49 protein-coding genes, 1 tRNA gene and 1 pseudogene (1 of these 51 running past the window's edge) are annotated in these 57,671 nt (G+C 58.5%); 31 read left to right on the forward strand and 20 right to left on the reverse strand.

The window, feature by feature from the left end:
- Positions 1-99: 99 nt before the first annotated feature.
- The 3 genes and pseudogenes from N902_RS0102550 to thrC all read left to right on the forward strand — a co-directional run.
- Positions 100-1,428: pseudogene (locus tag N902_RS0102550) on the forward strand (phenylacetate--CoA ligase family protein); the annotation flags it as partial.
- A gap of 114 nt (positions 1,429-1,542) precedes the next feature.
- Positions 1,543-2,049 carry a DUF456 domain-containing protein gene (locus tag N902_RS0102555; RefSeq protein ID WP_153304125.1) on the forward strand — a complete coding sequence of 169 codons (507 nt, stop codon included), beginning with the start codon at positions 1,543-1,545 and terminating at the stop codon, positions 2,047-2,049.
- A 139-nt stretch (positions 2,050-2,188) separates the two neighbouring features.
- On the forward strand, positions 2,189-3,637 hold the full coding sequence (gene thrC / locus N902_RS0102560) for a threonine synthase (RefSeq protein WP_034621376.1): 1,449 nt from the start codon (positions 2,189-2,191) through the stop codon (positions 3,635-3,637).
- 355 nt (positions 3,638-3,992) lie between these two features.
- Here the strand turns inward: thrC and surE are convergent, their stop codons facing one another.
- Entirely contained in the window at positions 3,993-4,754 is a 762-nt protein-coding gene (gene surE, locus N902_RS0102565) for a 5'/3'-nucleotidase SurE (RefSeq protein WP_027369656.1), read from the reverse strand.
- Between the two features lie 51 nt (positions 4,755-4,805).
- Here surE and N902_RS16060 point away from each other — a divergent pair, with 51 nt between their 5' ends.
- The 6 genes from N902_RS16060 to gltX all read left to right on the forward strand — a co-directional run bounded on the left by N902_RS16060 (position 4,806) and on the right by gltX (position 9,254).
- Positions 4,806-5,840 (forward strand): 3'-5' exoribonuclease YhaM family protein, encoded by a 1,035-nt coding sequence (locus N902_RS16060; RefSeq protein WP_034621379.1) that lies wholly within the window; start codon positions 4,806-4,808, stop codon positions 5,838-5,840.
- Complete coding sequence (gene tmk, locus N902_RS0102570; protein WP_027369657.1) at positions 5,816-6,454, forward strand: dTMP kinase; 639 nt, start codon at positions 5,816-5,818, stop codon at positions 6,452-6,454. Before N902_RS16060 ends, tmk begins: the two co-directional genes overlap by 25 nt.
- A 73-nt stretch (positions 6,455-6,527) precedes the next feature.
- Positions 6,528-6,782, forward strand: coding sequence for a glutaredoxin family protein (locus N902_RS0102575; RefSeq protein WP_027369658.1), 255 nt, complete (start codon positions 6,528-6,530; stop codon positions 6,780-6,782).
- Positions 6,779-7,138, forward strand: a complete 360-nt coding sequence (locus tag N902_RS0102580) for a ferredoxin-thioredoxin reductase catalytic domain-containing protein (protein WP_027369659.1) — start codon at positions 6,779-6,781, stop codon at positions 7,136-7,138. Before N902_RS0102575 ends, N902_RS0102580 begins: the two co-directional genes overlap by 4 nt.
- Positions 7,139-7,246: 108 nt before the next feature.
- Positions 7,247-7,471: a NifU family protein gene (locus N902_RS0102585; protein ID WP_027369660.1), complete on the forward strand. Its 225-nt coding sequence runs from the start codon at positions 7,247-7,249 to the stop codon at positions 7,469-7,471.
- A gap of 385 nt (positions 7,472-7,856) precedes the next feature.
- The gene (gene gltX / locus N902_RS0102590) at positions 7,857-9,254 is read left to right on the forward strand and encodes a glutamate--tRNA ligase (protein WP_027369661.1); all 1,398 of its coding nucleotides are present in this window, start codon (positions 7,857-7,859) and stop codon (positions 9,252-9,254) included.
- A 78-nt stretch (positions 9,255-9,332) separates the two neighbouring features.
- Here the strand turns inward: gltX and rpmB are convergent, their stop codons facing one another.
- Positions 9,333-9,539, reverse strand: coding sequence for a 50S ribosomal protein L28 (rpmB, locus tag N902_RS0102595; RefSeq protein ID WP_027369662.1), 207 nt, complete (start codon positions 9,537-9,539; stop codon positions 9,333-9,335).
- A gap of 325 nt (positions 9,540-9,864) precedes the next feature.
- Between rpmB and N902_RS0102600 the strand changes: the two genes are divergently transcribed.
- The 18 genes from N902_RS0102600 to lon all read left to right on the forward strand — a co-directional run bounded on the left by N902_RS0102600 (position 9,865) and on the right by lon (position 29,983).
- A complete protein-coding gene (locus N902_RS0102600; RefSeq protein WP_027369663.1) occupies positions 9,865-10,389 on the forward strand; it encodes a YceD family protein in 525 nt (174 codons plus the stop codon).
- A gap of 82 nt (positions 10,390-10,471) precedes the next feature.
- Positions 10,472-10,657 (forward strand): 50S ribosomal protein L32, encoded by a 186-nt coding sequence (rpmF, locus tag N902_RS0102605; RefSeq protein ID WP_027369664.1) that lies wholly within the window; start codon positions 10,472-10,474, stop codon positions 10,655-10,657.
- A complete protein-coding gene (gene plsX, locus N902_RS16065) occupies positions 10,644-11,744 on the forward strand; it encodes a phosphate acyltransferase PlsX (RefSeq protein ID WP_084287649.1) in 1,101 nt (366 codons plus the stop codon). The genes rpmF and plsX overlap by 14 nt, the downstream gene beginning before the upstream one ends.
- Positions 11,745-11,890: 146 nt before the next feature.
- A complete protein-coding gene (locus N902_RS0102615; RefSeq protein WP_027369665.1) occupies positions 11,891-12,883 on the forward strand; it encodes a beta-ketoacyl-ACP synthase III in 993 nt (330 codons plus the stop codon).
- Between the two features lie 27 nt (positions 12,884-12,910).
- Positions 12,911-13,654, forward strand: a complete 744-nt coding sequence (gene fabG, locus N902_RS0102620) for a 3-oxoacyl-[acyl-carrier-protein] reductase (RefSeq protein WP_027369666.1) — start codon at positions 12,911-12,913, stop codon at positions 13,652-13,654.
- Positions 13,655-13,688: 34 nt separating this feature from the next.
- Positions 13,689-13,925, forward strand: a complete 237-nt coding sequence (gene acpP, locus N902_RS0102625) for an acyl carrier protein (protein ID WP_027369667.1) — start codon at positions 13,689-13,691, stop codon at positions 13,923-13,925.
- Positions 13,926-14,535: 610 nt separating this feature from the next.
- Positions 14,536-15,777 carry a beta-ketoacyl-ACP synthase II gene (gene fabF, locus N902_RS0102630; protein ID WP_027369668.1) on the forward strand — a complete coding sequence of 414 codons (1,242 nt, stop codon included), beginning with the start codon at positions 14,536-14,538 and terminating at the stop codon, positions 15,775-15,777.
- Positions 15,778-15,852: 75 nt separating this feature from the next.
- On the forward strand, positions 15,853-16,308 hold the full coding sequence (locus N902_RS0102635; protein WP_027369669.1) for a deoxycytidylate deaminase: 456 nt from the start codon (positions 15,853-15,855) through the stop codon (positions 16,306-16,308).
- Positions 16,305-17,408, forward strand: coding sequence for a bifunctional diaminohydroxyphosphoribosylaminopyrimidine deaminase/5-amino-6-(5-phosphoribosylamino)uracil reductase RibD (gene ribD / locus N902_RS0102640; RefSeq protein WP_027369670.1), 1,104 nt, complete (start codon positions 16,305-16,307; stop codon positions 17,406-17,408). Before N902_RS0102635 ends, ribD begins: the two co-directional genes overlap by 4 nt.
- A 454-nt stretch (positions 17,409-17,862) precedes the next feature.
- The gene (locus N902_RS0102645) at positions 17,863-18,522 is read left to right on the forward strand and encodes a riboflavin synthase (RefSeq protein ID WP_027369671.1); all 660 of its coding nucleotides are present in this window, start codon (positions 17,863-17,865) and stop codon (positions 18,520-18,522) included.
- Between the two features lie 309 nt (positions 18,523-18,831).
- Positions 18,832-20,046: a bifunctional 3,4-dihydroxy-2-butanone-4-phosphate synthase/GTP cyclohydrolase II gene (locus N902_RS0102650; RefSeq protein ID WP_027369672.1), complete on the forward strand. Its 1,215-nt coding sequence runs from the start codon at positions 18,832-18,834 to the stop codon at positions 20,044-20,046.
- A 720-nt stretch (positions 20,047-20,766) separates the two neighbouring features.
- Entirely contained in the window at positions 20,767-21,246 is a 480-nt protein-coding gene (gene ribH, locus N902_RS0102655) for a 6,7-dimethyl-8-ribityllumazine synthase (RefSeq protein WP_027369673.1), read from the forward strand.
- 2 nt (positions 21,247-21,248) lie between these two features.
- A complete protein-coding gene (gene nusB / locus N902_RS0102660) occupies positions 21,249-21,692 on the forward strand; it encodes a transcription antitermination factor NusB (protein ID WP_027369674.1) in 444 nt (147 codons plus the stop codon).
- A 208-nt stretch (positions 21,693-21,900) separates the two neighbouring features.
- Positions 21,901-24,393: a leucine--tRNA ligase gene (gene leuS / locus N902_RS0102665; RefSeq protein WP_027369675.1), complete on the forward strand. Its 2,493-nt coding sequence runs from the start codon at positions 21,901-21,903 to the stop codon at positions 24,391-24,393.
- A gap of 11 nt (positions 24,394-24,404) precedes the next feature.
- Positions 24,405-24,911, forward strand: a complete 507-nt coding sequence (gene lptE / locus N902_RS18540; RefSeq protein ID WP_051564174.1) for an LPS assembly lipoprotein LptE — start codon at positions 24,405-24,407, stop codon at positions 24,909-24,911.
- Between the two features lie 67 nt (positions 24,912-24,978).
- Positions 24,979-25,986, forward strand: coding sequence for a DNA polymerase III subunit delta (locus tag N902_RS0102675; protein ID WP_027369676.1), 1,008 nt, complete (start codon positions 24,979-24,981; stop codon positions 25,984-25,986).
- A 4-nt stretch (positions 25,987-25,990) separates the two neighbouring features.
- Entirely contained in the window at positions 25,991-26,668 is a 678-nt protein-coding gene (gene radC / locus N902_RS0102680; protein ID WP_027369677.1) for a RadC family protein, read from the forward strand.
- An 843-nt stretch (positions 26,669-27,511) separates the two neighbouring features.
- Positions 27,512-29,983, forward strand: coding sequence for an endopeptidase La (gene lon, locus N902_RS16075; protein ID WP_084287652.1), 2,472 nt, complete (start codon positions 27,512-27,514; stop codon positions 29,981-29,983).
- Positions 29,984-30,302: 319 nt separating this feature from the next.
- Here lon and N902_RS0102690 read toward each other — a convergent pair whose 3' ends face one another.
- From N902_RS0102690 to N902_RS0102740, 9 genes are all read right to left on the reverse strand, one after another.
- Positions 30,303-30,620, reverse strand: coding sequence for a nucleotidyltransferase family protein (locus N902_RS0102690; protein WP_027369678.1), 318 nt, complete (start codon positions 30,618-30,620; stop codon positions 30,303-30,305).
- Positions 30,621-30,623: 3 nt separating this feature from the next.
- Entirely contained in the window at positions 30,624-31,031 is a 408-nt protein-coding gene (locus N902_RS0102695; protein ID WP_027369679.1) for a nucleotidyltransferase substrate binding protein, read from the reverse strand.
- A 789-nt stretch (positions 31,032-31,820) separates the two neighbouring features.
- On the reverse strand, positions 31,821-32,393 hold the full coding sequence (locus N902_RS16080; protein WP_051564176.1) for a PqiC family protein: 573 nt from the start codon (positions 32,391-32,393) through the stop codon (positions 31,821-31,823).
- Positions 32,394-33,134: 741 nt separating this feature from the next.
- Entirely contained in the window at positions 33,135-33,566 is a 432-nt protein-coding gene (locus N902_RS0102710) for a putative toxin-antitoxin system toxin component, PIN family (protein ID WP_027369680.1), read from the reverse strand.
- Positions 33,563-33,799, reverse strand: coding sequence for a ribbon-helix-helix protein, CopG family (locus N902_RS0102715; protein WP_027369681.1), 237 nt, complete (start codon positions 33,797-33,799; stop codon positions 33,563-33,565). Before N902_RS0102715 ends, N902_RS0102710 begins: the two co-directional genes overlap by 4 nt.
- 148 nt (positions 33,800-33,947) lie before the next feature.
- Positions 33,948-34,991 carry an MlaD family protein gene (locus tag N902_RS0102720; RefSeq protein WP_027369682.1) on the reverse strand — a complete coding sequence of 348 codons (1,044 nt, stop codon included), beginning with the start codon at positions 34,989-34,991 and terminating at the stop codon, positions 33,948-33,950.
- 904 nt (positions 34,992-35,895) lie between these two features.
- Entirely contained in the window at positions 35,896-38,406 is a 2,511-nt protein-coding gene (locus N902_RS0102725) for a GumC family protein (RefSeq protein WP_027369683.1), read from the reverse strand.
- 32 nt (positions 38,407-38,438) lie between these two features.
- The gene (locus tag N902_RS0102730) at positions 38,439-39,713 is read right to left on the reverse strand and encodes a polysaccharide biosynthesis/export family protein (protein WP_027369684.1); all 1,275 of its coding nucleotides are present in this window, start codon (positions 39,711-39,713) and stop codon (positions 38,439-38,441) included.
- A 431-nt stretch (positions 39,714-40,144) separates the two neighbouring features.
- Entirely contained in the window at positions 40,145-42,382 is a 2,238-nt protein-coding gene (locus tag N902_RS0102740) for a YjbH domain-containing protein (protein WP_027369686.1), read from the reverse strand.
- 32 nt (positions 42,383-42,414) lie between these two features.
- Between N902_RS0102740 and N902_RS0102745 the strand changes: the two genes are divergently transcribed.
- Positions 42,415-43,242 (forward strand): hypothetical protein, encoded by an 828-nt coding sequence (locus N902_RS0102745; RefSeq protein WP_027369687.1) that lies wholly within the window; start codon positions 42,415-42,417, stop codon positions 43,240-43,242.
- Between the two features lie 471 nt (positions 43,243-43,713).
- Here the strand turns inward: N902_RS0102745 and N902_RS0102750 are convergent, their stop codons facing one another.
- The gene (locus tag N902_RS0102750) at positions 43,714-44,028 is read right to left on the reverse strand and encodes a hypothetical protein (RefSeq protein ID WP_027369688.1); all 315 of its coding nucleotides are present in this window, start codon (positions 44,026-44,028) and stop codon (positions 43,714-43,716) included.
- A 457-nt stretch (positions 44,029-44,485) separates the two neighbouring features.
- Here N902_RS0102750 and N902_RS16085 point away from each other — a divergent pair, with 457 nt between their 5' ends.
- The gene (locus N902_RS16085; RefSeq protein WP_084287661.1) at positions 44,486-46,486 is read left to right on the forward strand and encodes a polysaccharide biosynthesis protein; all 2,001 of its coding nucleotides are present in this window, start codon (positions 44,486-44,488) and stop codon (positions 46,484-46,486) included.
- Between the two features lie 92 nt (positions 46,487-46,578).
- On the opposite strand, the gene N902_RS16090 is transcribed toward N902_RS16085, so the two are convergent.
- The 6 genes from N902_RS16090 to amrS form a co-directional block, all read right to left on the reverse strand.
- On the reverse strand, positions 46,579-47,379 hold the full coding sequence (locus tag N902_RS16090; protein ID WP_051564178.1) for a tyrosine-protein phosphatase: 801 nt from the start codon (positions 47,377-47,379) through the stop codon (positions 46,579-46,581).
- Positions 47,380-47,642: 263 nt separating this feature from the next.
- A complete protein-coding gene (locus N902_RS0102765; RefSeq protein WP_027369689.1) occupies positions 47,643-48,392 on the reverse strand; it encodes an ABC transporter ATP-binding protein in 750 nt (249 codons plus the stop codon).
- A complete protein-coding gene (locus tag N902_RS0102770; RefSeq protein ID WP_034621457.1) occupies positions 48,389-49,516 on the reverse strand; it encodes an MlaE family ABC transporter permease in 1,128 nt (375 codons plus the stop codon). The genes N902_RS0102765 and N902_RS0102770 overlap by 4 nt, the downstream gene beginning before the upstream one ends.
- A gap of 10 nt (positions 49,517-49,526) precedes the next feature.
- Entirely contained in the window at positions 49,527-49,907 is a 381-nt protein-coding gene (locus N902_RS0102775) for a winged helix-turn-helix domain-containing protein (protein WP_027369691.1), read from the reverse strand.
- Between the two features lie 358 nt (positions 49,908-50,265).
- Positions 50,266-50,342 (reverse strand) — tRNA-Pro (locus N902_RS0102785).
- 265 nt (positions 50,343-50,607) lie between these two features.
- Positions 50,608-51,621, reverse strand: coding sequence for an AmmeMemoRadiSam system radical SAM enzyme (gene amrS / locus N902_RS0102790; RefSeq protein WP_034621385.1), 1,014 nt, complete (start codon positions 51,619-51,621; stop codon positions 50,608-50,610).
- A gap of 298 nt (positions 51,622-51,919) precedes the next feature.
- Here amrS and purM point away from each other — a divergent pair, with 298 nt between their 5' ends.
- The gene (gene purM / locus N902_RS0102795) at positions 51,920-52,972 is read left to right on the forward strand and encodes a phosphoribosylformylglycinamidine cyclo-ligase (protein ID WP_027369693.1); all 1,053 of its coding nucleotides are present in this window, start codon (positions 51,920-51,922) and stop codon (positions 52,970-52,972) included.
- Positions 52,973-53,696: 724 nt separating this feature from the next.
- Here the strand turns inward: purM and mnmG are convergent.
- A complete protein-coding gene (gene mnmG / locus N902_RS0102800; RefSeq protein ID WP_027369694.1) occupies positions 53,697-55,565 on the reverse strand; it encodes a tRNA uridine-5-carboxymethylaminomethyl(34) synthesis enzyme MnmG in 1,869 nt (622 codons plus the stop codon).
- Between the two features lie 929 nt (positions 55,566-56,494).
- Here mnmG and mnmL point away from each other — a divergent pair.
- Positions 56,495-57,382, forward strand: a complete 888-nt coding sequence (gene mnmL, locus N902_RS0102805; RefSeq protein ID WP_027369695.1) for a tRNA modification radical SAM protein MnmL/YtqA — start codon at positions 56,495-56,497, stop codon at positions 57,380-57,382.
- Positions 57,383-57,402: 20 nt separating this feature from the next.
- On the opposite strand, the gene N902_RS16095 is transcribed toward mnmL, so the two are convergent.
- Positions 57,403-57,671, reverse strand: the 3' portion of a protein-coding gene (locus N902_RS16095) for an aminotransferase class IV (RefSeq protein WP_034621458.1). 709 nt of this gene lie beyond the right edge of the window; the window shows 269 of its 978 coding nt (coding positions 710-978); its start codon lies off the right edge, out of view — the gene reads right to left on this strand; its stop codon occupies positions 57,403-57,405.

A 57,671-nucleotide genomic window follows, 5' to 3' on the forward strand; every position in this document is an offset into this window, starting at 1 on the left:
TACAAACCCACATGCCTGCCAAAGCGCAGGCACAACGAAGCATGAAAATAACACATCCTGTAAAAACAAGACCTTAGAGCATTATTTTCATACAACAGGCTACAGAAAGATCAGGTAGTATCCATGTTCAATCAATCCCAATCCGCGGTTGTTTTTCATCCAGAAGAAACCCTGAGCCGGGAAGAGCTGCAGTCCGTGCAGGCCGACCGGCTGCAGACCGTCCTGAAGCGGGCGCGCAGGTCCCCGTTTTATCAGGACAGGATCTTTCCGGAGTGGACTGTGAGCAGTCCGGAGCAGATCCGGGATCTGCCCCTGACCACCAAGGACGATCTGCGGGCGGGCTATCCCTACGGATTTCTGACCGAGCCCCTGTCCTCCCTGGTCCGCCTGCATGCTTCCTCCGGGACCACCGGGAGCCCGACAGCCATTCTCTACACCCGAAATGACGTGAACACCTGGGCCGACCTGGTTGCCAGATGCATGCATATGGTGGGCATGCGCCCCGGGGATGTGTTTCAGAACCTCAGCGGGTACGGGCTGTTCACCGGCGGCCTGGGCATTCACTACGGTGCCGAACGCCTGGGATGTCTGACCATACCCTCCGGAGCCGGGAACAGCAGGCGGCAGATAAAGCTGCTCACGGATTTCCAGGTCACGGCAATCCATATTATTCCTTCCTATGCCCTGCATCTGGCCGCAGTCTTCCAGGATCAGGGCATCGATCCCCGGTCCCTGCCCCTGCGCGTGGCCTTGATCGGGGCTGAGCCGCACACGGAGGAGATCCGGGCCAGGATCGAGGACGTGTATGGGGTCAAGGCCTATAACTCCTATGGATTGTCCGAGATGAACGGCCCCGGGGTTGCCTTTGAGTGTCCGGCTCAAAAGGGGATGCATATCTGGGAAGATGCCTATCTCCCTGAGGTTCTGGACCCCCAGACCCTGGAGCCGGTGGCCGAAGGGGAGATCGGGGAGCTGGTGATCACCACCCTGACCCGGGAAGGCATGCCCCTGCTCCGGTACCGGACCAGGGATCTGACCCGGTTTTTGCCCGGCGAATGTCCGTGCGGACGTGCGCACCGGCGCATCGACCGGATCCTGGGCCGGGCGGACGACATGATCATCATCAAAGGGGTGAATATCTATCCCATGCAGGTGGAGCGGGTGCTCATGGGCATAGAGGAAGTGGGCCAGAACTACCAGATCATTCTGGAAAGAGAAGACTATATGGACCAGATGCGGATCAAGGCGGAGATCAAGGACGAGGCGTTCGTAGAGGATATGCGCGTCCTGCAGGCCTTGCGGCAGCGGATAACCAGGGCCATGCGCGAGGAGCTGCTCATCACTCCCAAGGTGGATCTGGTGGAGCACAACAGTCTGCCCCGCAGCCAGGGCAAGGCCGAGCGGGTCATAGATCGCAGGGAGGGCTAGAGAGCCCCGGGAATAATCCAAGGGCTCGAGCCCCTTCGTGCGGCAGTCGAAAAAGGCCTTGCCAGGAGTGATTTCTTCCTGAAACCTTGAAACTTCTGCGGCAGGTGATGTGCTGTGCTGGAAATCTTGTCTGGCTTTTTTCTTCTTCTCCTGTTTCTTATCTGGGCCCTCAACTTCTTCAGTCTTCCGGCCAACTGGATCAATATCGGCCTCTTGGCTTTGTGGAAGTGGGCGTATCCGGAAATGCCTGGAGGCTGGTGGTTTTTCATAGGGCTGATCGCCCTGGCCGGGGTGGCCGAGCTCATTGAGTTCTTGAGCCAGATGTTCGGGTCACGAAGGTACGGAGGGAGCAACCGGGGCAGCTGGGGGGCGTTGATCGGAGCTATTGCCGGAGCTGTGCTTGGTGCGCCGTTCTTTTTGGGCCTGGGGTCCATTCTGGGTGCCTTGATCGGCGCGTTTGCCGGCAGTCTTGGGGTTGAGCTGGCAGCCGGACGGTCCTGGGCGGAGGCGATCAGGGCCTCCAAGGGCGCCATGCTGGGCAAGGTGCTCGGATTTGTGGCCAAGGCCGCCCTGGGCATGGTCATGATAACCTGGAGCATCCCCAGAGTATGGCCGGGATAGAAGACAGAGGACAGAAGACAGAGGATAGAAGCCGGTAGCCAGTGGTCAGTGGAAGTTGGAATAACTGGAAAATGCGGCCTGGATCCGGCGGGTCCGCGCGGAGGGACGAACGCCCTCTCACCACTACTACAGGATCGATATGATGCACACTGATCGGGATACATTTCCTTCCTATCGGGGAGAGATGGAGTACGTCTGCCAGCAGTGCGGGGCCAGATATTCCGGCCAGGAGCTCTACTACACGTGCCCGGAATGCAGCGGCGTCTTTCTTTTGCAGGATCTTTGCTTCCCCCGGTTGCTGGAGACTCCAGGCCAACGCTGGCGGGAGATATTCGACCGCCGGGCCATGAGCAAGCATCCGGCCCTGCGGGGGATATTTCGCTTCTACGAGCTGATCAGTCCCATTCTGGAAGTGGATGATATTGTCTGGCTGGGAGAGGGAAACACCCCGATAGTGAACGCCAACTCCGGGCTACAGGCGGTGGCCGGCCAGCCCCTGGCCTACAAGAACGACGGGCAGAATCCCAGCGCATCGTTCAAGGACCGGGGCATGGCCTGCGCCTTAAGCGCAATCAAAGCCATGGCCCGAAAGCATTCCTGGGACCAGGTGCTCACGGTCTGCGCCTCCACCGGCGATACCTCGGCTGCAGCAGCCATGTACGCTGCCTATGTCGGTCCGCCGGTGACCTCGGTGGTTCTTCTGCCCCAGGGACGGGTCACTCCACAGCAGCTGGGACAGCCCCTGGGAAGCGGGGCCGTGGTTCTGGAGCTTCCCGGGGTGTTTGACGACTGTATGCGGGTTGTGGAGTATTTGGCCGACCATTACCGGATCGCGCTTTTAAACTCCAAAAACAGCTGGCGGATCCTGGGCCAGGAGTCCTACGCCTTTGAGGTCGCTCAGTGGTACGACTGGGATGTCTCCGGCAAGGCTTTGTTTGTGCCCATCGGCAATGCAGGGAACATCTCCGCAATCATGGCCGGATTCATCAAGCTCCACCGCCTGGGGATCATCTCCGGTCTTCCCCGCATCTTTGGTGTCCAGTCCAGCCATGCGGATCCGGTGTATCGTTACTACAGCCAGCCGCAGGGACAGCGGTCCTATGCCCCGGTCTCTGTCTCCCCGAGTGTGGCCCAAGCAGCCATGATCGGCAATCCGGTATCCTTCCCCCGGGTGGCGGCCTTGGTCCAGGAATACGAAAAGACCGGAGGAGAGGGCAGCTTCAATGTGATTCAGGTGACGGAAGAAGCCATAATGGAGGGCATGCTCCTGGCCAATCGGCATGGGCATATCGCATGCACCCAGGGCGGAGAGTGCATGGCCGGACTGCTCCGGGCCAAGGAGCTTGGGCTCCTGGAGCACAAGGAAACGGCCATCCTGGATGCCACCGCCCACAGCTTGAAGTTCATGGGATTCCAGGAGATGTACTTTCAGGACCGGTTCCCGCCGGAGTACGGGGTCCACCCCAGGGATGAACTGCGCAATCAGCCCCAGCCCGTTCTTTCGGAACAGGACACGGCCCACCTGTCGGCGCAGGATTTCGCAGCCCGGGCGGCCGAAGAGATTGTGCGGCGTTTAGGACTCACCTGAGCGAAGATCCAGGGCAGATAGCATGCCTTCCCCTGGATTGCCCGGGGAGATTCATCCCGGTATATGCATAGGGTCTCCGGGCCGGGCAATGACGGAGAGGGACCTTGGCGAGTCCCACACTCGCTCAGAATGACAAACAGAAGAATGGTGGTCCCCGGATGGTTCTGATGGCCCTCTCGTGTCATTCTGAAGGAGGGTAGGGACTGAAGAATCTATTGCCTTGTGTATACCTGCCTACAGGGGGTGCACGCTGCACGCTAACCAGGCATACAAAGAAGCAGGTGCCCAGTGCAAGGGCTCTGCCTGATACCTGGCCAGCCTGTTAGGCTGGCGTTGCCAGGGGCAGCTATCCCGGCTACCGGCCGCCGCCCATTGTGGAGGTCAGGGCCTGCATGAGCTCGCGGTCGGTGAAGTCAAAGGTCAGCGGGGTCAGGGTGATATAGCCCTGGGTCAGGAGGGTGCGGTCGGTATCCGGCTCCAGGTTCTGAGGCAGGATCTCTCCGCACAGCCAGTAGTAGCGGCGACCCCGAGGGTCGGTCCGTTCGTCGTACCAGTCTTCGTACACGGCCCGGGTCTGGGGGCACAGGCGCAGGCTTTTGCATTCGGACATGGGCAGGCAGGGAAAGTTCAGGTTCAATACCCGGCGGGACGGAAGGGAAGCCCAGCTGATTTTGGACAGAAAATCCTGGACGTATTCGGCCTGAGGGACCAGATCCTGGGGATTAAAGTCGTCTATGGAGACTGCGAGCGCCGGGATGCCGACCAGGGCCGCCTCGGTCGCCGCAGCCACCGTCCCGGAATACAGGATGTCCACCCCCACGTTGGCCCCGTTGTTGATCCCGGAGATGAGCAGGTCCGGCCGCAGGTTGTACACGGTGCCCAGGGCGATTTTCACGCAGTCCACCGGAGATCCGGAAACGCCGAATCCCAGAAACGGTCCGTCGTTGACCTTCTTTATCCTCAGGGGGGAGCTCAGGGTCACTGCGTGTCCCACAGCGGACTGCTCGGTCAGGGGAGCAACAACAGTCACCTGATGCCCGGCGGCGGTCAGGACCTGATGCAAGGCCCGCAGTCCCGGGGCCCAGATCCCATCGTCATTGGTCAGCAGAATATTCATGGTTTTCTCCCTTGTGCTGCGTATGGACACAACCACCCGTGCAGGATGTGTATGCTTTCCAAAACTGTTTTTATCCACGATGTTACTGAAGGCCAAGAGGTATACGAGGTCTTCGTCATTGTCCAGGCCAAGCTGAGCCAGTCCAAGAACGGTCCGTTCTGGGACCTTACCCTCCAGGACAAGACCGGGCGGCTGAATGCCAAGATCTGGTCCCCCCAGAGCAATGCCTATGCCCAGCTCCTGCCGGAGCAGGTGGTCCGCATTCAGGGTCAGGTCCGGTCCTTCAGGGATCAGCCGCAACTGGTGGTCCAGAAGCTGGAGGTCGTGGATCCCCAGGAGGTCGGGGACTGGGCCGACTTCATTCCCAGCAGCTCTCGTCCTCCGGAACAGATCCTCTCCGAGATAGAAGGCCTGTGCCGGGAGCACCTGCGCTACCCGCCGTGGCGGAAGCTGCTCAAAGCCGTGCTCAGCGATGCTGCCATGCGCGAGTGCCTGGTGAATGCCCCGGGGGCCAAAAATATCCATCATGCCTATCGGGGCGGCCTGGTGGAGCATACCCTGCAGGTTGTGCGCCTCTGCCTGGCGGTCTGCGAGCTGTATCCCGACCTGGACCGGGAGATCCTCCTGGTGGCCGCAGTGCTCCACGATATGGGCAAGGCCTGGGAGCTGGACGGGGGCATCAGCCGGGACTACACTGACGCTGGTCGCCTGGTGGGACACATTACCCTGGGAGTGGACCGGGTCATGCCTTTTGTCGCCCGGGTGCAGGATCTGGATCCGGACTTAAGCCTGCATCTGGAACACCTGCTGCTCAGCCATCACGGAGAGTACAGCTACGGCTCCCCGCGTCGGCCGAAGACCCAGGAGGCATTTGTCCTTCACTTCATGGACAACCTGGATGCCAAGATGAACACTCTGGATCAGGCACTCACCGGTATCGCCCCCGGTGCCCAGGGCTGGTCAGCCTATCAGCCCTCTCTGGAGCGCATGGTCTATCGGCCGAAAAAAACATACGATTTGCTGCAGCCGGAACGCAAGTCCAAAACACGGAATGCCAAACAATGCTTATTACCTTTGAAGGAATAGAGGGCTGCGGGAAAAGCACCCAGGCCGTGCGGGTCCGCGAATGGCTCCAGAGCATGGGCCGTTCTGTCCTCCTCTCCAGGGAGCCCGGGGGGACCGCAGTGGGTCGCACCCTGCGCAGCCTCCTTCTGGATGCCCAGAACAACCACCTCTGCTCCAGGACGGAGCTTTTCCTGTACCTGGCCGATCGTGCCCAGCACGTGCATGAGATCATCAAGCCGGGCCTGGAAGCCGGAAGTGTGGTCCTGGTGGATAGGTTTGCCGATTCGACCCTGGTCTACCAGGGGTTCGGGCGGGGGCTTGACCTGCACATGGTGCAGGGGCTGAATGAGCTGGCGGTGGACCGGGTCACTCCGGATCTGACCCTGGTTCTGGATCTTTCGCCGGAGACCGGCCTGCAGCGGGCCAGGTCCAGGAACGGAGAGCAGGGCACGGATCAGAGCGAGGGGCGTTTCGAGGCCGAATCCCTGGCCTTCCATTCCCGGATTCGGGAGGGCTACTTGGAGCTGGCCTCCAGGGACAGGGAGCGTATCGTGGTGGTCAACGGCGCCGGGACAGAAGACGAGGTCTATGCCCAGGTCCAGAAGGAGATCGAGTCCCGCCTCCTGTCTCCTTGACAATGATTCCACAGACACTAAACTCAATCAATATGCCCCAAAATGCCGTCCGGAAAATTTCAGAGGAGGATCTATGGACAAGGATGTGAAGCTCTATGCCCTGAGCACATGTGTGCACTGCAAGAATGCCAAGAAATTTCTGGATGAAAAGGACGTGGACTACGACTGCACCTATGTGGACCGGCTCAGCGGCGAGGAACGGCAGGAGGCCATTGAAGAGGTGAAGAAGCATAATCCCAATCTGTCCTTCCCCACCCTGCTGGTGGGGGACACATGCATTGTCGGATTCAAGAAGGATGAGATTGAAGACGCCCTGGAGCAGTTATGAGCCGGGTGGAAGACCTGTACGCCAAACTCAAGCCCCTGATGGAAAAAAAGGGCCTGTATTTCAACAAAGATCAGGACATGGTCTGGCCTCTGCTGGAGAGCCTGGTGGTGAACAAGGACCGCTATGGGTACACTGCTTGCCCTTGTCGACTGGCCTCAGGCGAATATGAAAAAGATAAAGACATCATCTGTCCTTGCGTGTATGCCGCTCAGGACGTCGAGGAGTACGGCAGCTGCTATTGTGGGCTGTACGTATCCAAGGAATGGAACGAAGGGAGCATTGCCCATGTCCATGTGCCGGAACGCCGGCCCCCGGAAAAGGCCATGGCCGCTTTGGGGCTGGAGGGTCCTGCCTGAAGGGGTGGTCTGAATTGATGAGAGCTTCTTCGTTCCCAGACTCGTTTACGAATGACAACATTTTCATCCAAACAGGGCACAACCCTGCCAGACACTACGGAGCAGACCATGAAAGAACGTGTGGAATCGATATTGGAAACCATCCGCCCCCAGCTTCAGGCTGACGGGGGCAATGTGGAGCTGGTGGAGGTTACAGAGGACAATGTGGTCCGGGTCCGCTTGCAGGGAGCATGCGCCGGGTGCCCCATGTCCCAGATGACCTTGAAGAATGGCATTGAGCGGGTAATCAAGGAAAAGATTCCGGAAATCAAGGCTGTTGAAGCAGTCAAGTAAGAACCGCCCATGTTGGAGACAAAGAAAACAGCTCGTTGCGGGCTGTTTTTTTTGGTTCTTCGACGTAGCCTGTGGTTTTTTGGAGTTTGCCATCTCTTCTGTGTGCCCACTTTCGGCCCGGTATTTTCTAAGCCCCGCCAAAGGGGGATCCCTGCCCCCTCCCGGCTACTCACGTGCAGTTCACTACTTTCTGTTTGAGTGAGCGTATCATACACGTGAGTGCCGGGTGGCGAGACCAAGAAAATGTTCGGGCCTGCCGCTCACGGCACACAGAAGAGACGGCAAACTCTTATGGAGGCAATTCCACTTTCTGGGTCGAAGAGCCTTTTTTTATGCAGGATTGAAAACTTAAATTTGCTCCAAGCAGCTGTGAACTGGAGAGATCATGACCAAGCACGTCGTAACCCGTTTTCCGCCCAGTCCCACCGGCAATCTGCATATAGGCGGCGCCCGTACCGCCTTGTTCAACTGGCTCCTGGCCAGAAGTCAAGGCGGGAAGTTTATCCTGCGCATTGAAGATACGGATGTTGAACGCTCAACCTGGGAAATGACCGAGGGCATTCTGGAGTCCATGCGCTGGCTGGGCATGGATTGGGATGAAGGGCCGTATTTTCAGAGCCAGCGCCTGGATGTGTACAACGAGCATATCGAAAGGCTCCTTGCTTCCGGGAAGGCCTATTACTGCCAATGCAGCGCCGACGAGGTCGAAGCCATGCGGGAAGAGGCCCGGGCCAAAGGGCTGAAGCCCAAATACAACGGCCGCTGCCGGGAGCTGGGTCTGGGGCCGGGGCCTGGGCGGGTAGTCCGGCTCAAGGCCCCCCTGGACGGAGAAACTGGATTTGAGGACCTGGTGAGGGGCTACAACCGGGTGGATAATCGAGAGCTTGACGACTTTGTTCTCCGCCGGGCGGACGGCATGCCGACCTATAATCTGGCGGTGGTTGTGGACGACGCCTTGATGGGCATGACTCATATCCTGCGTGGGGACGACCATATGAGCAATACCCCCAAGCAGGTCCTTTTGTATCAGGCCCTGGGGTTTGATCTGCCCAGCTTTGGGCACGTCCCCATGATTTTGGGGCCGGACAAGAAGAAGCTGAGCAAACGGCACGGGGCCATGTCTGTGTTGGAGTATCGGGACAGGGGATATTTGCCCCAGGCCGTGCTGAACACCCTGGTTCGCTTGGGTTGGTCACATGGAGACCAGGAGTTGTTTGAACCGGAGGAGCTGATCTCGCTTTTTTCCTTGCACAATCTCGGTAAGTCGGCCTGCGTGTTCAACCCGGAAAAGCTGGACTGGGTGAACAGTCAGCACATCAAGAACAGTCCGCCCGCAGACCTCGTTCCCCTGCTCGCAGAGCAGCTGCAGCGCAAGGAACTTCCCGTGCCGGACGCCGCCTATCTGGAACAGGTCATTCCCCTGCTCCAGCCAAGGGCCGCAACAATGGCCGACATGGCGGATCAGGCCGCAGTCTTCGTGCTCAGCGATGAGGATATCGCCTATGATCCTGACCTGGTCGGCAAGGTCCTGACCGCAGAGGTAAGGCCCCATCTTCAGGCCCTGATTGAGCGGCTCCAGGGACTCGCGTCCTTTGATCAGTCGGCTCTGGAAGAGAGTATCCGGGCATATTTGGAGGAAACAGGGATCAAGTTCAAGCTCCTGGCTCAGCCGATACGGGTGGCCGTGACTGGGAAAAAGGCCAGCCCGGGGCTCTTTGAAACCATGGAGGTTCTGGGCAAGGCGCACGTACTGCGGCGCATGGAGCGGGCCCTGCAGGTCTAGAGGACAGAAGATAGAGGTCAGACGTCTGACATCTGACGTCTGACCTCTGTCTTCTGACTTCTGCTCTGCCGTCCCCGCTTAGGTGCCGCTGATAACCGGCTTGGTGACCCCGCCGCTGCGCAGACAGCGGGTGCAGACATCGATGCGCTTGATCCGTCCGTCCGAGAGCTGGGTCTTGACCCGCTGCAGGTTGGGTTTGAATCTGCGCTTGGTTTTGTTGTTGGCGTGACTGACGTTGAAACCGACCATGGGTTTTTTTCCGCAAACTGCGCATTGCTTGGCCATCTGTTTCCTCCCTGGAAGTGTTTGCTTTAGAGCTTGCGTGGCAAGCCCGTATGCTCAGTGAGCGTGCATTGTGAGATACAAATGGGACCACCCGCCCCTGATAGCCGGGGAACAGTCCGGGACACGGAGCCGGCCCTGACCGCAGACAGGTCAAAATGTGCGGCGCTGCGCATTTCCCCGACGACTCATGCATGATGCAAAAATTGTTTGCACTCATTGAGAAAGAGACATACACTATATTGTTTACTGGGAAATGGCAAGCCTGTGCGTCTTGACAATCGGCCCCGGCTGCACGTAGATATAGCGGTTTGACGAGGCGAATACGATGCACATATGGGTTTCTTTTGCCGAATGTCCCGCTCAGGGACGTCGGTTGACAATATCTGAACAGGCCGTGTGGAGTGAACCGCTGGCCGAGTTTGAGCTCAACGCCGAGATCGTCGAGCCATTGACGGCCGAGCTGCACATCGTTCCCCAAAGCGACGGCCTTTTGATCCAAGGGCGGCTGCAGGGCTCCGTATCCCTGGTCTGCGACCGTTGCACCGAGAGCATGCCCTGCCCTCTGGATGTCCCCTTCACCGTGTTCGAGTCCCTGGAAGGGCAGAACGAAGAGGAGGAATATGCCGAGCGCTTTCGGCAGGGGGGCGAAGGTCTGGAGCTGGACCTGGCCGCTGTTTTATGGGAGCAATTCGTTCTTGCTCTGCCGGTCAAGCCTTTGTGCATGCCGAACTGCCGGGGGATTTGCCCCCAGTGCGGAAGAAATCTGAATGCCGGCGAGTGCGGGTGCGATCGCAATACCCTGGATCCCAGGCTGGAAGTTCTCCGCCGTCTGCAGATCAATACGTCATAGGCTGAAAAGGCTCACTCAGGAATATACGGCCCCGGCCAACCCGGTGGTCACTTAAGCAATCGAGAGGTCAAGGAGAGGAACAATGGCTGTCCCCAAGAAAAAGACATCGAAATCCAAAAAGAATATGCGCCGTTCCCATCACCGGGTGCCCACACCCAATGTGATCAACTGCGCATGCGGCGAACCCAGGCTTTCCCATCGGATCTGCCCTTCGTGCGGAACCTACCGCGAACGGCAGGTCACAGGAACCGGAGATGGGGACGAATAGCCGTCCCAGGATCGCCATAGACGCCATGGGCGGCGACTATGGCCCTCAAGTCATGGTCCCTGGGGCAATCCAGGCGGCACGGCGACGGGACATTGCGCTCCGTTTGGTCGGCAACCAGGAGCAGATTGAGCAAGAGCTGTCCCGAACCATGGTCGACGGCCTTGAGGTGGACATTGTTCACGCCGATGACGTGGCCAAAATGGGCGATAAGCCCTCGCATATTATGCGCCGGAAAAAGGACACCTCCATTCAGGTGGCCTATAAACTGGTTCGGGAGAATGACGCGGACGGAGTGGTCAGTGCCGGGCATACCGGCGCGACTCTGGCCTGCGGCATGTTCGCCCTGGGGCGGATCAAGGGCATTGAGCGCCCGGGGCTGGCCACGGTGTTGCCCAGGGAGAACAAGCCGCTGCTGATTATCGATGTGGGGGCCAATGTGGATTCCAAACCCAGGCATTTGGTCCAGTTCGCAATCATGGCCGAGGCCTTGGCGGTCAATGTGCTCAAGACCCCGGAGCCGCAGGTAGGAATACTCAGCATCGGCGAGGAGCAGGGCAAGGGCAATGTGCTGGTCAATGAGGCCTACGGCCTTTTGGCCCGAACCTCGATGAATTTTGTGGGCAATGTGGAGGGGCGGGACATCTTTCAGGGCGATGTGGATATTGTGGTCTGCGACGGGTTTGTGGGCAATGTGGTCCTCAAGCTGTCCGAAGGGCTTGGAACGGCCTTTTCCAGTATGCTGCGCAAGGAGCTGGGACGGGGTTTCTGGGCCAAGCTGGGGGGGATGCTCGCCTTGCCGGCCTTGAAGCGTTTTCGTCGTCGGCTGGATTACGAGGAGTACGGCGGCGCTCCGCTCCTGGGGCTCAATGGGGCGTCATTCGTCTGCCACGGATCTTCCGGGACGCGGGCCATTCAAAGCTCGGTGCAGATGGCCGGATCGTATATCCGAAACCGGACCAACGACGACATCCGGGCCGGTCTGGAAGCACATCCGGAGATCACCCGTTTTCATCGGCTGAAGCATATTCTGCATTCTTCAGCAGGCAAGGGATCAGGACACAATGAAGAGTCCCAGGACGAGACATAAAACCGGCGTACCGGGGCGGTCTTTTCTGGAATCACGCTCTGTGCCATCCGGATCCACCTCGTCTTCACGCCATATGAACCAACCGTGCTGTGGGGCCTCCGCGGGCGCTGTGAGCTGCCTGGAGTCCGCACGCTGTTGAAACGGCTATGTATACCCAATCATATCTTTTAGGTGTCGGCTACTACGTTCCGGAACGGATTCTCTCCAACAGCGATCTGGAACAGCTGGTTGAGACCTCCGATGAATGGATCACGACCAGAACCGGGATCAAGGAACGGCGTATTGCTGGCACGGGGCAGAGCTGCTCCGATCTGGCCTTGAATGCGGCTGGAAAGGCGTTGCAGAATGCTGGAATGGGGGCGGATCAGCTGACCCATATTCTGGTTGCCACCTTCACTCCGGATTACTGTGAGCCGACAACCGCCTGTCTGGTCCAGAGCAAGCTGGGTGCGAGCAGAGCCATGATGGCCATGGACTTGGCCGCCGGGTGCTCCGGATACACCTACGGTCTGGACACCGCCCGGGGGATCGTGGCTGTTCGGCCCGATTCGGCCGTGCTGGTCGTGGGCAGCGAGGTGTGCACCTCAAAGGTCAATTTTCAGGACCGGAACACCTGTGTCCTTTTCGGGGACGGGGCCGGAGCGGCCATTGTGTCGGGGCAGGGGAGCAGCCAGGCCCGGATTGTGGACTCCCTGCTCCGGGCTGATGGGAGTCTCGGTGATCTGCTTCCAGTGGGTATCGAAGGCAATTCGGCCCGGCCCTATACCTTGGGCCAGCAGGTGGGGGAAGAGTACTTCATCCAGATGAAGGGCCGGGAGCTGTTTCGACATGCGGTGCGGGGCATGGCTGAGCTGACCCTGGATATTCTGGGCAAAAATGGACTGTCCATTGCGGATATCGATCTGTTTATCCCCCATCAGGCCAATATGCGGATCATTGAAGCCCTGGCCAAAAAGCTGGCCTGTCCCTTGGAGAAGGTCTATATCAATGTTGACCGGTACGGGAACACCTCGGCCGCTTCTGTGGGCATTGCCCTGGGCGAGGCCGTGGAGCTGGGGCAGGTCAAAACAGGGGCCAAGGTCCTGCTGGTTTCCTTTGGAGCGGGATTGACCTGGGGCGCCACCCTGCTCCAGTTTTAGCGCAACCATAGAGAGACAACGAGTTTTATGAGCGAACAGGCACAAACAGCCATAGTCACCGGAGGGTCCAGAGGGATCGGCCGGGCCATTGCCGAGGTCCTGGCCGCTCACGGCTGGCAGGTCTATATAACCTACACCAGCCGGGCTGATATGGCCGAGGAGGTCTGCGGCGCCATCTCCGAGCGCGGCGGATCCGCCCGGGCCTTTGCCCTGGATGTCAGTGATCGGGAAAGTGTCGCCTCATTTTTTCGGGGATCGATCAAGGGTCAGGTGCACCTTGGGCTTCTGGTCAATAATGCCGGAGTGACCAAGGACGGGCTGCTTCTACGCATGAAATCCACGGATTGGGACCGCGTTATGCAGGTCAATCTGGACGGGGCGTTCGCCTGTCTGCAGGAAGCGGCCAAGATCATGGTCCGCCAGCGCACCGGGCGGATTGTGAACATCACATCCGTGGTCGGTCAGTCCGGAAATCCGGGACAGGCCAATTACTGCGCCTCAAAGGCCGGTCTGATCGGCTTGACCAAGGCCGCGGCCATGGAGCTCGCCCCGCGCAACGTGACTGTGAATGCCGTAGCTCCCGGGTTTATCGCCACCGAGATGACGGAAGCCCTGGAGCCGCAGGTCAGGGATGCGTATCTGGCCAGGATCCCCTTGGGCCGGTTCGGCCGTCCCGAGGATGTGGCCGAGACTGTTGCCTGGCTGGCCTCGGAGCAGGCCGGCTACATCACAGGCCAGGTCATCGGCGTGAATGGAGGACTCTACCAGTAAACCTACAAGGAAACAAACAGGTCGAGGAGGACGCATGTCAGTATTGGAAAAAATAAAAAATATTGTGGCCGAACAGCTGGACGTGGCCGAAAGCGAAGTGGTTCCGGAAGCCAATTTCGTCGACGATCTGGGGGCGGATTCCCTGGATCTCACCGAGCTGATCATGGCCATGGAAGATGAGTTCGGCTTGGAAATCGACGATGAAGAGGCCCAGAACCTGCGGACCGTGAACGACGCAATCAAGTACATCGAAAGCAGACAGGCGGCGTAGCGGACAGAAGACAGAGGACAGTAGTCAGTTGTCGGTAGCCGGTAGCCGGTAGTCGGAATACAGTAGCCTGTAGTCGGTAGTCAGTGGTCGGAAGCCGGAAGACAGAGGTCAGAGATCAGACCTCAGAGGTCAGTGGAAGAAGTGAAGATCTGTGCAATTCTGCCTCGATCCGCCGGGTTCGTGTGTAGGGGCGAATAATCATTCGCCCTCTTCGGATTTGGAGGACAATGAGTGATCGCCCTCTGAATGTGTGCAATATAGCTGGGACCGGCACATGTCGTCCCCCCTATGAGGGGGGAATCCAAGGGGGGTGTTGCCAGGGCGCTGCTGCCGGGAAAGCCAAAGAAAACACCCCCCAACCCCCCTCAAGGGGGGACGGGAAGAAGGCAGAGGACAGTGTACAGTAGTCAGTAGCCTGTAGTCGGTAGTCAGTTGTCGGTAGCCGGTGGTCGGTGGCCGGAAGACAGAGGTCAGAGATCAGACGTCAGAGGTTAGTGGAAGAAGTGAAGATCTGTGCGATTCTGTCTCGATCCGGCGGTCCGTGTGTAGGGGCGAATGATCATTCGCCCCTTGCAAACCGGGTAAACAGCAACCTCATGAGTGTGTTTTCATGATTGGAAAACGAGTCGTCGTTACCGGCCTGGCGGCCATTACTCCGTTGGGCAACGATCTGGAGTCCAGCTGGAATGGATTGATATCCGGGGAATCGGGGATTGGTCCAATCACCCGTTTCGACTGTTCAGACTTCAGCACCAAGATAGCGGGAGAAGTCAAGGACTTTGATCCGGCGCAGTATATTCCCCGCAAACAGATCCAGCGCATGGACCGGTTCAATCAGTTCGCAGTGGCCGGATCCCGGATGCTCATCGATCATGCCGGGCTGGAGATCGATCCGGAGCAGGGGACTCATGAGGTGGGGATACTCCTTGGATGCGGCCTTGGGGGACTGGAGACCATAGAAGAGTTTCACACCCGACTGCTGAAGAAGGGGCCGTCACGGATATCGCCCTTTTATATCCCCAAGCTGATATCCAACATTGCGGCCGGACAGATCGCCATCGCCACCAAGGCCAAGGGGCCGAACCTGGTTACCACTTCGGCCTGTGCCTCCGGGGTGCACAGCATCGGCTACGCGTTCTCCGACATCAAGCTGGGCCGGGTCAAGGCCATGATCTGCGGCGGGGTGGAGTCGACCATCACGCCCATGGCCGTGTCCGGGTTCAATGCCATGCGGGCCCTTTCCGAGCGCAACGACGACCCCCACCGGGCGTCCCGCCCCTTTGACCAGGGTCGGGACGGTTTTGTGATCGCCGAAGGATGCGGATTTCTGCTTCTGGAAGAGCTGGAGCATGCCAAACAACGGGGCGCGACCATATATGCCGAGGTGGTCGGGTTCGGAGCCTCGGCCGACGCCTACCACATAACGGCCCCGGATGAGAGCGGAGCCGGGATGGCCCACGCCATGCAGGCGGCCATTGCGGAGGCGGAGCTGGATGCCGGCGGCGTCGATCACGTCAATGCCCACGGGACATCCACGTGGTGGAACGATCTGTGCGAGACCAGAGCGATAAAGAAAGTCTTCGGACCCCACGCCTCAAAGATCAGCGTGACAGCCAATAAGTCCATGATCGGGCACGCCCTGGGTGCGGCCGGGGGCATAGAGAGCGTGTTCAGCGTGATGACCCTGGACCGGGGGATGATCCCGGGGACTGTTAATCTTGAACACCCGGATCCCGAATGCGATCTGGACTACGTGTCCGAGGGCTCCAGGCAGGAACAGGTGCACAGGGTGCTGTGCAACTCGTTCGGGTTCGGCGGAACCAACGCCTGCATTTTGTTTCAGGGCTGCTAGCCGGGTGCCTGTGCAGCAGGCACGTGCTCACTGGGTTGAACGTCCGCATCAACCCGGACCTCAAAGGATGTTTTCGTGCCCCAGCGCCTGCCTTGGCCGGAATATTTCATGCGCATCGCCTTTCTGGTGGCGGAAAGGTCCACCTGCCTGCGCCGAAAGGTGGGGGCGGTTGCAGTCAAAGACAAGCGCATCCTGTGCACCGGGTACAATGGAGCACCTTCCGGCCTTGCTCACTGCCTGGATCAAGGGTGCCTGCGCGAAGAGCTGAATATCCCCTCCGGTCAACGGCATGAGCTGTGTCGAGGTCTTCATGCCGAGCAGAACGTCATCATCCAGGCCGCGGTCCATGGGATCGAGCTTGCCGGTGCCCAACTGTTCTGCACCACCCAGCCCTGCCTTATCTGTTCAAAAATGCTCATCAACTGCCGGTTTTCCAAGATATATTTCGCCCAGGGATACCCAGACCAGCTGGCGGCGGACATGCTCCGGGAGGCGGAGGTGGAGTTCGAGCTCTTGGAGCTGGAGCTATGACCCGGCCCATGCTTCTCGCCATTCAGCTGGCCGAGCAGGCCAAGGGGAGGACCGCCCCCAATCCCTGCGTCGGGGCTGTGTTGACCAAGGGCGGCATTACGGCCGCCGTGGGCTGGCACAAAGGGCCGGGCCTGCCCCATGCAGAGGTCGAGGCATTGAGCCAGGCCAGGGACAAAGGATGGGACTTGACGGAGCTCACCCTGTGGGTAACCTTGGAGCCCTGCAACCACCACGGACGAACGCCCCCGTGTACTCAGGCCGTGATAGACGCGGGGATACCCCGGGTGGTCATCGGGACCCTGGATCCAAACCCGGATGTGGCCGGAGGGGGAGCGAAGCGGCTGAAAGAGCACGGGGTGCAGGTTGAGATCGGGGAGGAAGAACAGGCCTGCCTGGATCTGATTGCCGATTTCCGGGCCTGGGCTCTGGAATCACGTCCCCTGGTCCGTCTGAAGCTGGCGGCTACCCTGGATGGGCGGATTGCAGCCAGAGGCGGCCATTCGGCCTGGGTGACCGGAGAGCAGGCCCGGCAGCGGGTTCAGGATATGCGGGCCGCTTCCCAGGCCGTGCTGGTCGGTGGAGGCACTATGCGCGCGGACAATCCCCGGCTGACCAATCGGTCTGTGCATGGCGGCAGGCAGCCCTTGGCCGTTGTGCTGACCACCAGGCTTCCGAACGTTGGGGAGGACCTGTTTGTGGTCCGCGAAAGGCCCGGGGAGCTTGTGATCTTGACCTCACTCCAGCAGGCGGAATCAGAAGCGGCGTCCAAACTGTGCAGCAGGGGAGTGCGGATCTTCGGACTGGCCGGGGACAAAAGCGGAGGGCTGGATGTCCGGTCCGGGCTGCACCGGCTGTACACGGACCTGGGGTGCACTGAAATTTTGTGCGAAGGGGGCGGCAGGCTGGGCATGGAGCTTATGCAGGCCGGTCTGGCGGATGAACTCCACCTGGTCCTGGCTCCCAAGGTCCTGGGCGATGAAGGCGGGGTCAGTGTGGCCTCCGGGCGCAGGGTGCAGTCCATGGACCAGGCCTTGGGATGGCGCTTGATCAGCCATGAGCAGGTGGGCAGCGATCTGTGGCTGGTGTACAGGCCGGCATAGATCAGGGGACAGAGGACAGAAGTCAGAGGTCAGAGGTCGGAGATCAGAAGACAGAGAGAAGAGACACCCCCCAACCCCCCTTTAGGGGGGACGGGGAAAAGATAGAGGACAGTAGCCGGTAGCCGGAAAGAAGAGGTCAGAGATCAGACCTCAGAGGTCAGTGGAAGAAGGAAGATCTGTGTAATTCTGCCTCTATCCGGCGGGTCCGTGTGTAGGGGCGAATAATCATTCGCCCTCTTCCGGCTTTGATGCAAGAAATCAGCATGTTTTTTGCTCTGACGTCATGATTACAGATCGTTGACGACGGGCACTGTCTTCTGATCGTTGAGGTTTGCCTACTGACTACTGACTACGGAATACGGACCACTGGCTACCGGCCACTGGCTACCGACCACCGGCCACTGCTTCGGGCGAAAACGACGAATCAAGAACGACAAAGAGTTTTTCATTCACTATGTTCACCGGTCTTATCCAAAGCCTGGGCAGCATCCAGGCCATTGCCGGCTCCAGGTCCGAGCAGCGGATGCGCATAGGGCCGCACAGCCCATGGTCCGACCTGCAGCTCGGGGAAAGCATTGCGGTCAACGGTGTGTGCCTCAGCGTGGAAGAGTTTGCCCCGGGTTCGTTCTGGGTTTATGCTTCCCAGGAGACCCTGGAGCACTCGAATATTGGAGGGCTGAAAACCGGAGACCGGGTCAACCTGGAACGGGCCTTGTCCCTACAGGACCGCCTGGGAGGGCACCTGGTCAGCGGCCACGTGGACTGCCTGGCAGAGATAGAGTCCATAGCTCCGGCCGGACAGTCCCGGGTCTATAAAGTGCGCTTTGATCCGCAGTGGTCTGCGTACGTGGTCCCCAAGGGCTCTGTAGCCCTGGACGGGATCAGTTTAACGGTCAATGCCTGCGGCCAGGGATTTTTGGAGGTCAATATCATCCCGGCCACTCAGAAGGACACCACCGTCGATTCCTGGCGGCCCGGCAGTGAGGTGAACATGGAGGTGGACCTGATTGCCAAGTATGTGCGGCAAATGCTCGATCCCTGGCAGGAGCAGAATGCACAGCCCAAGACGGAGATAAGCATGGACTTTCTCCGCAGCCACGGTTTTGGGGGATAGCCGGATCAAAACAAAAAATGCATTGTTGTATACAACCCACATGCCCTGACGGGCGCGCTTGCGCTCACGAAACATACAAATGATTTCGATACCGATTGAAAGTGCTTACCCATTGTAGTGATTTTCTTTCTTCGGATTCGTAATCGCTATCGGGATCGGGATCGATATCCATAAACTGAGGATTCCTGCTGCACAAAATGACATATTCTTTCGATTTCGATAGCGATCCCGATTTCGATTTGGATTATCCCAACTATTAACGAATAACAGTTTTTCATATAAAACCCTTAGGAAAAAGCGGAGCCGAAGATGAGCACGTGCACCCCGGAAGAGGCAATTGAGGAGATCAAACAGGGCCGAATGCTGATCCTGGTCGACGATGAAGATCGGGAGAACGAGGGTGACCTGACCATTGCCGCTGAAAAGGTTACTCCGGAAGCCATTAATTTCATGGCCAAGTACGGACGGGGGCTGGTTTGTCTGGCCCTGGCCCCGGAGTGGGTCGACAAGCTGCAGCTGCCCCTGCAGCCCAAGCGCAATGAATCCCGTTTCGGTACGGCCTTCACTGTATCCATTGAAGCCGCCAAGGGGGTGACCACGGGAATCTCCGCCTACGATCGGGCCACCACCATTTTGAGCGCAGTTCAGGACCGGGTTCAGCCTGAAGACGTCTCCACCCCCGGACATATCTTTCCCCTGCGGGCCCGCAGGGGCGGGGTCCTGGTCCGGGCAGGGCAGACCGAGGGCAGCGTCGACTTCAGCAAGCTGGCAGGACTGAAGCCGGCGGCGGTGATCTGTGAAATCATGCGCGACGACGGGAACATGGCCCGGATGCCCGACTTGGAGGTCTTTGCTCAGGAGCACGGGCTGAAGATCGCCACCATTGAAGATCTCATCCGCTATCGGTCCAAGTTCGACTCCCTGGTCCAGTGCGTCGGAGAGGCGGAGCTGCCCACCTGCCACGGTAGTTTCCGGGCCCTGGCCTATGAATCGGATATAGACGACTACACCCATATCGCCCTGGTCAAGGGGGAGATCAAGGAGGATGATCCGGTCCTGGTCCGAGTGCACAGCGAGTGCCTGACCGGAGACGTCTTTGGGAGCCTGCGCTGCGACTGCGGCTCGCAGCTCCAAAAGGCCATGCGCCTGATCGAGGATGAAGGGGCCGGAGTGGTCCTGTACATGCGCCAGGAAGGCCGGGGCATCGGCCTGGGCAACAAGATCCGGGCCTACCACCTGCAGGATCTGGGACAGGATACAGTGCAGGCCAATCTGAGCCTCGGGTTCAAGCCCGACCTGCGGGACTACGGCATCGGGGCCCAGATCCTGGTCGATCTCGGGGTGTCCAAGATGCGCCTGATGACCAATAATCCAAAAAAGATTGTCGGCCTGGAAGGATACGGGCTGGAGGTCGTGGAGCGCGTTCCCCTGGAAGGCCCGCTGTGCGAGACGAATGCCAACTACCTGCGGGCCAAGAAGGAAAAGCTGGGCCATCTGCTGGAGTCTTTCGGCGAAACACAATAGACGGATGACAGCGGTCTGCAGTCAGTAGCCGGTGGAAGGCGGACAGTGGCCGGGAATCGGTAGTCGGTAGACGGAGATCAGAGGTCAGACGTCGGAGGTCAGACGCTGGTAGTCGGTGGGCAGTAGGCAGTAGCCGGTGGAAGGCGGACAGTGGTCGGTAGTCTGTAGTCAGTGGAAGAAAGAAATCTCAGCCGAAGAGTGGTTGGATCCGGCGGGTTTGTGTGTAGGGGCGAATAATCATTCGCCCTCTTCGGATTTGGAGGGGAATGAGTGATCGTCCTCTGAATGTGTACAATATAGCTGGTAGCGGCACATGCCGTCCCCCCTTGAGGGGGGAATCCAAGGGGGGTGTTGGCACGCCGCAGATCCCGGGAAAGCCACAGACAACACCCCAACTCCCCTCAAGGGGGGCAGGCTGACCCAGGACCTCGGTTTGATATCAGGCATCCGGATGATGCGCTGAACTGTCCCGGCTGTCTTTGCTCTTTACTGACCTCTGACGTCTGATCTTTGACCTCCGGTCGTCGTTCGTAATCGAGCCTGGGAGCGAAGAATCTCTGATTGCTCTCATCAACCCGCATGCCTGCCAAGGCGCAGACACGTATGCGCTAACCAAGCATACAAACGATTTCGATACCGATCCCGATTTCGATTTGGATTATGCCAACTATTAACCAATAACAGTTTTTCACATAAATATAATCCAAACGGATGTGAATTATGCACCATATTTCCACTATTGAAGGACAGCTGCAGGCCGAGGGGCTGCGTTTCGCCCTGGTGGCCAGCCGGTTCAACGACTTTATCGTCGATCGCTTGATCAGCGGAGCAGTGGACGTTTTGCTCCGGCACGGGGGTAGCCGGGAGGATATGCGCATTGTCCGCGTTCCCGGGGCGTTTGACATGCCTGTGGTGGTCAAGCAGCTGGCTGCTCAAGACGACCTGGACGGGATCATCTGCCTGGGAGCGGTGATCCGGGGATCCACACCCCATTTCGACTATGTAGCGGCCGAGGTCTCCAAAGGCCTGGCCAATGTGTCCCTGGAAAGCGGCAAGGCCGTGGGCTTCGGCGTCCTGACCACCGACTCCCTGGAGCAGGCCATTGAACGGGCCGGGAGCAAGGCCGGAAACAAGGGCGCGGAGGCTGCGTTGGCTGCCTTGGAGACAGCACACGTTCTGCGGCAACTTCAATCCGTGTGACCATGGCAAAAAAACACAAGAGCCCACGGCGGCAAGGCAGGGAGAAGGCCTTCCAGGTCCTGTACGGGATGCAATTCTATCCCCAGCCGGATCTTGGGCACATGCTCCGGACCTTCGACCATTTCATAGGCAACCATGAGGAGGATTTGGGCACAGGCGACGGATTCGCCCTGGAGCTGGTCAGGGGGGTGCTGTCCAACCTGCCCCGGCTGGATGCCTTGATTACCGCTCACTGCAAGAACTGGCGTCTGGAGAGGATCGGGAAGATAGAGCTGACCGTGCTCCGTCTTTCCCTTTTTGAGCTCCTGCATCGAGAGGATGTGCCGGACAAGGTGGCCATTAATGAGGGGATCGAGCTGGCCAAGAAGTTTGGAGACAATCGGTCCGGAGGATTCGTGAACGGCATCCTGGACGCCATTGTCCATGCCCGGGAGCAGAGTGCGTAGGCCGGAAGACAGAGGTCGGAAGTCGGCAAGAGGAAGAAGACAGAAGGCAGAAGTCAGAAGACAGAGATCAGAGGTCAGACGTCAGAGTTCTGACGTCTGATCTCTGATCTCTGCCCACAGGCTCCCGGCTACAGGCCCTGACATCCCCTCCGGTGCTGGGTGCGGAAGCGACGAAGGAACAACGAATAACCGACAACCAAAGTTAGCTATGTCCCAATACCACGCTGTGCAGATAGAGCAGAAATGGCAGGAACGCTGGGAAAAGGACAATCTTTTCGCCGCCCGGGCCGATACAGAACAGGAAAAATACTATGTGCTGGAGATGTTCCCCTATCCGTCCGGGCGCATCCATATGGGCCATGTCCGGGTGTATACCATCGGGGATGTGATTGCCCGTTTCAAGTGGATGAAGGGCTACAACGTCCTGCATCCCATGGGCTGGGACGCATTCGGTCTCCCGGCGGAAAACGCGGCCATCAAGAACAACACCCATCCGGCAAAGTGGACCTACGCCAATATCGACGAGATGCGCTCCCAGCTCAAGCGCCTGGGCTATTCCCTGGACTGGGACAGGGAGCTGGCCACCTGCGATCCGTCCTATTACCGCTGGGAGCAGCTTTTTTTCCTCAAGCTCTGGGACAAGGGGCTGGTCTATCGCAAGCAGGCCCCGGTGAACTGGTGTCCCGACTGTCAGACCGTGCTGGCCAACGAGCAGGTGGAAGACGGAGAGTGCTGGCGGTGCGGGTCCATGGTGGAGAACAAGGAGCTGGCCCAGTGGTTCGTGCGCATTACCGCCTACGCCGACGAGCTTCTGGACGATCTAAAGACCCTGCGTTCGGGCTGGCCGGAGCGGGTGCGGATCATGCAGGAAAACTGGATTGGCCGCAGTCTGGGTGCGGAGATAGATTTTCCGGTCCAGGGCGGGGATGAAAACATCCGGGTCTTCACCACCCGGCCGGACACCCTGTATGGGGCCACGTTCATGAGCCTGGCTCCGGAGTATCCCCTGATTGAGGAATTGGTCCGGGGAAAGCCGCAGGAAGAGGAAGTGACGGCCTTTGTCCGCCGGATGCAGGCAACGGACCGCAGTGTGCGGACCGCAGAGGATACGGAGAAGGAAGGCGTCTTTACCGGGGCCTACTGCATCAATCCAGTGACTGGAGAGCCCATACCTGTGTATGTGGCCAACTTCGTGCTCATGGAGTACGGAACCGGTGCGGTCATGGCCGTCCCGGCCCATGATCAGCGGGACTTTGAGTTTGCCGGCAAATACGGACTGGAGATCAGGGAAGTGATCAAGCCGGCCGATCAGGAGGAGCACGAGGGCGGGCTTCAGGCCGCCTATGCCGGGCCTGGATATTTGGTCCAGTCCGGCGAGTTCTCCGGCTTGGATCATGAGACGGCCAAGACCAGAATCACGGAGCACCTGGCCGAAAAGGGTCTGGGAGAAAAGGCGGTCAACTACCGGCTCCGGGACTGGAATATCTCCAGGCAGCGCTACTGGGGCGCGCCCATCCCGGTGGTCTACTGCGAAAAGTGCGGGGCGGTCCCGGTCCGGGAAGATGATCTGCCGGTTGTCCTGCCCACAGGTGTGCAGACCCGGCCGGACGGCCGTTCTCCATTGCCGGAAACCGAGGATTTTGTTCAGACCACCTGCCCTGCATGCGGCGGCCCGGCCCGCAGGGAAACAGACACCATGGATACCTTTGTGGAGTCCAGCTGGTATTTTGCCCGCTACACATCGGCCAAGCTGGACAATGCCCCCTTCGATCCCCGGGAGCTGTCCTACTGGATGCCGGTTGATCAGTACATAGGGGGCATTGAACACGCCATCCTGCACCTGCTGTATGCCCGGTTCTTCACCAAGGCCCTGCGGGATCTGGGCTACCTGGAGCACAGCGAACCCTTCGCCAATCTGCTGACCCAGGGCATGGTCCTCAAAGACGGGGCCAAGATGAGCAAGTCCAAGGGCAATATCGTTGACCCCAACGAGATGCTGGACCGATTCGGGGCGGACACCACCAGGCTGTTCACCCTGTTCGCCGCTCCCCCGGAGAAGGATCTGGACTGGAACGATCAGGGAGTGGAGGGCGCCCACCGGTTTTTGCACCGCATGTGGCGCCTGCATGATCAGCTGTCTCCGTTGCTCACCCCCATCGGCCCCTGCGCCCGGCTGGAGGACGGTGAGCTGTCCACGACCGGCCGCGACCTGCGGCGCAAGGAACACGAGTCCCTGCTCAAGATCAGCAGGGATCTGGAACAGGAGTTTCAGTTCAATACCTGCATTGCCGCGGTCATGGAGCTGACCAATGCGGTCAGTGCGGCCTACGATGAGCTGAGCCGGACTGAGAGCGGCCGCAAGGTCCTTTCCTCGGCCTGGTCCACCGCTCTTCTCTGTCTGTACCCCATGACCCCGCATATCTGCGAAGAGCTGTGGGCCATGACCGGCTACGACCATTGCCTTGCGGCCAGGTCCTGGCCGGAGCACGATCCGCAGGCATTGCACAAAGACGAGGTCACCATCGTTGTCCAGGTCAACGGCAAGCTCAGGGGCAGGATCTCGGTCCCTGCCCAGGCGGAGCAGGAAGACATCAAGGCCCTGGCCCTGGACAACGAGAACGTCCAGCGGCACATCCAGGACAAAGAGGTGAAAAAGGTCATCGTTGTCCCGGAGAAGCTGGTCAATGTGGTTGTGGGGTGAGGGGCCAAGCGATGAGATTACGATATGCAGTCCGTATCTGGGTGGTTGGCGTTCTCCTCGCGGTTCTCCCTGCCTGCGGGTATCACCTCTCCTCATCCGTTCCCATCGAGATGCCCCATGGGATCACCAGCCTGTACATCGACCGGGTGGAAAACCCTAGCACCGAGCCATGGATCGAATCCCGGCTGATATCCGAGGTCCGGGACGAGTTCACCAGGCGGGGCCGGGTGGCCTGGGTGGACCGGGACCAGGCCGAAGGCCTGCTGGAGCTGATCATCACCAGATACAGGGACTATACCAAGGTGGAGAGCGCGGAAGAGGAGACCTTGAGATCCCAGATCGCTCTGAGCATGGAGGCCAGGATCCTCTCTGCGGAGGACAGAAGCCTGCTGTGGGCTTCCTCGCCGGTGAATGTGCGCGAATCGTTTACCGGGGCGGGAGAAAAGCGGGAAGCGGAGCGGCGGGTCGTCGAGGATGCGGCCGACGCCCTGGCCGGTCAGCTCAGTGCGGGATTTTAGTAGTGGCGGCAGCCGCCGACCACTGACCACTGTCCGTTGCCTCCAGTCCATTGCATAAGCGCCGTCTATGTCAAAAAACACCCGCCACGGATTCACCTTCTGCGTCTGCCCGGACGGGCAGCTGATCAAAGAACGCATTCACGCCCTGCTGGCTGCCCAGGACGATACCTGGAAGGTGCGGACCTTTTGGGCGGACGAGGAGCTCCCCGACTCCTGCTGGCAGGCCCTGACCTGGACCAGTCTCCTCGGGCGTCCGACTGCGGTGGTTGTGCGCAAGGCGGAGCACTTCAAGGCCGAGGACTGGAAAAAGCTGCATCCGATCCTGGGAAGCTTTCGAACCGGGATATGGCCGTTTTTGTGCCTGGAGAAGCAGTGGGAGCGGGGCAAGCCGCCCATTCCGGCCGTCCTGCAGAAGCAGGCCTTCTGGAAGGTGGCTGAGAACAAGGGGTGGGTGTGGCGCTCCGCCGGACTGGACCGAACGGCAGTTAAGAAGCGGGTCGAGGCCTGGGCCGTTGCCCAAGGTATAGACATCCCGGAACCCGTTCGATCGGTCCTGGTCAACGCCCTGCCCCTGGATGCGGCTGCTCTGGGCAACGAGCTGGAGAAGCTCTCCCTCCTTCTGGCCGAGCGCAGGTCCATGCAGGAGAGCGATTTGCAGGTCCTGTCCTTTCAGCCGGATCTGGACATCTTTGCATTTATCCGCGCCCTGCAGAGCAGGGGCAAGGAAGTGGAGCTCTGGCGGACCCTGCTTCGAAACCAGCTTGGGGCCAATGCGGATATGCTCATGCCTTTTCTGGCCCTGCTGCAGCGCGAGGCCAGGGTCCTCTGGCAGCTCCAGGCCGGAGAGGAGGACAAGGTTTTCATGCCCGGCCGGGTCAAGGCGGAGAAGAAGCAGATGGCCTCCCGGCTGGGCCCTCAGCGCTTGAGCCGGCTGTGGACTGTGATCCTGGAGGCGGAATCAGGGATCAAATCCGGGGAGTTTTCCCAGTCCCAAGCCCAGGAGCTGGTGGTCAGCCGAATGATGCAGGTGTTCGGAGGAAGCGGCGCCCGTCCCACCAATCCGCAGCAGGTTTGAGCCTATGTCTGACCAGCCTCACTACATCGGCCACCGCAAGCGCCTGAAGGAACGCTTCCGCCAGGACCGGTCCAGCCTGGCCGACTACGAGCTCCTGGAGCTGCTGCTGGCCTACGGCCTGCCCCGCAGGGACACCAAGCCCCTGGCCAAGGATCTGCTTCAAAGGTTCGGCTCCCTGAAGGGAGTCTTTACCGCCCGCCAGGAAGAGCTGCGGGAGGTTGAGGGCTTCGGTCCGGGGCTGGAGACCTTCTGGGGAGTGTGGCAGGAGTTCTGGGCCCGGCTGCAGGAATCCCCCCTGCGGCGAAAAGAGATGCTCTGCACCCCCGGCACGGTCGCGGAAATGGCCTGTTCCCGAATCGGGCATCAGCCGGTGGAGAGCTTCTGGGCGGCCTTGGTGGACAACAAGAACCGGTTGATTTCTTTTGTTCAGGTCTCGCAGGGGACAGTGGATCAGGCATTGGTCTATTCCCGGGAGATCATGGCCCTAGCCCTGAAATGGCAGGCGTCTGGGGTCATTTTGATCCACAACCACCCTGGTGGAGATCCCACTCCCTCGGTACAGGACAAGGATTTGACCCGGCGGGTCCAGAAGGCGGCCGGGGAAATCGGGCTGAGGGTTCTGGACCATGTGGTGGTGGCGGAAGAGAGCTACTACAGCTTTCAGGAGAGAGGATTGCTGTAGGGGGGCCCCGGGGGGCAGAGATAGAGATCAGAGGTCAGAGGTCAGACGTCAGAGGTCAGAGATCAGACGTCAGACGTCAGAGGTCAGTAAAGAAGAAAGACAGTCGGAATAGTTCAGCGAATCATCCGGCTGCATGATATCAAACCGAGGTCCTCCGCCAGCCTTGTCCCCCCAAGGGGACGGCATGTGCCGCTTCCAGCTATATTGGCCACAACCAGTGGTCGGTGGGCAGAGATCAGAGGTCAGAGATCAGACGTCAGAGGTCAGTTAAGAACGAGACAGCCGGAACAGTTTAGCGCATCATCCGGCTGCATGATATCAAACCGAGGTCCTACGCCAGCCTTGTCCCCCCTTGAGGGGGGTTGGGGGGTGTTTTTTCTGGTGCATCGGCGCTTAGCCACAAGAGGGCGAATGATTATTCGCCCCTACACCCAAACCCACCGGAACCAGCCGCAGGCCGCATTCCGTCTTCCACTGTCAACTGCCCACTGACTACCGCCCACCGATTTCTGACCTCTGCCCTCTGACTTCTGATCTCTGACCTCTATCCTTTCCGGAGTCTGATCTCTGTCCACCGTCTACCGACTACCGGCCACCGTCTTCTTCCTTTTCCCGACCTCTGACCTCTGATCTCTGACGTCTGACCTCTGCCCTCTATCTTCCGATCCCCCATGGGCTCAGAATTTTCGGTCAAGGGGTTGCTCCAGACGTTTTGTGTATTATTGTTTACAGATGAGTCCACTCCGGGCTGATTCCGGCCCTGGAAACGGATTCACCAAGCTGACTGCACAGGGTTCGTGATCTGTGTGCAACCCAGAAATAGCCAAATACAGGTGATGGAACATGACAGATGACAAGAAAAACGTAAACGATGATGAATTGAACCAATACCTGCAGACTGAGCAGGGTCCCGCGGCCCAGGTGGTTATCCAGGAGGAGGACGGGGAGGATTCAGAACGCAAGATGGATTTCCCCGCCCAGATGCCCCTGCTGGCTGTCCGGGACATCGTTGTTTTCAACTATATGATCCTGCCCCTGTTCGTGGGCCGGGACAAGTCGGTCAAGTCCATTGAAGCGGCTTTGAACGACAAGCGCTATGTGTTCATCGCCACTCAGAAGGATGACAAGGTCGAGGAGCCGGGACTGGACGATGTCTATCACACCGGCACGGTGGCCTTGATCATGCGCATGCTGAAGATGCCCGACGGCCGGCTCAAGGTGCTGGTCCAGGGCCTTTCCCGGGCCAAGGTCACCGAGGTTGTCCAAGAGGATCCCCATCCTGTGGTCAACATCGAGGCCATTTCCGAGCAGGAGCTGGAAGAGATCGGCCCGGACGCCGAAGCCCAGATGCGCACCGCCCGGGAGCAGAGCGAAAAGATCATCTCCCTGCGGGGAATGGACCCTTCAGAGATCATGTCGGTGTTAAACAGTGTGCAGGAGCCGGGGCGATTGGCCGATCTGATCGCGTCCAACCTGCGGATGCCCACGGAAACCGCCCAGGCCATTCTGGAAGACGTGGATCCCATGGAGCGCTTGAAAAGGGTCAACCGGCAGCTGATGAAGGAGGTGGAGGTCGCCTCCCTGCAGAGCAAGATCCAAAACATGGCCAAGGAGGGCATGGACAAGGCTCAGAAGGAGTTCTTCCTCCGGGAGCAGCTCAAGGCCATCAAGTCCGAGCTGGGTGAGGACGAGAGCGAGGACGAGGAGTTCGAGGAGCTGCGGTCCAAGATCGACAAGGCCGGGATGCCCAAGGAGGTCAAGAAAGAGGTGGTCAAGCAGTTAAACCGCCTGGAGAACATGCATCCCGACTCCTCAGAGGCCACAGTCATCCGCACCTATCTGGACTGGATGGTGGAGCTGCCGTGGAAGAAAACGTCCAAGGACCAGCTGGATATCAAGAAGGCGGAAAAGATCCTGCACGAGGATCACTACGACCTGGAGAAGGTCAAGGAGCGCATCCTGGAGTACTTGAGCGTGCGCAAGCTCAATCCCAAGATGAAGGGACCGATCCTGTGCTTTGTGGGGCCGCCGGGTGTGGGCAAGACATCCCTGGGCCGGTCCATTGCCAGGAGCCTGAACCGGAAGTTCACGCGCATGTCCCTGGGCGGCATGCGGGATGAGGCCGAGATCCGCGGCCATCGCCGAACATATATCGGGTCCATGCCCGGACGGATCATCCAGGGCATGAAGGAGGCCGGCACCAGGAACCCGGTGTTCATGCTGGACGAGATCGACAAGGTCGGGGCCGACTTCCGGGGCGATCCGTCCTCCGCCCTGCTGGAGGTCCTGGACCCGGAGCAGAACAACACCTTTACCGATCACTACCTGAACGTGCCCTACGATCTGTCCAAGGTCATGTTCGTGTGCACGGCCAATATCCTGGATACCATCCCTCCGGCTCTTCTGGACCGGATGGAGGTTATCCGCATCCCGGGCTATACGGAGCAGGAAAAGATCAAGATCGCCAAGCGCTATCTCCTGCCCAGGCAGATCGAGGAGAACGGGCTGACAGAGGACAAGGTCTCCTTCAGCGATCAGGCCCTATCCCGGATCATTCGGGACTATACCCGGGAGTCCGGGCTGCGTAATCTGGAACGGGAGATCGGGTCTGTCTGCCGCAAGGTCGCCCGGCAGGTGGCCGAGGGGGCGGAGAAGTCCTTTCGCATCCTGCCCGGCAATGTCTCCAAGTATCTGGGCGTGCCCCGTTATCTGGAAGAGGAGCGGGAGAAGGACCTGCCTGCCGGCGTGGCCCTTGGGCTGGCCTGGACCGCAACCGGGGGCGAGATCCTGCATGTGGAGGTCTCCACCCTGCCTGGAAAGGGCAAGCTGATCACCACCGGGCAGCTGGGGGAGGTGATGAAGGAGAGCGCCCAGGCCGCTTTGAGTTATGCCCGGGCTAGGTCCGACCGGCTGAACGTCAATCCGGACTTTGCCGAGAAGCGGGACATCCATATCCATGTCCCGTCCGGAGCCACGCCCAAGGAAGGCCCGTCAGCCGGGGTGACCCTGGTCATGGCCCTGCTTTCGGCCCTGACCAACCGGCCCTTGCGCAATGATGTGGCCATGACCGGAGAGATCACCCTCCGCGGCCGGGTCATGCCGGTCGGAGGGATCAAGGAAAAGATCCTGGCCGCAGCCGCTGCCGGGGTGAAGATGGTCATCATTCCGGCCCAGAACGCCAAGGACCTGAGCGAGGTCCCGGCCGAGCTGCGCAAGAACTTGGAGGTCAAGACCGTGGAGCATATCGACGAGGTCTGGCCCCTGGTTTGCCTGGAGCCGTCCCGGGAGGAAGGCTGCCAGGCGGTAAACGAGTAGTTTGAGAGGCGGGATCAGAGGTCAGAGGACAGTAGTCAGGACTCGGGAGTCAGGAGTCAGGAAGAGGGAGAAGACAGGAGTCGGGGGTCGGTGGAAGAAGATAGAGATCAGAGGTCAGACGTCAGAAGTCAGACTCTGGACCGGAGAAAGGTCAGAAGATAGTGGGCAGGAGCCAGGGGGCAGTAGACAGAAGACAGGGTCGGGAGTCGGGAAGAGGGAGAAGGCAGTGGCCGGAGGCCGGTAGGCAATAGCCAGTGGAAGACAGAATGGCTGGAGAATGTGACCCGGTTCAGGCGCGTTCGTGTGTAGGGGCGAATAATCATTCGCCCCTTTTTGCTTGAAGCGGCAGAGCTTTCCCTACCCTGTCGATATGCTCCCGAAGGCTGTGGTTTGTGATTTTCTCATAATGGACAATGTCCACGTGATGGGGGATCGGCGCTTCTTCATTCAATATCCGGCGCAGTTTGTCCACCGTCTGGGATGAGATGTTGGGGCCTTTGACGGCAATGTCTATGTCCGACCCGGGGGTGGAGGTTCCTTTGGCCCGGGATCCAAAGACTATTGCTTCCTGGATTTGGGCGAATTTCTGAATTTCTTGAATGATGATGGCCAGGGTGGAATAGTTGAGCCCGAACATATTTTAGATTTTTTGTCTCAGGTACTGATAAAGGGAGGTGATGGCTGGATAGAAACTGAAGACGATATCACTCACCGCCTGCCTGAATGCAGCTTGCTCATAGGTGTGGGCCATCATGTTCCTTTTGGCCAGCATATCCATCCACAGCTCGCCATCGTCAATGAGTCCGTAATGAAAGGATTCCTTGATCACTTCCCGAGGAAAACGGGCATCCACCGCTTGTTCCTGAAGATAGTCTTTGAGTGTTTTCCAAGCCAGCTCAAAGGTGTACTCAAATCTTTGAACCAATCCCTCTTTTTCCAGATCGGACAGGTTCTCGACCTCCATGACAGGTGCCTTGAGCTGGAGATAGGCCCTTTCAAAATTTTGAAATCGCTGTTTCCAGCGGATGTCGGGTTCGTGGTTGGACATGCCGGCCTCTGGGGTGAAAATTGGATACGTTGACGATGACAAAGAAGAAGGCAAAGGGCAAGAAAGGAAGAGAATTGCCCGCTGATCTGCGCTAATCTACGCAGACTCGCTTACGAATGACAAGCGGTGGTCGGTAGTCAGTGGGCAGTGGCCGGTAAGCAGAGATCAGAGATCAGACGTCAGATGTCAGTAAAGAGCAAAGACAGCAGGAACAGTTCTGCGCATCATCCGGATGCCTAGATAATAAACCTCGGTCCCACGCCAGCCCCGTCCCCCCTTGAGGGGGGGTGGAGAGAAGACAGAAGCCAGAGGTCAGAAGTCAGCGGCCAGAGATCAGACGTCAGAGGTCAGTAAAGAACGAAGACAGCCGGAACAGGGCTGCGCATCGTCCGGATGCCGGATATTAACCCGTGATCCTACGCCAGCCCCGTCCCCCCTTGAGGGGGGTTGGGGGGTGTTCGTTTTGGCTTTTCCGGCAGTAACGGCCCGGCAACACCCCCCTTGGATTCCCCCCTCAAGGGGGGACGGCATACGTCGGTTCCGGCTATATTGCACACATTCGGATGGCGATCATATGATCTCCTCCAAACCGGAAGAGGACGAATGATCATTCGCCCCTACACCCAAACCCGCCGGAACCAGCCGCAGGCCGCATTCCGTCTTTCACTGTCCACCGCCCACTGACTACCGACTACCGCCCACCGATTTCTGACGTCTGACGTCTGACCTCTGACCTCTGATCTCTGTCCACCGACTACCGCCCACTGTCCACTGCCCACTGTCCACCGACTACCGTGTCCTGCTCAACGCCTCCCGCAGGTTTGCAGCCAGCTCCTGGATCGCCTGTTCATGAGCCTGGACAAGGCTGTCCATGTCCTGAGCAGGGGCGGGAACTGTGGTTGAAAAGGAGTCGCTCTGAGCGTTGTCCATTCTGGTTGAGGCAATTCGCCAGTCGGCGCTAAGATGCACCCTGCCCCTGGGCTTTCCGTCCAGGCGCAGGATCTGGACCCAGATCCGCATGTCGTCTTCGGATGAACCGGGCGTATTGACCCGGACCGGTGATGGGCCAGCGGCCAGCTCCTGGCTGAGCACTCTGGTGATCATCCTGGACAGGGGCTCGGCCCAGCGGTCCAGCTCGGACAGGGAAAGTCGGTTTTCACCTTCCCGGACCACGATCTGGGGCCGATCCAGGTAGTCCGGAACCTGGACCTGAAGGCCGATCTGTTCGGCCGCCTGCTGTTCCGGATGAGGTTCCTGGCCGCCTGCAGCGGGATTGAGCAGATAGAACCTGGCCGGTGGGGAGGAGGCGCAGCCCACGGCGGACACAAGCAGGACCAAGAGACAGATGCTGAGCTTTTTCATGAATATTTCCTTCAACGAGTGTTCCTGGAAGGAGGTCAGAAAGAGAAGGCAGACCCCCCTGCTTTTGATCTTGCACCTTGATACCGAGGACAGAGTGAGAATATATGCTGATGGGGTCCAGGCCGTATTCCGCAGGCATTCCGTCTTCCGTTATGATCAGAGATTCTAAGCTCGCAGGCTCGCTTACGAATGACAACCGGTGGTCGGTGGACAGTGGTCGGTAGTCAGTGGACAGTGGCCGGTAAGCAGAGATCAGAGATCAGAGATCAGACGTCAGAGATCAGAGATCAGACGTCAGAGGTCAGTAAAGGGCAAGGCCAGCCGGAACAGTTCTACGCATTATCCGGATGCCGAATACTAACCCGCGGTCCTCCGCCAGCCCGGTCCCCCCTTGAGGGGGGTTGGGGGGTGTTTCTTCTGGTGCATCGCCGCTTAGCCACAAGAGGGCGAATCATTATTCGCCCCTACACTCGGACGCGAATGAACTGGGCCATATTCTCCAGCTATTCTGCCTCCCTCTGAGTTCTGACCACTGCCCTCTGATCTCTGATCTCCGTCTACCGACCACAGGCCACGTTCCACTGTCTACTGCCTACTGCCCACCGACTACGTCTACCGACCACTGTCTTTTTCCTCTTCCCGACCACGGACCACCGATCACCGACTCCCGCCCACCGATTTCTGACGTCTGACCTCTGACCTCTGCCCACCGACATCTGACGTCTGATCTCCGTCCACCGCCTATTGCCCAAAAACTTCAGCCCAGGTTGCCGGAGAAATGACCGAGCTTTCCGGCTGTGGCTGATCAATAAGCAAACGGTCTCCAGTGATTAAGACTGCGTTCGGCTCTGAGTCCAGAAGGGCCCACAGGTGGATGTCCTGCGGATCGGGTGACTGGTGCCGGGTGTCGGCTGATACCTCGCGCCAAATGGCGTTTGCAGTTATCTCAAGGAGAAAATTGTCTATTTCCGGCTCACAAAGTCCGTGCAGCGAGGTGAGCTTGGGACGCAGCAGGACATTTCGATATTCAAGCAGCAATTCCTTGGATAGGAGGTAGAAGAGTTGGCCACTGAGCATAGCATCCACAATTCTGGCTGTTGGGGCGGCGGGGTTTGCAGTAATCAGCCCGGCAGCCAGGACATTGGTGTCTATGATAAAGACCTTGGATGTCATGTGGTCCGCTGAGCTCGGGTTTCCTGTACAGTCAACTGAAGCGCCTCATCTTCTGTGCACCGTGCGTGCGACCGGGCCCGGGCGAGGAGCTGCCGGGCGTTGTCCATATCTTTTATCCCACGCAGACGCAGGCTCTCCTCAATAATCTGCCCTATGCTGCGTCCTTGCCGGACGGCGGTTTGTTTCAGGGCCTGGTGCACCTCGTCGCTGAGAGTAATGGTCAGGCGGCTCATTGAAGGCTCCGGGCTGAGTATCTGGTTGAGATGTATATATTTCTTACAGTAACCTACACTTTATCACCAAAACACCAAGGTGTCAATTGTAGGGGCAGAGGTCTGATCTCTGACCTCTATCCCACCGTCCTCCGGCCACAGCCACACCTTAATACCTTCCCTTGCCCCGCAATAGGGCCTCGGGGTGGCGTTCCAGGTAATCGGTCAGATTTTCCACCGATTTGGCCGCGTCCTGAAACGTGTTCAGGGTCTGAACCAGCTCCCGGTTCAAGCCGGAATCCCGGCTGAGCAGTCTGCTGAGCTGGGAGAGGGAGGCCCGGGTCTGCTCCAGGGTGGACCCGGCCGAGGTGAAGGTCTGCTCCAGGCTGGAGAGCAGGGGGCCGATGCTCTGATCCGCGGTGGTCAGCACCTGCTCGGCCTGATCCGCGGCTTGGGTCAGGCTGGCGCTGACCCGGGCCAAGTCGGACTCGGCCTGGCCTACTAGATGATTCGCGGAGTCCGAGGCCGATCGGATGGAGGCCAGGGTGGTGGGCAGGTCCTGTTTCAGCCGGGCGCTGATTTGTTCTGTGTTTTCAAGGGTGGTGCGCAGAGAGGCCAGGCTCTGTTCCAGATCGCCGCTGGCCAGGAAGCGGTCCACTCGGGCCAGAATCCGGCTCAGCTGACGGGTCATTTCCTGCACCGGAAGCTCGGAGACCTGAGTGGTCAGTTCCTGCAGACTGGAGGGGATGGTCGGGATCTCCGGGTAGCTGGAGGTGTTCCGGCTGGCGGGGGGCTTGGATTTTGGATGCAGATCCAGGGAGACATAGTACTGCCCGGTAACCAGGCTGTGCAGGGCCAATTGCCCGCGCAGGCCGTTGGCGATGAGCCGGTCCATGGTTTGGTCCAGCCCGTGAGAGGAGCCCCGGCCGTAGAGGTCGAAAGGCTTGATCTCCACGATGACCGGTATGGTGACATTTGTGCCGTCGGTATCGGCTGAGAGGCGGATGTCGGTTACCTGCCCCACCTTTACCCCCCGGAACATGACCGGGGCGCCCACGTTCAGCCCGCTGACCGAATCCCGAAAGAAGAGGACATAGCGGCTGTTGTCCGAAAACAGGCGGCCGCTGCCCAGGATGGTTACGGCCGCGACAGCCAGGGCCAGGCCGCCGAGGACAAAGAGACCGATGGTGGTTTGGGTGCGCAGAGAGGGCATAGGATCTCGTCGGGTGATGATGGGCGGCAGAATCGTGCCGGGTCGATTCTTCCATTTGCCGTTTGTAAGCAGGGGATGTCAAGGGAGGGGGTAGTCAGATGACAGAAGACAGAGGACAGAAAACAGAGGGAGAAGGCAGTAGACAGTAGTCCGTGGCCGGTAGCCGGTGGGCAGTAGACGAGGGATAGAGGTCAGAGATCAGACATCAGACGTCAGATGTCGGTGGGGAGTGGACAGTAGGCAGTGGCCGGTGGTCGTAGACAGAGATCAGACGTCAGAGGTCAGAATTCAGAGGGAGGCAGAATAGGTGGAGAATGTGGCCCGGTTCAGGCGCGTCCGTGTGTAGGGGCGAATAATCATTCGCCCTCTTGTGGCTACGCGGCGATGCACCAGGAAAAACACCCCCCCAACCCCCCTCAAGGGGGGACGGGGCTGGCGTGGGGCCTCGGTTTGATATCAGGTATCCTGATGATGCGCAGAACTGTTCCTGCTTTCTTTGTTCATACTGACCTCAGACGTCTGATCTCTGACCTCTGCTCACCGGTCACTGTCCACTGACTACTGACCAAAGACTACCGACTTCTGTCCACCGACCACTGGTTGTTGTTCCTATAGCCGGAACCGGCACATGCCGTACCCCCTCGAGGGGGGAATCCAAGGGGGGTGTTGACATACTGCGGATGCTGGGAAAGCCAAAACAAACACCCCCCAACCCCCCTCAAGGGGGGACTGGGCTGGCGTGGGGCCTCGGTTTGATATCAGGTATCCTGATGATGCGCAGAACTGTTCCTGCTTTCTTTGTTCATACTGACCTCTGACCTCTATCTCTGCTCACCGGCCACTGTCCACTGACTACTGATCTCTGACGTCTGACGTCTGACGTCTGACCTCTTCACGCCTCCCGTCAACTGTCCACTGTCTTCCGCCTGCTGCTTTCTCCTTTTCGTTTTCCCTTCGATCCCCGGCGCTTTTTCTTCTCCCCTCCATAGCCTTCCTTGTAGTAATACTGATAGTAGTAATAGTAGTAATAACGTTCCTTTCTCAGGTCCACGTCGTTGATGATGATGCCCACAAACTTGTGGGCCAGGGAGGCAAAGGACTTCATGGTCTCCTGAAAGGTCCCGCGGCGGGTAACCCCGGAGCGCAGGACATAGAGGAGGGCATCCACACGCTGGGCCAGGACCAGGGAATCGCTGGCGGCCATGAGCGGGGGGGCATCGATAAGCACATAGTCGTAGTTTTGTACGCACATATCCAGAAGCTCGACCATCCTGTCCGAGGTCAAGAGCTCATTTGGAGCCGGCGGCAGATCGCCACTGGTGAGCACCCACAGGTTTTCCTGCTCTGTGGAATGCACGGTGCCGGTCAAGGCCGCTACCAGGTCATCCTGCAGCAACGCATTGACCAGACCGGGGCTTCGCTGGAACTGGAATACCTGATGCTGGACCGGCTTGCGCAGGTCGGCGTCGATGAGAAGAGTCTTTTTCCCGGCCTGGGCCATGGCCGCGGCCAGGTTGGAGATGCAGGTGCTCTTGCCTGTTCCGGGCATGGAGCTGGCCACCAGAAACGATCGTTTGGGGGTATCGATTCCGGTGAACAGCAGGCTGCTGCGCAGGGTGCGGAAGCTCTCCGCTTCCGGAGATTGCGGCTGGTGAAGGATCTTCAGGTTTGCGTGTCCGGTGTCATCTGAGTCTGTGGATTTGAATTCTTCAAAGTGATTGATATTGGCCAAAACAGGCAAGGAGGTCAGTCGTTCCAGGTCGTTGGGGGTCTTTAAAGTATCGTCCATATAGGCAAGGAAAAAGGCCCCTCCGACTCCAAGCATAAGCCCCAGGACCAGGCTTAAGGCCATATTCCGTTTGGGATTGGGGGAGACAAAGTTTGACTGGAGATGAGCCGGCTCCACAACCCACATGTTTCCGCTTTGACTGGCCTTGGTGATCTGCAGTTCACCCTTTTTTTCCAAAAGAAAGGAGTAGGTCTCCTCGTATACCGAGACCTGGCGCTGCAGATCCATGAGCTTTTGTTCCGCATCAGGAAGGTGCCCCAGCTGGGTTTGTATTTCCTCCTTGTCTTCTTGTACAGCATTCTGTTCCCGCTTCAAGGCCTGAACCGCTGAGCGCAATTCAGACCTAATCCTGCTTTTGACCTGAGCTATCTGGCTGTTTATCGCCTCCACCCTGGGGTGGCGTTGGGTGTAGTGCTGCGACAGAGCAGCCCGTTCGGTCTGGAGTTTGCTCAGCTGCTCTCCGAGACTTTGGATTGCGGACTGCTCCAGGGCTGAGCCCAGGGCATACAATGATTCCTTGTCCAGGGCATTGTCCTGGGTCAGGCTGTTCAATAAAAAACGGGCCTGTTTTTCCTGACGGTTGAGTGTGGACAGGGTTTTTTCTACATCAGTCAGTTGATTTGCGGTACCTTTGACGTTTTCCGGAATAGAAATCAGCGGATGGGCTTCTTTGAACTCCTTGAGCTTGGCTGTGGCTTCTTCAAGGCGCCTTTCTGACACATCCAGCTGTTCAGAGAGGAACTGCAGGGCGTTGGATGCGGTCTGGGTTTTTTGAGCGATTTTTTGTTCTTTGTAAGCGCTGATCACGCTCTTAAGAATGTCCTGGGCCCGGTCGGGTACGGATGTGCTCACGTTCAGACGGAGCATTTTGGTGTTTCGGATCGGAGAGACGCTGAACTGGTTCTTGAGGTGTTCTATAGCTGCGTTTTGGGGACGGATATATACGGGATAATTCTGCGGTGTCTTCGGCGGAGTGCCGGTCAGGGTGAAGGAGAAAAGCTTGGTTTGACAAGGCGAGCCTATTGTGCAGGAGGCTACCTCATTTTTTTGATCATCGGACAGGACATAGGATCCGTCAGGCCGGATATGAATACGATATTCCAGGGTCCTGGCCAGACGGGCCACCCGTTCCACATTGATCTGCAAAGGTTTTGTCTCTGGCGCCAACGCAGTTCGTTCAGGGCCCGCGTTTTCAGGGCCCAGAAGTGCAGCCTTCAGGGCTTGCAGCTTGCCCCAATACCGGGCTGCAAGGCTCCGGCTGGTATCGATGGTGATCTGGTGGTCGCTCAATGTAACAGCACCGCTTATAACCGGACGGCTTTTAAGGACCTCCTGTTCAGTCGACAGCAGCTCTTCCGTCTTGCCCATGCCGGTCATGCTGAAGTCAAGCATATTTTCCAGGTTCAAGCCATTGCCGTCCTCTTCCTGGATCTGCAGCAGGGAGGTGGCTTGATACACAGGATGCTGGATCATAGTGAAGGCAGCTGTAGCTGCAGCTATGATGCAGACAGTGAGAACGATCATCCAGCGCCGGCGCCAGATGACTTCCAGATAGTCCTTGAGGTGAACCTCTTCTTCCGGCTCAGCATGAGATGTAAAAGCTGTATTTGTGTTTTCAGTGTTCATAAAAGATAGAAGTGGTTAATGTTGTGGAACGCTTAATTGCCCATGCTTTCTATGCTGCGTACAGACTGCACCGAGGGCAGCAGCTTGCTGATCATCCGGCTCCAGCGGGTCAGCCCGGTGCTGGAGACAAAGACGATGTCCTGGGGCTGCAGGTAGAACTCCCGGGCCAGGATCATGGCCGATGCCTGCTCAGCATCGAGCTGATAGACAACAGGCTGGACAGGCATGTCCCGCTCCGCGTCTCGGACAGCCTTATCGGCCTGGGCTTTGGTCAATCCCATCTGGTTTTGGAGCTTGGTTTTCACCTGATTCTCTGAGGACGGCCGCCGGGTGGTTTCCCGGTCCAAGGGAAATCCGCGAATGACATAAACGCCCCGGGTATTGGCCGAAAACAGGTTCAGGCCTTCAGCCTGGCTCAAGGCCTCGGACAAGGTCAGGGTCCCATCGATAAAAGAGGCGGCCACCTGCTTGTTCACCTCGCCCACCACATAGGCCTTCTGCCGTTTATTGTCCGGCAGGTGCAATACATCTTCGTCCTGCATATAGATGCTGCTCAGGACCGGGGGGGGGGTATTGAGCAGATCGATGGTATAGGTCGTTTCGTTCCTGGTCAGACGGGCGTTGCGCTCATCTGCGATTTCGGTCGGATCCCCTGCCTTGTGCAACGCATCCAGAAGGGTCATGGGCTTGGTGGTCAGAGGCAGGGCCGTGGGGTTGCCCACCTCGCCGGTCACATAGACCTGCTTGCTGTTAAAACCGGTTACCCGGATTCCAATCTGGGGCTGCTCAACATACAACGAGAGCGCCTTGGTCAAATCCTTGCGGATCTGTTCCACAGTCTTGCCTGCGATCTGCATCTGGCCGGCATAGGGAAAGAAGATGGTGCCATCGCTCTGGACCAGATAGGTTTCCTCCCCCCCTTCAGAGCTTTGGCCTAAAAAGCCGGATGAAAAGGAGAATTCAGGATGGTTCCAAACGCCTATCTTGAGTTGATCCCAGGTGCCCACATGGTAGGCGTAGTCCGTGTCCTCAACGGTTAGAGGGTCCAAGTTGTCGGATTTTTTTGATTCCTGCCGTTTCCGGGCCTGCTGGATCAGGAGCTCAGGGGTGATAGGGACCAGCTTGGGCTTGAACTGGGAAGGGGGGATCTGTGAATCGCCTTTGGTCGCCCAATAGTCTTGGTTTCCTTCCATGACCGAGGTGAAGCCGGCGCAGCCGGTGAGGACAGCGGCCAGGAGGCAAACGGACGCGACGGCAACGAATGCGGACCACGTGGGCTCGATGGTTTGAACTCCGGTTGTATGCATGGTTTTCGCGTATTCCTGGATTGAATGGTTCAGTCTGTAAGGGTTTGAGATATCATGCTTCTTTTTTGCCGCAGATGGCAAATCAGCAGAAAAGAGGAAGAGTTTTTTAGCCGCTGATCGCACTGATCTTCGCTGATCCAAAGATTATTTTGCCTGTATCTGCGAAGATCAGTGCGATCTGCGGTTGAATCTTCTTTTTTCTACCGCTTATGCGTATCTGCGGAAGAACAAAGAGGAAGAATTTTTGAACCGCTAATTGCGCTGATCTTCGCTGATCATGATCTTTTATCTGCGTGAATCTGCTTGCCCCGTGAAATTTCATCCATTTCACTGGGGCGAGATCTGCGGTTCCATCCTCTTTTTCCTGCCGCCCTGGTGAAACCCCTTTTGGGTCACACCTGTAGGCATGGGGGCGGTAATAATACAGGCGGTCAAAAATTAGGCATCTCGTCCATTTTCCGTCTGGTCTGAATCGGGGTTGCCGATCCGTCCATGGGATACAGACGGTCCGGCTGGCTCACGGTCTGGCCCTGGTCCCGGGTAAAGCTGGTGAACTCGTAGCGCAGGTGTCCGGGCTCATCCCGGTCCCTAAACAGGGAAAACGGAACCCGGATATACACCCCCTTGAATTCCGAATCCCTGTTCTTAGGGCTGTCAAAGACATCGGTCCGGGTCTTGGTGTAGTAGGCCCCAATGGTAAAGTTCTTGAAGTGCCGGCGGATCTCGAATCGCGCTCCCGGGTCCCCGGCCAGGAAGCGCCCGGCCTTGATCCCGGCCTCCAGGCCCTGGCTGGGCCAGATCTGGGCGTAGAGGTTGATGAATGCAGGTGTGTACCAAGAATCCGCATCGCTACGCAAGCTGAAATTCTCATCAACCTCCCGCTTGCGCACCGCTTCGGCCTCCAGCCCGATCCCCCACAGTCCGTCGTGGAAGTAGCGGAAGCACTCGGCCCCGAACCCGGCAAAGGCGGACTCGAAGATCCCTGCGCTCACTCTGGCCTGGATCTCTCCCGGCAGGGAAACGTGTTGGCTCAGGGCCAGAGTGGTGATCCGGATATCGGATTGCTTCTGGTATTCCACCAGGTCGGTGCGCACCGAGTCTTCATCTTCCAGCGGAGTCCAGACCAGGTCATCGTATTGGTTGAACACCGGAAACTCAACTCGTCCGAAGGCCCATGCACCCGGCCATAGCCGGTAGCTGGACTCCAGCTCAACGAGTCCCTTGTGCTTGAAGAATCCGGCCCTGTTGTTCAAAAAGGTCCGCACCCGGGGATAGATCCCCCAGTGCAGGCGGTCCTCCGGGGCCTTGACCTTGGTTGAGGGGTGCTCTCCGGCTGAAAACTCCCGCCAGTGCCTATCGGCGTACAGGGTCAGATCGGCACGCTGCAAAAAGTTCCGAGTTTTGATCCGGCTGTTTAGAAAATCAGTTATATCCCTGCGGCTGGCGCGTAAGGACTGCAGGACCTGCCCTTTGTCCTTGATGTTTAAGTAGACGCGGTCAATGCGCTGGGGCAGGTAGGGGTCGAGAAGGGCGAAGACATGCCCGAAGCTGCGGGCCGGAGAGGAGTGCACCGCGTTGACGTATTCGATCCACACCGCGTTGTCCGAGACAGCGGCCTGGACCTGCTCGAATCCATCCTCTGCCGCCACCCTGGCCAGGCGCCGGGCCAGCTCAGCATTTCCGGCCAGATAGGCCTCCCAGCGCTTCTTTTCCCCCACCGGCGCGATCTCGGTCCGTTTCCAGGGCAGCATGCCCTCGGGTTCCAGGGGGAAATTGATCTGCAGCCCTCCGGCCAGGGTCGTTCCCCGGAGCAGGGCCAGGCTGGCATGGACATGATCGGCCCACGTGTATTTGAGTCCCAGATTGATGTCCACAGAGGTGTCGGCATCCTTGACCCTGGTCCCGGCAGTGTTTCTAAACCCGAACATGTTGGACCAGTCCAGGGAGGAGTATTCGGCGGAGAGGGTAAGTTCCGGGGTGACATGGTACTCCAGTCCGCCGAACAGGCTGGTGCTTCGAAACGGGTCGGAGAGCAGGAAGCTGAAGGCCTGGTCATCACCGTTGTCCTCACCGGCCGGATAGTCGCCGGCCAGAATGCCTTGCCCCAGGCCGATGGTGAAATCCACATCGCCCATGAGCTTGGAAAAGGCGATGTACCTGGAAGGGAAGAGCCCAGTGCCGGTGGCGTCGTAGGCCCCGATCGCGATCTGGGGCAGGCCTGTGTCCTCGGGCACAAGGACCAGGCGCGCACCGGCCGAACGGTCCTTGTAGTTGCCGTAGCCTTCGCCGCCAAATGCTGAGAGGCTGGTCACCTCGGTGAACTGGCCGTGGAGCTCCAGGCGGTCGAAGACTCCCAGGGCCCCGCCGTAGTACCGATAGGGATCGGCCTGTCCGTAGCCCAGGCGCATGGTCCAATCCGGAAGGATGCGGGCGGTGGGCATATGCCATATTCCGGTGTAGGACTGCAGGGAGGGCAGGGCGTACTCCAGGGGCATTTCGGCCTGGGCCGGAGTGAAAAACAGAACTGCGGCCAGACAGAAAAGAACAGCTGCCTGGTAACGGATAACCGAAGGCCTTAGTTGCCGCCGGAAATGGACAATGGTCAGGGCCTGGCATTGACACCACGGGTGTGTGTGGCATTTTTTGTGGATTGTTCGTGGGTGCTCCATGATCTGGAAGTTTCTAGCCTGCTGGAGGACGCGTGTCAAAGAGAATAATCGGCCGGAAAACAGCTGTAGCGCTGGGATCCATCCTGTTTTTGGCGGCCTGCAGCTCGACAACAAACTGGTACCACCCCGCAAAGGACCAGCAGGCATTTCAAGCTGATCACTCCTACTGTATAAAGCTGGCCACCTCTGTTGCCAGGCAGAAGACAGTGAGCGGACAACGCCCAGATCCTGCCGCCCTGCAGCAGGCCTACAACTTGTGTCTGGAAAGCCGGGGGTGGCGGCAGACAGGGACGGACCCGGAGGCCCCTTTTCCTGAGATCAATCCCCCGGAGGTGGGTGCATCGCGTGGCCGGCTCGTGGTCTGGAACGTTGATGTACGGGTTCCAGCCGGGTTCAGTCTGGGAAACCGGCAGTCAAATGCCGTTCCCGGGCTGGGACAGACCACAGTGGTGTATACAGGTACTGGGAGCATGGGCAGGTACCTGCAGTGTGTTTTTCAGGATTCTGGAAGCGAGTTCGATGATCGCGGTTTTCCGGTCAGTGAACCTTTTTTCCTCTACAGCCGGGGGAACGAAAAAAGCGAGGAAATGGCCGCGGACTGGGCCTTTTTCGCTGGAGAGTACCGGAATTCATGGACCGGAGGAGTGGGCGCCTATGTCCTGTGGCCCGAAGGAAAGAGACGCGCGGTGCTGGTGGCCACCTGGTCTCTGCCGGGGCAGGACCAGCCGCCGCCGGCCGGACTGCGCCTGACCCGCAGTCAGAAGCGGATCATGGATGAGAAAATGGAAGCTTGGACTGCGTGGCTTGTGGAGGAATGGCTGCAGGACAGAGGACAGAGGACAGTGGGCAGTGGACAGTAGGCAGTAGTCAGTGGCCGGGAAGAGGAAGAAGACGGTAGTCGGTGGACAGAGATCAGACGTCAGAGGTCAGAATTCAGAGGGAGGCAGAATAGATGGAGAATGTGGCCCGGTTCAGGCGCCTCCGTGTGTAGGGGCGAATAATCATTCGCCCTTTTCCGGCTGAATTCTGATATCTGACCTCTGGCTTCTGTCTTCTCTCCACCCCCCCTTCAAGGGGGGACGAGGCTGGCGTGGGACCGCAGTTTTATATCTGGCATCCGGATGATGCGCTGAAATGTTCCGGCTGTCTTTGCTCTTTACTAACCTCTTTACTGACGTCTGATATCTGATCTCTGCTTACCGGCCACTGTCCACCGACCACAGACCACCGGTTGCATTCGTAAGCGAGTCTGTGAGCGAACTATCTCGCAAAAAAAGCCCTCTGAGAATTTCCTCAGAGGGCTTTTTTTTGCCAGATACGTTGTTAAATTCTTAGAAACCGTGTCCGTGACCATGACCGTCTCCGCCGTCTCCGCTGGCGGCCACTGCAACCCCGCCAATTGCTGCTGCGGCAATGCCGAGGCCGATTCCGATCTGGGTCTTGGTCAGACCAAAAGCAACCGCGTTCGAGGCTACAGTACTTCCAGGTTCAGGAGCCGGAGTCAGTTGCGTACCTTCTTGAGTGTTTTGAGCCACTTGGGTCTGTTCAGGGGTTCCAGTGTCCTGGTCCGCATTCTGGGCCATAACGGCCGGAGTGCCCACTGCCAGAAGAACCGGCAGGAGGAGGGTAATGATTGCCCTGCGCATAGCTCACCTTCCTTCATGTGTTTGTCATAAGGAGCAGCATTTTCTCAGGCAACCCTGAGTGCCAATCGTATTTTTAGTCTACAGTAGTTTGCAGTTTGGGGTTTGTCAAGTGTTTGGCAGGAGAGATCGCCTCCTGCAACCGAGAAACTCTGATAAGAATGGGCGGCGAAGCGACTGCTTCACTAGAGTTCGTTGGACGTCGACGTTTGAGCCTTGTCCGCCTATTCCCACCGATTCGTTAGCTGTTTGTCCAGGATGTATACTTCAGTATCGACAAGGATAACTTTTTTTGCTATTCAGCCGATGGAAGACTTAACACAGAAATTTCCCTTCATATTTTCATCCCTTCGCCTCTGGTAGTGCGCAGAAATTGTCATTCTTTTTTGCCGGTTTTGCACAAGATGCTCACAGGGTTTCATCCTATAAGGATATAAATCCATAGAACAAAGGCGTGCTTATGCTCCGAAGTCTGCGCAATCCCAAATTTTATCTTATTGTATGTATTGATGTTTTTCTGTTTGCCGCAGCTTTGGCCGGAGCCTATTGGGTCCGTTTCGACTTTGCACCCTGGGACTATTTTGAGCAGTTTATGACCGTTTTGCCGTTCATGGTGATCTGTAAGTCGGTTATGTTCTGGGTTTTCAGCTTGTATAAGGGGATGTGGCGGTATTCCGACATCCGCGATTTCTGGCGCCTGGCTCAGGCAACCGTGCTGGCTGAGATCCTGGCTGTATCTATCTTGGCCTTTCTTTTTCGATTCGAAGGCTATTCCCGGGGAGTATTTGTCATCGATGCCGTGCTGACCTTTGTATTTGCTGGAGGTGCCCGAGTCTCCATCCGGACCTATTTCACCAAACGGGGAACCCTGGCCGGACAAAACAGCAGCGAACTGCAGCTGCGCCGCCGGTCTAAGGACCTGACCCGGTGCGTTATTTTGGGGGCTGGAAGTACAGGAGAAAAGATCCTTCGCGAAATGATTGAGAATCCTCAATTAACGTATCAGACGCTAGGCTTTTTGGATGATGATTCCAGTAAAGTGGGTAGAAGCCTGCACGGGGTGCCTGTCTTGGGAGGTATCGATGGTCTTGATCAGGTTGTGCGGACCAAACAGGTGCAGGAGGTGCTGATAGCCATGCCGTCTGCTAATGGAGAGCAGATGCGGCGTGTGGTCACGCTTTGTGAACAGGCGGGGGTTGGGTTTAAGACAATGCCCGGTATCGGGGAGCTCATTGAAGGAAATGTAAGCATATCCCAGTTTCGGGAGGTCAATCTTCAGGACCTGCTGGGAAGGAAGCAGGTTGTTCTGGATTGTGAAAAGATCAGTTCATACATCCACAACAAGGTTGTTTTAATTACCGGGGCCGGTGGGTCCATCGGTTCGGAGCTGGTCAGACAGGTTGTTCGTTTTCAGCCCCAGACAGTGGTTTTGCTGGACCGGGCGGAGTCGTCGCTGTATGCCGTGCAGATGGAGCTCAAGCATGAACTTGAGTTTCATGAGTATGTCACAGTTTTGGGCCGGGTCCAGGATGCTGCGGTTGTGGACCGGGTCTTTGCCCAGTACAGACCGCAGGTTGTTTTTCATGCTGCCGCATATAAGCATGTTCCGATGATCGAGAGGAATCCCTGGGAGGCTGTGTTCAACAATGTCCTGGGCAGCAAGGTGGTCATGGAGGCTGCCGCGGGTTGGAGGGCGGAGCGGTTTGTGCTTGTCTCCACGGATAAGGCGGTCCGGCCGACCAACGTCATGGGGGTCAGCAAGCGGGTCACCGAGCTGATCATGCAGGCCATGCCCCGGGAACACACGCGCTTTATGGCAGTGCGCTTCGGCAATGTCCTGGGATCTGCCGGCTCTGTCATCCCCTTGTTCCAGCGGCAGATCAAGCGCGGGGGGCCGGTAACGGTCACCCATCCGGAGATGACCCGCTATTTCATGACCATTCCCGAAGCCTGCCAGCTCATTGTTCAGGCAGGAGGTATGGGGCAGGGGGGAGAGATTTACATCCTCAAGATGGGCGAACCGGTTCGGATTGCAGACATGGCTCGGGATCTTATTCGACTGTCCGGACGGGAGCCGGATGTAGACATTCAAATCACATATACCGGCATACGTTTTGGGGAAAAGCTGTATGAAGAGCTGATTACTCAGGGTGAAGGTGTGGTGGAGACCGGACATAAGGACATTATGGTCTTAGGTATGCATGCTTTGGGGCCATCCTCAGGGCAATGCAGACGTGTTTTCGGCCTCTTGCCCGACCTGATCTCTCAAGCCAACAACCTGGATGGGGACGGGATCAAGACCTCATTCAAGGGCTTGGTTCCGGAGTATACGATATCGGAAAGCGAATATGTGGTCAGCAAGATACCTCAGTGCACTTCCCGGGTGCTCTCCATGGAAGACACATGCATCCGGCAAGCTGCGGAGATAAACAGCACCGCATCCGCTTTCTATGGTCCCTAAATCTGGCAAAGGGCTGGATACAAGTATCCGATGGCTAAGAAAGGACCTGGGTTACCCATTTTGCGCTTGACGCGATATGGGTAATCGCTGGTTTACCCGCCGATCCAGCTCAGAAGGCGGCGGAACAGGCCGGGGGAGTCCTGATTTGCAGGCATGGGGACAGGGTCTGGGAGGTCGATGTCTTGGCCGTGCAGCAGTGCCCGGGGCCGGTGCTGGGTCATGTCCCGGGCCAGTTCTAAGCCCAGCCTGGCTTCGATCTCAGCCGCGGCGTCGCTCATCAGCGGCCGGCGGGCATGTGGGCTGTGGGCGTCGGTGGCCAGGACATGAGCCAGGTTGCACTCCATCAGCCGCCAGGCGAAGTCTTCTACGTCCGGGCCGAAGCGGCCCAAAAGGCTGGAGGCTGTGACTTGGGTGATTACCCCCATGGGTACCCATTTTTCCAGCGGCGAGGGATCAGTCAAAAGGCCGGTGTTGCGTTCGACATGGGCCAGTACCGGCCGAATGCCCACAGAAATGAAGGACCAAAAAAAAGTATCCAGGTTGGGGGGCACAAAATTGTGCGGAAGCTCCAGGAGAACGGCATTGTTCTTGGCATTCAGGCCAAGCAGGGTGCCGCTGTCCAGGCCGGCGGGCTCAGCAGCGCTGACATGGACCTCCATTCCGGGATGGAGAACAAGTGCGATGCGGGCAGCGTCCGCTTTCTGCTGCAATGAACTCACGGCTGCTGTGATGGACTCTGCACGGGTGGGATACAGGCCGGGGAGATGGTGCGGGGTGCAGATAATATCGGTAATGCCGTCCTCAGCCGCCATCCGGAGCATGTCCAGGGATTCGTCGTCAGTCTCCGGACCGTCGTCCAGTCCGGGCAGGATGTGGCAGTGGATGTCTATCATGTTCGGCTTTGCCTCCGGCAGATCAGAAATCTTTGAGCGTTTTTGGCCCAACACAACAAAAGAGCCAGGCAGGCGTCTGGCGATCCCAGAATGGCCAGGGTGAAATCTGGCGGTCCGGGAAACAACTCTTTGAAATCACCATCTGTCGCTGTGTTGAAAAGAGTAAAGAGGCTCTTGGACACAGAAAGTGGAATTGCATACAGAAGAGATGGCAAACTCCAAAAATCCACAAGCTAGGTCCAAGAACCAGTAAAAACTGCCTTCTACTTCCCCCGGCGCAGAAACTCCCTGACATCCGGATTGTCGCTATTGTCCCGCATATCCCTTGGGTCGCCGATTGCGGTCATGGTTTTCGTCTTGGGGTCCAAAAAGACAGCCCGGGTGCCGATGGTGAAGATGGAGTCCAGGTCGTGGGTGACCACGACCATGGTTGTACCCAGGCTGGACTGGATTTCCAGGATCAGCTCGTCCAGACGTCGGGCGCTGACTGGATCCAGCCCGCTGGAGGGCTCGTCGAAGAACATAATCTCCGGGTCCAGGGCCATGGCCCGGGCCAATGCCGCCCGCTTCTGCATCCCCCCGCTGAGCTCGGAAGGATAGGCCTGCTCCTGACCGGCCAGGCCGACCAGGCTGAGCTTGAAGGTCGCCATTTCCCGGATTTGATGCGGGGGCAGGCTGGTGGAGATTTCCAGAGGCAGGGCGATGTTTTCAGCCAGGTTCATGGAGCTCCACAGGGCGCTGTGCTGATACAAAACGCCCATTCGCTTTCGAATCCTGTTTTGTTCCTTCTCCCCGGCAGACCAGTAGTCTGTCGTCCCGTACATGATCTTCCCTGCGGCCGGGGGAACGAGTCCGATCATGGACTTGAGCAAAGTGCTCTTGCCGCTGCCGCTGCCGCCCATGACAATAAGGACCTCGCCCTGGTGCACGTCAAAGGTCAGATCGCGCATGATGACCTTTGAACCGTAGGCCAGGGTCAGGTTCTGGATTGTGATGGTGGCTTTCGTGCTCATATCCCAACAATATTGCAGATGACGGCAAAGAGTCCGTCCACGACGATGATGCCCACTATGGTGGTCACCACGGCAGATGTGGCGGCCTGCCCCACGGCCTGAGCGCTGCGTCCGGCCTGCATGCCGCGCAGACAGCCAACAAAGGCGACGATAAAGCCGAATACGCAGCTTTTGATCACCCCCAGCCAAACATAGGGCATGGTGATGGCTGCCACAGTCTGATTCCAGTACAGAGGCAGGGAGAGGTCCAGCATGCCCAGCCCCACGATGGCCCCGCCCATGATCCCGACCAGGTCGGCATAGAGGCAGAGGAAGGGCATCATGCCCACCAGGGCCAGGATTCTGGGCAGGACGAGAAAATCAAAAGGAGAGATGCCCAGGGTATACAGGGCGTCGGTTTCTTCATTGACCTGCATGGTGCCCAGCTGGGCGGCGAAGGCCGCGCCGGTGCGCCCGGCCATGATGATTCCGGTCATCATGGCCCCCATTTCCCGGGTCATGGCAATGCCCACCAGGTCGGCGACATAGATCTGGGCCCCGAAGTACTTGAGCTGAACCGCGCCCACAAAGGCCAGGATCAATCCGACTAGGAGACTGATCAGGGACACAATGGGCAGGGCCTGGGCTCCGCAGAAATGGAGCTGGTCGGAGAGGTCCCGGGGACGGAACACGGCCTTGGCGCGCACCAGGCGGAAAAAGGACAATGCGGCTTGGCCCACAAAGTCGGTGGATTCCACTGCCCCGCGAAGCCAGTCCTGGGCCAGGGCTCCCAGCCGGGCGGCAAGAGGCAGGGAAGAGGAGGGCAGGGAAGGAGCCGCAGAGGCCTGGGCTGAGGAGGCAAGCCGCAGAAGGTGCTGTACGCCCTGGGGAAGTGAGGATGTATCCACAGGAATATCAGCGGACCGGGCCCGGGACTGGACATGGAAGACAGCTGTGACCAGGGTGCTGTCCCAGGCGGAGAGCCGGGTATAGTCAAAGGACACTGCGCGAATCTCCGGATTGTTCTGGAGAGCGGAAAAAACGGGTGCTGGGTCCGGGACAGAGGTGGACAGGAGCCAGTCGCCGGAGATGCTGATCTGCAGCTGGCCGGCATGGAGGGAGGTCTGGATGTCTGGCTGGGGCATGGGCACCCGGCTACCGGTCTGCATCTTCCTGATCAGGGACGATGGAATCGGCCATCAGCTCCTTGAACATGGCGTCCGATTCGGCTTCGATCACCGCCTGTAAGCGGCGGAACTGCTTGAGAAGCTGCAGGGCAAAGGGAGTGAGGGTGGAGCCGGTGTTGCTGCGGACCAGGAGGTCGCGGTGCAGACGCTCTTCGGTGGTCTTCAGCCTGCACCAGACTGCCCGGTAGCTCATCTTCAGCTCCTGAGCCGCAGCCTGCAGGGAGCCCAGACGGTGCACAGCCTCCAGAATGCGATACCGGCCGAGACCGAAAACGATTTGTTCGTCATGGTCCGCAATCCAGATCTTGGATCGGACGACAAAAGGTACGTTGTCTTTGGAGGTGCTCATGGCCATCGTAGGATGCGTTTGGTTTTCGTTTAGGGGCCTTGCCTGCGGATCGCTGCAGGCCTGAGCTCAATAGCTTTAGGTGGTGTTGTCTCAGTTCCAATCCGGGTCTTCCGCCAATCGGAAGCGGCAAGAGCTGGTCACCGTCTGCCGGAAAACCTTCCTGAACTTTTGGAAGGAGCGCAGAACGCGTGCGCTTTTGATCAAAAAGAGGAGCTTTCGCTGTCGGATAAAGTACATACTTTAGGTGCAGATCATTATGAGGTCAATGTCTGCAAAGGAAAGGAGCCAGTACATGGAAATTTGAAGACCTCAGACCGTGGAGCGCAGGGGCGGGTATGGAAGGAGAAGGGATAGAAAATGGTCGGGAAGCCCGGATTTGAACCGGGGGCCCCCTGCTCCCAAGGCAGGTGCGCTACCAGACTGCGCCACTTCCCGAACAGCGAAGCCGAGTGTAGCCAAAAATGAATGCGAGGGCAAGGGATTTGGGGGAGGCAGAGAGACGGAGGGACGGGGAGAAGAGCGGTAGCCGATGGTCAGAAGTCAGTGGTCAGTAGCCAGTGGCCAGTGGCCGGTAAGAGGGAGAGAGAAACACCCCCCAATCCCCCTCAAGGGGGGACGGAGAGAAGACAGAGATCGTTGGACAGTGGTCGGTGGCCACCGGCCACTGTCTACCGGCTACTGCCTCCTGACCTCCGGCCTGTCATTGATACACCCCGGCGATGTGCGCCCCGCAATGGCCGCATTTGCCCTCGTGCAGGTTTGATTTTCCCAGGGTGAAGGCCCGGCGCTGGATGACCGCCTGGCCGCACTGGGGGCAGATGGTGGTTTCACTGCTGTGTCCGGGGACATTGCCCAAGTAGACATAGTGCAGACCGGCCTGCTTGCCGATCTCAAAGGCCATTTCCAAGGTGCTCACCGGAGTGGGGCTGATGTCCTGCATCCGGTAGGCGGGATGGAAGCGGGAGATATGCCAGGGGACCTCCGGGCCCAGCTCCTGAGCCAGAAAGGAGGCCAGCTCCCGCAGCTCCTGCCTGGAGTCATTCAGCCCGGGAATGATCAGGGTGGTCACCTCCAGCCACCAGCCCAGCTCTTTGATCGTCTTTAAATTGTGCAGCACAGGCTTCAGCCTGGCCTGGCAGTATGTGGTGTAGAACTCCTCGGTGAAGGCCTTTAAGTCCACATTGATGGCGTCGGCATACGGTCCGAGCTCCTGCAGGCACTGTGTGGACATGAATCCGTTGCTGACCAGGACATTTTTCAGGCCCTTTTCTCTGGCCAGCACCGAGGTATCGTACATGAGTTCAAAAAAGATGGTCGGCTCGGAGTAGGTGTAGGAAATGGATGCGCAGCCATGCTTTGTCGCGGACTGCACAACCTGCTCCGGGGAGATGGATTGTCCCTGGATGTGATGGGACTGCTTCGGGCCCTGGGACAGGCTGTCGTTCTGGCAAAAGGCGCAGGCCAGATTGCAGCCCATGGTGCCGATTGAAAAGCTCCAGCTGCCGGGCAGGAAGTGAAACAAGGGCTTCTTTTCGATGGGATCGACATTGGCCGCGGCCACCTTGTCGTAGACCAGGGTGTACAGGCTGCCCTGCTCGTTGACCCGGACGCCGCACAGCCCGTACTCCCCGTCTTCAATACGGCAGAAATGGCTGCAGAGACCGCATTGAACAGCATTATCCTTACGCGAACTCCAGAGTTTGGCCGGATGCATGATTGTACCTCCTTGTAAGGAGCCGGTGCCAGGTAGTCTCTGCGTCTGTCCTTTTACATTCAGGGTACAGATATTACGCACTGGTCCTATTATGAGTATACTAAGCACTCTCGAACCGGGCTGTCAATCCAGAACCTTCTTCCAAGGAGACGCTTGCCAATCCCCGGTTCAGTGGATACTATGGCCTACTGAGAGGATCAGGATGAATGTCGGGTGCCGGCACAGAAAAATGTGTGATGGCTTTGGCCCATATGCGGATGCGTTTAGGATGCGATGAGGCGAACAAGGAGTGGAGTACATGCAGGATCGCGGTGCAGCATACAAAAATGCTGGGGTAAGTCTGGAGGCAGCTGACACACTGGTCTCCAGGATCAAGTCCATGGCATCCTCGACCCATACCAAGGGGGTGCTCAGCGACATTGGTCTTTTCGGGGGCATGTTCAAGCTGGATCTGAGCGACATCCGCAGTCCGGTGCTGGTCTCATCCACCGACGGGGTGGGGACAAAACTGAAGCTGGCTTTTGCCATGGATAAGCACGATACCATCGGCATCGATCTGGTGGGCATGAACGTGAACGATATCGTGGTTCACGGAGCCAAGCCGCTGTTTTTTCTTGACTATTTTGCGGCCGACAAGCTGGATGTGGATCAGGCCGAGCAAGTGGTTTCCGGGATAGCCGAGGGATGCCGCATGGCCGGGTGCTCCCTGCTGGGAGGAGAGACTGCGGAAATGCCCGGCCTGTACCATGCCGGTGAATACGATCTGTCCGGATTCAGCGTGGGTATTGTGGACAACGACATGATCGTGGACGGTTCGAGCGTGGGGGTTGGGCAGGCGGTCATTGGGGTTGCTTCCTCCGGCCTGCATTCCAACGGCTACTCCCTGGTGCGCAAGATCATCGCGGATCACGGAATCGATCTGCACAGCCCCATGCCCGGAACAGAGCAGAGCATAGGACATGTCCTTTTGGAGCCGACCAGGATCTATGCAAAATCCATCCTCAATGTCCTGCGCGATTTTGAGATCAAGGGCATGGCTCATATAACCGGAGGCGGTCTGTACGACAACCTGGCCAGGGTCCTGCCCAGAGGGGTAAAAGCCACTGTTGACTTTTCTTCCTGGTCCAGGCCCGTGGTTTTTGATTGGCTCCGGGAACAGGGCGGGCTGACCTGGCCGGAGATGCTCCAGACATTTAATTGCGGTCTGGGGGTGGTCCTGATCGCTGATGAGCGGGTTGCCGAGGATGTCCTCCTCCGCCTGCAGGGACTGAAGGAAACAGCCTGGAGGATAGGACGGACCGAAGCCAAAAGGGAAGGGGACGAAAAGGTGGAGGTGGTATTGGAGCGGTAGCCGGATGTCAGAAGACAGAAGACAGAGGACAGAAGACAGAGGACAGAAGTCAGACGTCAGACGTCAGAGGTCAGAAGACAGAGGACAGAGAGAAGAAACACCCCCCGGCCCCCCTCAAGGGGGGACGGAGAGAAGACAGAGATCGGTGGTCTGTAGTCTGTAGTCGGTGGACAGTAGCTGGCAGCCTGTGGGCGGTAGTCAGAGGTCAGAGATCATAAGACAGAGAGAAGACCCCGGCCCCCCTCAAGGGGGGACGGAGAGAAGACAGAGATCGGTGGTCGGTAGTCTGTAGTCAGGAGTCATTGGCCGGTGAACAGAGATCAGTAAAGAGCAAAGACAGTCGGACCAGTCCAGCGGATCATCCGGACGCCTGATATCAAACCGCGGTTCTACGCCAACCTTGTCCCCCCTTGAGGGGGGTTGGGGGGTGTTGTCTGTGGCTTTCCCAGGATCTGCGGCGTGCCGACACCCCCCTTGGATTCCCCCTCAAGGGGGGACGGCATGTGGCGCTTCCAGCTATATTGTATACATTCAGAGGGTGAGCACTTATTCTCCTCCAAATCCGAAGAGGGCGAATGATTATTCGCCCCTACACACGGCCCCGCAGAATCTAGGCCATATTCTTAAATTATTCCGTATTCCTCTGATCTCTGACTTCTGACCTCTGACTTCTGATCTCTGACTTCTGACCTCTGTCCTCTGACCTCTGGCCACCGACCACCGACTACTGCCCACCGCCAGCCTGGGCCTTCTTGATGGCGATACGCAGCAGGGACAGGGCGGCCGGGGTCATGCCCGGCAGGCGGTAGGCCTGACCCAGGGACATGGGCCGTATCCGGCTCAACCGTTCCCGCAGCTCGTTGGACAGGCCGGTCAACCGGGAGTAATCCAGATCCCGGGGGATACGGATCTGTTCCAGGTCCTTGAATTTGTCCACTTCCGCCTCCTGCCGGCGCAGATACCCTTCGTACTTGCACTGGATCTCCACCTGTTCCAGGATCCTGGGGTCAGTGCCCCTTTCGTCCTCCCCCAATACAGTCATCAGCCGGGAATAGGTTATCTCCGGCCTTTTCAGCAGCTTATCCGCGCTGACCGCCCCGGATAGCGGCTGCGAGCCCCAGGAGGCCAGGGCGCGGTTTGTGCCCTCTCCGGGGGCGATGTGTTGTACGCGAAGTCTTGCCAGCTCTGCCTCCACCGCCTCCCGGCGTTCCCGCAGCTCCTTGACCCGGTCTGTGCCGTGCAGCCCAAGGTCGTGGCCGATCTCCAGCAAGCGGAGGTCGGCATTGTCTTCCCGAAGCAGAAGACGGTATTCGGCCCTGGAGGTCAGCATGCGGTAGGGCTCGCTGACCCCCCGGCTGACCAGATCATCGATCATGACCCCCATATAGGCCTGGGTGCGGTCCAGGATGAAGGGATCGCGATTCTGGATCTTGAGGGCGGCGTTGATCCCGGCCCACAGGCCCTGCGCTGCGGCTTCTTCGTAGCCCGAGGTCCCGTTGATCTGTCCGGCCAGATACAGGCCCTGGATCTGCTTGGTTTCCAGGGTGGGCAGCATCTGGGTGGGCAGGATGTAGTCGTACTCTATGGCATAGGCCGGACGCATGATCTCGGCCTCCTCCAGGCCGGGCACGGAATGGATGAGCTGGGTCTGAACCTCATAAGGGAGGGAGTTTCCGGTCCCGCTGGCATAGATCTCCTCAGTGTCCAGACCCTCGGGCTCCAAAATGATATGGTGGAACTCCTTGTCCGGAAACTTCATGATCTTGTCTTCCAGAGAGGGGCAGTAGCGGGCGGAAACGCCCTGGATGGTGCCGTCGTACAAGGGAGAAAAGCGGATATTGCTGCGGATGATGTCGTGGGTCCGGACATGGGTTCGACCGAAATAGCAGTGCACCTGGGGCAGGGCCGGCCGGTCGGTGAACAGGGAAAAGGGCCGGCAGTGGTCATCGCCGGTCTGGGGCTCAAAACGGGAAAAATCTATGCTCCGGCGATGCAGGCGGGCCGGAGTGCCGGTTTTCATCCGGCCCAGCTCCAGGCCCAGGGAACAGAGCTGGTCCGGGAGGTGGTTGGAGGCGAACTCACCGGCCCGTCCGGCCGGGATGTGGGTTGTGCCGATATGGATCAGGCCGTGCAGAAATGTTCCGGAGGCGAGGATAACGCTGCGGCCTTCAAAGACCACGCCCAGATCGTCCTGCACCCCGCGTATCCGGCCGTTTTCCGTGGCCAGGGAGGTGACCAGGGCCTGCTTGAGTTCCAGGCCCGGCTGGAGCTCAAGGGCGTGCTTCATCAGGGTCTGGTAGCGGACCTTGTCGTTTTGGGTTCGGGTGCCCCGGACTGCAGGGCCCTTGCGGGTGTTCAGACGCCGGTACTGAATCGCGCTCTGATCGGTGATCTTGGCCATTTCACCGCCTAAAGCGTCGATCTCCTTGACCAGGTGGCCTTTGCCGATGCCGCCCACGGAAGGGGAGCAGGGCATGTGGCCCACGCTGTTTAAGGAAATGGATACAAGCAGGGTGCGGCATCCCATGCGGGCTGCGGCCAGAGCGGCCTCGCATCCGGCATGGCCTGCGCCGACAACGATGACGTCGTACATGGTTTCTGGTAATAAGTGTTATTCGTTATTTGTAAGGATAATCGAAATCGGGATCGCTATCCTCATCGAAAGAATATGTCATTCGGTGCAGGAGGCATTCTCAGCTTATGGATATCGATCCCGATATCGATTTCGATTCCGATCCCGAAGAAAGAAAATCCTAACAAACGGATGCACTGGACGCTCATTCTTCGCGTCAGTGATCCTAAGCGCTATTGGTTATCCGTGATCGGGGTTTGGTGCGTGCGGTGCATGCAAAATTTTACGCATACAGGGGATTGAGCGTCAACTGAGGAGAGGACAGAGGTCAGAAGTCAGAAGTCAGTGGTCAGTGGCCAGTGGACAGTGGCCGGTGGAAGACATAATGCCATGCGGAATGGTGCCTGGATTCGTGGGGGAGGTGTAGGGGCGAATAATCATTCGCCCTCTTGGAGCGGAACGGAGAAGTGATCCAGGGGGCAAAGAGAGACACCCCCCGAGCCCCCCTCAAGGGGGGACGGGGAGAAGAGCAGTGGGCAGTAGCCGGGGAGGGGGACAGACGTCAGAGGACAGAGGACAGACGTCAGAGGTCAGAGATCAGAAGTCAGTAGGCAGTAGGCAGTGGTCAGTGGCCAGTGGACAGTGGTCGGTGGAAGACATAATGCCTGCGGAATGGTGCCTGGATTCGTGGGGGAGGTGTAGGGGCGAATAATCTTTCGCCCTCTTGGAGCAGAACGGAGAAGTGATCCAGGGGGCAAAGAGAAACACCCCCCGAGCCCCCCTCAAGGGGGGACGGGGAGAAGAGCAGTGGGCAGTAGCCGGGGAGGGGGACAGACGTCAGAGGACAGAGGACAGTAGACATGGACAGGACTCGGGGAAATGACAGGAAAAATGGAAAGTGCCGCTGTGGATTTGCGCAGGCAGGCCCGTGGGGCATAATGAGTTGAGGTATGCAGCACAAGCCATATCGGGATTTCAATTCCTATCTTCGACAGCGGTACGGGTGCCGGGTGCAGAAGATCACCCTGGACGCGGGATTGACCTGTCCCAATCGGGACGGGAGTTTAAGCTCCAGGGGATGCATCTTCTGCAATCCCCGGGGATCCGGGACCGGAAAGGCCCGGGCCGGACTGAGTATTGCCCAGCAGCTGGAGCAGGCCAAAGAACCTTTGCGCAGGCGGTACAAGGCCAAGAAGTTTCTGGCCTACTTTCAGTCCTATACGAACACCTATGCCCATGTGGACACCTTGCGGGAGCTGTACCTCCAGGCCCTGAAAGATCCGGATGTGGCCGGGCTGACCATTGGGACCAGGCCGGACTGTGTCCCGGATTCGGTTCTGGATATGCTTCATGAGCTGTCCGAGACCAAAGACATCTGGCTGGAGTACGGTCTGCAGTCGGCCCACGATCGCACCCTTCAGCGCATAAACCGCGGGCACACCGTGGCGGCTTTCGCCGATGCCGTGCACCGGACCAGGCAGCGGGGTCTGCCTGTGTGCGTGCACGTCATTCTCGGTCTTCCCGGAGAAGGGGAAAAGGAGATGCTGGAGACCGCCCGCTATTTAGCCGGGCAGGATATCCAGGCGGTGAAGATCCATCTTCTGTACGTGGTCCGCGGTACTTTTCTGCACCAGCTCTATGCCCGGGGCGGGTATCGCTGTCTGGAGCAGGAGGAATACGCAGACCTGGCGGCCAGATTCGTGCGCATTCTTCCCCGGGAGGTGATCATCCAGCGGCTGACCGGAGACCCGCACCGGGAGGAGCTGGTGGCGCCGGAGTGGGCGGTGAACAAGCAGCAGACCCTGCAGATGATTGAGGAGAGAATTAGAGACCTGTAGTCGGTGGTCAGTGGTCAGTGTCAGAAGACCCTGGTCAGCACCTCCGGGCTCTCCAGCTGATCCCGGCGCAGGATATCATAGAGCCGGCGACTGATCGGGCCAGGAGTTCCGGAATCGATTTTCCGGCCCTGAAAGGCGGTCACTGGCAGGACGTCCAGGGTGGTCCCGAACATCATGACCTCCCTGGCCTGCATAATGTCCTCCGGACTGATGTTCGTCTCCTTGATCTCACGCAGTTCGCTGCTTTCCACCAGGGTGTGGGCCAGATCCATGGCCCTGACCTGGGTTG

It is taken from the genome of Desulfovermiculus halophilus DSM 18834 (assembly GCF_000620765.1).
In the GTDB taxonomy this organism is placed as follows: Bacteria; Desulfobacterota; Desulfovibrionia; order Desulfovibrionales; family Desulfothermaceae; genus Desulfovermiculus; species Desulfovermiculus halophilus.

Bases quoted from the DNA above. Each gene is read 5' to 3' on its own strand.
- thrC (WP_034621376.1), top strand. From the start codon at position 2,189: ATGATGCACACTGATCGGGATACATTTCCTTCCTATCGGGGAGAGATG.
- surE (WP_027369656.1), bottom strand. From the start codon at position 4,754: ATGAATATTCTGCTGACCAATGACGATGGGATCTGGGCCCCGGGACTG.
- N902_RS16060 (WP_034621379.1), top strand. From the start codon at position 4,806: ATGCTTTCCAAAACTGTTTTTATCCACGATGTTACTGAAGGCCAAGAG.
- tmk (WP_027369657.1), top strand. From the start codon at position 5,816: ATGCTTATTACCTTTGAAGGAATAGAGGGCTGCGGGAAAAGCACCCAG.
- N902_RS0102575 (WP_027369658.1), top strand. From the start codon at position 6,528: ATGGACAAGGATGTGAAGCTCTATGCCCTGAGCACATGTGTGCACTGC.
- N902_RS0102580 (WP_027369659.1), top strand. From the start codon at position 6,779: ATGAGCCGGGTGGAAGACCTGTACGCCAAACTCAAGCCCCTGATGGAA.
- N902_RS0102585 (WP_027369660.1), top strand. From the start codon at position 7,247: ATGAAAGAACGTGTGGAATCGATATTGGAAACCATCCGCCCCCAGCTT.
- gltX (WP_027369661.1), top strand. From the start codon at position 7,857: ATGACCAAGCACGTCGTAACCCGTTTTCCGCCCAGTCCCACCGGCAAT.
- rpmB (WP_027369662.1), bottom strand. From the start codon at position 9,539: ATGGCCAAGCAATGCGCAGTTTGCGGAAAAAAACCCATGGTCGGTTTC.
- N902_RS0102600 (WP_027369663.1), top strand. From the start codon at position 9,865: ATGCACATATGGGTTTCTTTTGCCGAATGTCCCGCTCAGGGACGTCGG.
- rpmF (WP_027369664.1), top strand. From the start codon at position 10,472: ATGGCTGTCCCCAAGAAAAAGACATCGAAATCCAAAAAGAATATGCGC.
- plsX (WP_084287649.1), top strand. From the start codon at position 10,644: ATGGGGACGAATAGCCGTCCCAGGATCGCCATAGACGCCATGGGCGGC.
- N902_RS0102615 (WP_027369665.1), top strand. From the start codon at position 11,891: ATGTATACCCAATCATATCTTTTAGGTGTCGGCTACTACGTTCCGGAA.
- fabG (WP_027369666.1), top strand. From the start codon at position 12,911: ATGAGCGAACAGGCACAAACAGCCATAGTCACCGGAGGGTCCAGAGGG.
- acpP (WP_027369667.1), top strand. From the start codon at position 13,689: ATGTCAGTATTGGAAAAAATAAAAAATATTGTGGCCGAACAGCTGGAC.
- fabF (WP_027369668.1), top strand. From the start codon at position 14,536: ATGATTGGAAAACGAGTCGTCGTTACCGGCCTGGCGGCCATTACTCCG.
- ribD (WP_027369670.1), top strand. From the start codon at position 16,305: ATGACCCGGCCCATGCTTCTCGCCATTCAGCTGGCCGAGCAGGCCAAG.
- N902_RS0102645 (WP_027369671.1), top strand. From the start codon at position 17,863: ATGTTCACCGGTCTTATCCAAAGCCTGGGCAGCATCCAGGCCATTGCC.
- N902_RS0102650 (WP_027369672.1), top strand. From the start codon at position 18,832: ATGAGCACGTGCACCCCGGAAGAGGCAATTGAGGAGATCAAACAGGGC.
- ribH (WP_027369673.1), top strand. From the start codon at position 20,767: ATGCACCATATTTCCACTATTGAAGGACAGCTGCAGGCCGAGGGGCTG.
- nusB (WP_027369674.1), top strand. From the start codon at position 21,249: ATGGCAAAAAAACACAAGAGCCCACGGCGGCAAGGCAGGGAGAAGGCC.
- leuS (WP_027369675.1), top strand. From the start codon at position 21,901: ATGTCCCAATACCACGCTGTGCAGATAGAGCAGAAATGGCAGGAACGC.
- lptE (WP_051564174.1), top strand. From the start codon at position 24,405: ATGAGATTACGATATGCAGTCCGTATCTGGGTGGTTGGCGTTCTCCTC.
- N902_RS0102675 (WP_027369676.1), top strand. From the start codon at position 24,979: ATGTCAAAAAACACCCGCCACGGATTCACCTTCTGCGTCTGCCCGGAC.
- radC (WP_027369677.1), top strand. From the start codon at position 25,991: ATGTCTGACCAGCCTCACTACATCGGCCACCGCAAGCGCCTGAAGGAA.
- lon (WP_084287652.1), top strand. From the start codon at position 27,512: ATGACAGATGACAAGAAAAACGTAAACGATGATGAATTGAACCAATAC.
- N902_RS0102690 (WP_027369678.1), bottom strand. From the start codon at position 30,620: ATGTTCGGGCTCAACTATTCCACCCTGGCCATCATCATTCAAGAAATT.
- N902_RS0102695 (WP_027369679.1), bottom strand. From the start codon at position 31,031: ATGTCCAACCACGAACCCGACATCCGCTGGAAACAGCGATTTCAAAAT.
- N902_RS16080 (WP_051564176.1), bottom strand. From the start codon at position 32,393: ATGAAAAAGCTCAGCATCTGTCTCTTGGTCCTGCTTGTGTCCGCCGTG.
- N902_RS0102710 (WP_027369680.1), bottom strand. From the start codon at position 33,566: ATGACATCCAAGGTCTTTATCATAGACACCAATGTCCTGGCTGCCGGG.
- N902_RS0102715 (WP_027369681.1), bottom strand. From the start codon at position 33,799: ATGAGCCGCCTGACCATTACTCTCAGCGACGAGGTGCACCAGGCCCTG.
- N902_RS0102720 (WP_027369682.1), bottom strand. From the start codon at position 34,991: ATGCCCTCTCTGCGCACCCAAACCACCATCGGTCTCTTTGTCCTCGGC.
- N902_RS0102725 (WP_027369683.1), bottom strand. From the start codon at position 38,406: ATGAACACTGAAAACACAAATACAGCTTTTACATCTCATGCTGAGCCG.
- N902_RS0102730 (WP_027369684.1), bottom strand. From the start codon at position 39,713: ATGCATACAACCGGAGTTCAAACCATCGAGCCCACGTGGTCCGCATTC.
- N902_RS0102740 (WP_027369686.1), bottom strand. From the start codon at position 42,382: ATGGAGCACCCACGAACAATCCACAAAAAATGCCACACACACCCGTGG.
- N902_RS0102750 (WP_027369688.1), bottom strand. From the start codon at position 44,028: ATGCGCAGGGCAATCATTACCCTCCTCCTGCCGGTTCTTCTGGCAGTG.
- N902_RS16085 (WP_084287661.1), top strand. From the start codon at position 44,486: ATGCTCCGAAGTCTGCGCAATCCCAAATTTTATCTTATTGTATGTATT.
- N902_RS16090 (WP_051564178.1), bottom strand. From the start codon at position 47,379: ATGATAGACATCCACTGCCACATCCTGCCCGGACTGGACGACGGTCCG.
- N902_RS0102765 (WP_027369689.1), bottom strand. From the start codon at position 48,392: ATGAGCACGAAAGCCACCATCACAATCCAGAACCTGACCCTGGCCTAC.
- N902_RS0102770 (WP_034621457.1), bottom strand. From the start codon at position 49,516: ATGCCCCAGCCAGACATCCAGACCTCCCTCCATGCCGGCCAGCTGCAG.
- N902_RS0102775 (WP_027369691.1), bottom strand. From the start codon at position 49,907: ATGAGCACCTCCAAAGACAACGTACCTTTTGTCGTCCGATCCAAGATC.
- amrS (WP_034621385.1), bottom strand. From the start codon at position 51,621: ATGCATCCGGCCAAACTCTGGAGTTCGCGTAAGGATAATGCTGTTCAA.
- purM (WP_027369693.1), top strand. From the start codon at position 51,920: ATGCAGGATCGCGGTGCAGCATACAAAAATGCTGGGGTAAGTCTGGAG.
- mnmG (WP_027369694.1), bottom strand. From the start codon at position 55,565: ATGTACGACGTCATCGTTGTCGGCGCAGGCCATGCCGGATGCGAGGCC.
- mnmL (WP_027369695.1), top strand. From the start codon at position 56,495: ATGCAGCACAAGCCATATCGGGATTTCAATTCCTATCTTCGACAGCGG.